At 64.0% G+C, this 53,320-nt stretch carries 52 protein-coding genes and 3 pseudogenes (1 of these 55 cut by a window edge); 29 read left to right on the plus strand and 26 right to left on the minus strand.

Annotation, left to right across the window (positions count from 1 at the left end; translation table 11 throughout):
* From K3F49_RS35475 to K3F49_RS35490, 4 genes and pseudogenes are all read left to right on the plus strand, one after another.
* A pseudogene (locus K3F49_RS35475) lies at window positions 1-911 on the plus strand (zinc-dependent alcohol dehydrogenase family protein) (it extends 100 nt beyond the left edge of the window).
* Between the two features lie 111 nt (window positions 912-1,022).
* Complete coding sequence (locus K3F49_RS35480) at window positions 1,023-1,754, plus strand: haloacid dehalogenase type II (protein WP_234685500.1); 732 nt, start codon at window positions 1,023-1,025, stop codon at window positions 1,752-1,754.
* 38 nt (window positions 1,755-1,792) lie between these two features.
* On the plus strand, window positions 1,793-2,260 hold the full coding sequence (locus tag K3F49_RS35485) for a YbaK/EbsC family protein (protein WP_234685501.1): 468 nt from the start codon (window positions 1,793-1,795) through the stop codon (window positions 2,258-2,260).
* A 63-nt stretch (window positions 2,261-2,323) separates the two neighbouring features.
* A complete protein-coding gene (locus K3F49_RS35490) occupies window positions 2,324-3,157 on the plus strand; it encodes an adenylate/guanylate cyclase domain-containing protein (RefSeq protein ID WP_234685502.1) in 834 nt (277 codons plus the stop codon).
* A 61-nt stretch (window positions 3,158-3,218) separates the two neighbouring features.
* On the opposite strand, the gene K3F49_RS35495 is transcribed toward K3F49_RS35490, so the two are convergent.
* On the minus strand, window positions 3,219-3,575 hold the full coding sequence (locus K3F49_RS35495) for a hypothetical protein (RefSeq protein ID WP_234685503.1): 357 nt from the start codon (window positions 3,573-3,575) through the stop codon (window positions 3,219-3,221).
* Window positions 3,576-3,672: 97 nt separating this feature from the next.
* Window positions 3,673-4,659: a Bug family tripartite tricarboxylate transporter substrate binding protein gene (locus K3F49_RS35500; protein ID WP_234685504.1), complete on the minus strand. Its 987-nt coding sequence runs from the start codon at window positions 4,657-4,659 to the stop codon at window positions 3,673-3,675.
* Window positions 4,660-4,818: 159 nt separating this feature from the next.
* Here K3F49_RS35500 and K3F49_RS35505 point away from each other — a divergent pair, with 159 nt between their 5' ends.
* On the plus strand, window positions 4,819-5,076 hold the full coding sequence (locus tag K3F49_RS35505; RefSeq protein ID WP_234685505.1) for a hypothetical protein: 258 nt from the start codon (window positions 4,819-4,821) through the stop codon (window positions 5,074-5,076).
* A 117-nt stretch (window positions 5,077-5,193) separates the two neighbouring features.
* On the opposite strand, the gene K3F49_RS35510 is transcribed toward K3F49_RS35505, so the two are convergent.
* Entirely contained in the window at window positions 5,194-6,126 is a 933-nt protein-coding gene (locus K3F49_RS35510) for a LysR family transcriptional regulator (protein ID WP_234685506.1), read from the minus strand.
* A gap of 116 nt (window positions 6,127-6,242) precedes the next feature.
* On the opposite strand from K3F49_RS35510, the gene K3F49_RS35515 reads away from it, so the two are divergent.
* The 4 genes from K3F49_RS35515 to K3F49_RS39300 all read left to right on the plus strand — a co-directional run bounded on the left by K3F49_RS35515 (window position 6,243) and on the right by K3F49_RS39300 (window position 8,710).
* Complete coding sequence (locus K3F49_RS35515; protein WP_234685507.1) at window positions 6,243-6,995, plus strand: SDR family NAD(P)-dependent oxidoreductase; 753 nt, start codon at window positions 6,243-6,245, stop codon at window positions 6,993-6,995.
* A gap of 35 nt (window positions 6,996-7,030) precedes the next feature.
* Complete coding sequence (locus K3F49_RS35520; RefSeq protein ID WP_234685508.1) at window positions 7,031-7,729, plus strand: pirin family protein; 699 nt, start codon at window positions 7,031-7,033, stop codon at window positions 7,727-7,729.
* 142 nt (window positions 7,730-7,871) lie between these two features.
* Window positions 7,872-8,471, plus strand: a complete 600-nt coding sequence (wrbA, locus tag K3F49_RS35525) for an NAD(P)H:quinone oxidoreductase (protein WP_234685509.1) — start codon at window positions 7,872-7,874, stop codon at window positions 8,469-8,471.
* Between the two features lie 104 nt (window positions 8,472-8,575).
* Complete coding sequence (locus tag K3F49_RS39300) at window positions 8,576-8,710, plus strand: hypothetical protein (RefSeq protein ID WP_271600739.1); 135 nt, start codon at window positions 8,576-8,578, stop codon at window positions 8,708-8,710.
* 3 nt (window positions 8,711-8,713) lie between these two features.
* Here K3F49_RS39300 and K3F49_RS35535 read toward each other — a convergent pair.
* The 4 genes and pseudogenes from K3F49_RS35535 to K3F49_RS35550 all read right to left on the minus strand — a co-directional run bounded on the left by K3F49_RS35535 (window position 8,714) and on the right by K3F49_RS35550 (window position 13,202).
* Window positions 8,714-9,362: pseudogene (locus K3F49_RS35535) on the minus strand (protein-L-isoaspartate O-methyltransferase family protein).
* 82 nt (window positions 9,363-9,444) lie between these two features.
* The gene (locus tag K3F49_RS35540) at window positions 9,445-10,590 is read right to left on the minus strand and encodes a GNAT family N-acetyltransferase (RefSeq protein ID WP_234685512.1); all 1,146 of its coding nucleotides are present in this window, start codon (window positions 10,588-10,590) and stop codon (window positions 9,445-9,447) included.
* A gap of 152 nt (window positions 10,591-10,742) precedes the next feature.
* Window positions 10,743-12,095: an O-antigen ligase family protein gene (locus tag K3F49_RS35545; protein WP_234685513.1), complete on the minus strand. Its 1,353-nt coding sequence runs from the start codon at window positions 12,093-12,095 to the stop codon at window positions 10,743-10,745.
* 39 nt (window positions 12,096-12,134) lie between these two features.
* Window positions 12,135-13,202 carry a glycosyltransferase gene (locus K3F49_RS35550; protein ID WP_234685514.1) on the minus strand — a complete coding sequence of 356 codons (1,068 nt, stop codon included), beginning with the start codon at window positions 13,200-13,202 and terminating at the stop codon, window positions 12,135-12,137.
* A gap of 229 nt (window positions 13,203-13,431) precedes the next feature.
* Between K3F49_RS35550 and K3F49_RS35555 the strand changes: the two genes are divergently transcribed.
* Complete coding sequence (locus K3F49_RS35555) at window positions 13,432-14,403, plus strand: glycosyltransferase (RefSeq protein WP_452101149.1); 972 nt, start codon at window positions 13,432-13,434, stop codon at window positions 14,401-14,403.
* Window positions 14,404-14,421: 18 nt separating this feature from the next.
* Here the strand turns inward: K3F49_RS35555 and K3F49_RS35560 are convergent, their stop codons facing one another.
* On the minus strand, window positions 14,422-15,450 hold the full coding sequence (locus tag K3F49_RS35560) for a glycosyltransferase family 2 protein (protein WP_234685515.1): 1,029 nt from the start codon (window positions 15,448-15,450) through the stop codon (window positions 14,422-14,424).
* Between the two features lie 408 nt (window positions 15,451-15,858).
* On the opposite strand from K3F49_RS35560, the gene K3F49_RS39305 reads away from it, so the two are divergent.
* The 4 genes and pseudogenes from K3F49_RS39305 to galE form a co-directional block, all read left to right on the plus strand.
* Entirely contained in the window at window positions 15,859-16,419 is a 561-nt protein-coding gene (locus K3F49_RS39305) for an acyltransferase (RefSeq protein WP_346657390.1), read from the plus strand.
* Between the two features lie 270 nt (window positions 16,420-16,689).
* Window positions 16,690-18,981: a GumC family protein gene (locus K3F49_RS35570; protein ID WP_234685516.1), complete on the plus strand. Its 2,292-nt coding sequence runs from the start codon at window positions 16,690-16,692 to the stop codon at window positions 18,979-18,981.
* On the plus strand, window positions 18,974-19,780 hold the full coding sequence (locus K3F49_RS35575) for a WecB/TagA/CpsF family glycosyltransferase (RefSeq protein ID WP_234685517.1): 807 nt from the start codon (window positions 18,974-18,976) through the stop codon (window positions 19,778-19,780). The genes K3F49_RS35570 and K3F49_RS35575 overlap by 8 nt, the downstream gene beginning before the upstream one ends.
* Window positions 19,781-19,797: 17 nt before the next feature.
* Window positions 19,798-20,772, plus strand: a pseudogene (gene galE / locus K3F49_RS35580) (UDP-glucose 4-epimerase GalE); the annotation flags it as partial.
* A gap of 119 nt (window positions 20,773-20,891) precedes the next feature.
* On the opposite strand, the gene K3F49_RS35585 reads toward galE, so the two are convergent.
* Together K3F49_RS35585 and K3F49_RS35590 are read right to left on the minus strand one after the other, a co-directional pair.
* On the minus strand, window positions 20,892-21,167 hold the full coding sequence (locus tag K3F49_RS35585; RefSeq protein WP_234685519.1) for a hypothetical protein: 276 nt from the start codon (window positions 21,165-21,167) through the stop codon (window positions 20,892-20,894).
* 620 nt (window positions 21,168-21,787) lie between these two features.
* Entirely contained in the window at window positions 21,788-22,174 is a 387-nt protein-coding gene (locus tag K3F49_RS35590) for a hypothetical protein (RefSeq protein WP_234685520.1), read from the minus strand.
* A gap of 364 nt (window positions 22,175-22,538) precedes the next feature.
* On the opposite strand from K3F49_RS35590, the gene K3F49_RS35595 reads away from it, so the two are divergent.
* The 3 genes from K3F49_RS35595 (at window position 22,539) to K3F49_RS35605 (ending at window position 23,959) form a co-directional block, all read left to right on the plus strand.
* A complete protein-coding gene (locus K3F49_RS35595; RefSeq protein WP_187437049.1) occupies window positions 22,539-22,712 on the plus strand; it encodes a hypothetical protein in 174 nt (57 codons plus the stop codon).
* 194 nt (window positions 22,713-22,906) lie between these two features.
* Window positions 22,907-23,539: a hypothetical protein gene (locus K3F49_RS35600; protein WP_234685521.1), complete on the plus strand. Its 633-nt coding sequence runs from the start codon at window positions 22,907-22,909 to the stop codon at window positions 23,537-23,539.
* Window positions 23,540-23,593: 54 nt separating this feature from the next.
* Window positions 23,594-23,959, plus strand: coding sequence for a VanZ family protein (locus K3F49_RS35605; RefSeq protein WP_234685522.1), 366 nt, complete (start codon window positions 23,594-23,596; stop codon window positions 23,957-23,959).
* Between the two features lie 277 nt (window positions 23,960-24,236).
* Here the strand turns inward: K3F49_RS35605 and K3F49_RS35610 are convergent, their stop codons facing one another.
* From K3F49_RS35610 to K3F49_RS35625, 4 genes are all read right to left on the minus strand, one after another.
* On the minus strand, window positions 24,237-24,521 hold the full coding sequence (locus K3F49_RS35610; protein WP_234685523.1) for a hypothetical protein: 285 nt from the start codon (window positions 24,519-24,521) through the stop codon (window positions 24,237-24,239).
* A 126-nt stretch (window positions 24,522-24,647) separates the two neighbouring features.
* The gene (locus K3F49_RS35615) at window positions 24,648-25,094 is read right to left on the minus strand and encodes a hypothetical protein (protein WP_234685524.1); all 447 of its coding nucleotides are present in this window, start codon (window positions 25,092-25,094) and stop codon (window positions 24,648-24,650) included.
* A gap of 150 nt (window positions 25,095-25,244) precedes the next feature.
* On the minus strand, window positions 25,245-25,484 hold the full coding sequence (locus K3F49_RS35620) for a hypothetical protein (protein WP_234685525.1): 240 nt from the start codon (window positions 25,482-25,484) through the stop codon (window positions 25,245-25,247).
* Window positions 25,485-25,503: 19 nt separating this feature from the next.
* The gene (locus tag K3F49_RS35625) at window positions 25,504-25,719 is read right to left on the minus strand and encodes a hypothetical protein (RefSeq protein ID WP_234685526.1); all 216 of its coding nucleotides are present in this window, start codon (window positions 25,717-25,719) and stop codon (window positions 25,504-25,506) included.
* A gap of 181 nt (window positions 25,720-25,900) precedes the next feature.
* On the opposite strand from K3F49_RS35625, the gene K3F49_RS35630 reads away from it, so the two are divergent.
* A complete protein-coding gene (locus K3F49_RS35630) occupies window positions 25,901-26,569 on the plus strand; it encodes a hypothetical protein (RefSeq protein WP_234685527.1) in 669 nt (222 codons plus the stop codon).
* A gap of 16 nt (window positions 26,570-26,585) precedes the next feature.
* On the plus strand, window positions 26,586-28,733 hold the full coding sequence (locus tag K3F49_RS35635) for an adenylate/guanylate cyclase domain-containing protein (RefSeq protein ID WP_234685528.1): 2,148 nt from the start codon (window positions 26,586-26,588) through the stop codon (window positions 28,731-28,733).
* Window positions 28,734-28,761: 28 nt separating this feature from the next.
* Here K3F49_RS35635 and pobA read toward each other — a convergent pair whose 3' ends face one another.
* Complete coding sequence (gene pobA, locus K3F49_RS35640; protein WP_234685529.1) at window positions 28,762-29,934, minus strand: 4-hydroxybenzoate 3-monooxygenase; 1,173 nt, start codon at window positions 29,932-29,934, stop codon at window positions 28,762-28,764.
* 49 nt (window positions 29,935-29,983) lie between these two features.
* On the opposite strand from pobA, the gene K3F49_RS35645 reads away from it, so the two are divergent.
* A complete protein-coding gene (locus K3F49_RS35645) occupies window positions 29,984-30,889 on the plus strand; it encodes a helix-turn-helix domain-containing protein (RefSeq protein WP_234685530.1) in 906 nt (301 codons plus the stop codon).
* A gap of 10 nt (window positions 30,890-30,899) precedes the next feature.
* On the opposite strand, the gene K3F49_RS35650 is transcribed toward K3F49_RS35645, so the two are convergent.
* Window positions 30,900-31,289, minus strand: a complete 390-nt coding sequence (locus K3F49_RS35650; protein ID WP_234685531.1) for an SPW repeat protein — start codon at window positions 31,287-31,289, stop codon at window positions 30,900-30,902.
* A 94-nt stretch (window positions 31,290-31,383) separates the two neighbouring features.
* Entirely contained in the window at window positions 31,384-32,334 is a 951-nt protein-coding gene (locus tag K3F49_RS35655) for a GlxA family transcriptional regulator (protein ID WP_452101151.1), read from the minus strand.
* Between the two features lie 119 nt (window positions 32,335-32,453).
* Between K3F49_RS35655 and K3F49_RS35660 the strand changes: the two genes are divergently transcribed.
* Window positions 32,454-32,843 carry a nuclear transport factor 2 family protein gene (locus tag K3F49_RS35660; RefSeq protein WP_234685533.1) on the plus strand — a complete coding sequence of 130 codons (390 nt, stop codon included), beginning with the start codon at window positions 32,454-32,456 and terminating at the stop codon, window positions 32,841-32,843.
* A 296-nt stretch (window positions 32,844-33,139) separates the two neighbouring features.
* Here the strand turns inward: K3F49_RS35660 and K3F49_RS35665 are convergent, their stop codons facing one another.
* On the minus strand, window positions 33,140-33,322 hold the full coding sequence (locus tag K3F49_RS35665) for a hypothetical protein (RefSeq protein ID WP_234685534.1): 183 nt from the start codon (window positions 33,320-33,322) through the stop codon (window positions 33,140-33,142).
* Between K3F49_RS35665 and K3F49_RS35670 the strand changes: the two genes are divergently transcribed.
* Window positions 33,291-33,905 (plus strand): LabA-like NYN domain-containing protein, encoded by a 615-nt coding sequence (locus K3F49_RS35670; RefSeq protein WP_234685535.1) that lies wholly within the window; start codon window positions 33,291-33,293, stop codon window positions 33,903-33,905. The genes K3F49_RS35665 and K3F49_RS35670 overlap by 32 nt on opposite strands.
* Before the next feature lie 24 nt (window positions 33,906-33,929).
* On the opposite strand, the gene pcaG is transcribed toward K3F49_RS35670, so the two are convergent.
* Both pcaG and pcaH read right to left on the minus strand, forming a co-directional pair.
* A complete protein-coding gene (pcaG, locus tag K3F49_RS35675) occupies window positions 33,930-34,556 on the minus strand; it encodes a protocatechuate 3,4-dioxygenase subunit alpha (RefSeq protein WP_234685536.1) in 627 nt (208 codons plus the stop codon).
* A gap of 4 nt (window positions 34,557-34,560) precedes the next feature.
* The gene (gene pcaH / locus K3F49_RS35680) at window positions 34,561-35,343 is read right to left on the minus strand and encodes a protocatechuate 3,4-dioxygenase subunit beta (protein ID WP_234685537.1); all 783 of its coding nucleotides are present in this window, start codon (window positions 35,341-35,343) and stop codon (window positions 34,561-34,563) included.
* Window positions 35,344-35,438: 95 nt separating this feature from the next.
* On the opposite strand from pcaH, the gene K3F49_RS35685 reads away from it, so the two are divergent.
* The 3 genes from K3F49_RS35685 (at window position 35,439) to K3F49_RS35695 (ending at window position 39,293) form a co-directional block, all read left to right on the plus strand.
* Entirely contained in the window at window positions 35,439-36,365 is a 927-nt protein-coding gene (locus tag K3F49_RS35685) for a LysR family transcriptional regulator (RefSeq protein WP_234685556.1), read from the plus strand.
* Between the two features lie 71 nt (window positions 36,366-36,436).
* Window positions 36,437-37,741: a nicotinate phosphoribosyltransferase gene (gene pncB, locus K3F49_RS35690; RefSeq protein WP_234685538.1), complete on the plus strand. Its 1,305-nt coding sequence runs from the start codon at window positions 36,437-36,439 to the stop codon at window positions 37,739-37,741.
* A 244-nt stretch (window positions 37,742-37,985) separates the two neighbouring features.
* On the plus strand, window positions 37,986-39,293 hold the full coding sequence (locus tag K3F49_RS35695) for a GGDEF domain-containing protein (protein ID WP_234685539.1): 1,308 nt from the start codon (window positions 37,986-37,988) through the stop codon (window positions 39,291-39,293).
* A 9-nt stretch (window positions 39,294-39,302) separates the two neighbouring features.
* Here the strand turns inward: K3F49_RS35695 and K3F49_RS35700 are convergent, their stop codons facing one another.
* On the minus strand, window positions 39,303-39,923 hold the full coding sequence (locus K3F49_RS35700) for a TetR/AcrR family transcriptional regulator (RefSeq protein ID WP_234685540.1): 621 nt from the start codon (window positions 39,921-39,923) through the stop codon (window positions 39,303-39,305).
* A gap of 52 nt (window positions 39,924-39,975) precedes the next feature.
* On the opposite strand from K3F49_RS35700, the gene K3F49_RS35705 reads away from it, so the two are divergent.
* From K3F49_RS35705 to K3F49_RS35715, 3 genes are all read left to right on the plus strand, one after another.
* Window positions 39,976-40,242, plus strand: coding sequence for a hypothetical protein (locus K3F49_RS35705; protein ID WP_234685541.1), 267 nt, complete (start codon window positions 39,976-39,978; stop codon window positions 40,240-40,242).
* 359 nt (window positions 40,243-40,601) lie between these two features.
* Window positions 40,602-44,009 (plus strand): acyl-[ACP]--phospholipid O-acyltransferase, encoded by a 3,408-nt coding sequence (locus K3F49_RS35710; RefSeq protein WP_234685542.1) that lies wholly within the window; start codon window positions 40,602-40,604, stop codon window positions 44,007-44,009.
* Window positions 44,002-44,691, plus strand: a complete 690-nt coding sequence (locus tag K3F49_RS35715; RefSeq protein WP_234685543.1) for an esterase/lipase family protein — start codon at window positions 44,002-44,004, stop codon at window positions 44,689-44,691. The genes K3F49_RS35710 and K3F49_RS35715 overlap by 8 nt, the downstream gene beginning before the upstream one ends.
* Window positions 44,692-44,695: 4 nt before the next feature.
* Here K3F49_RS35715 and tcuB read toward each other — a convergent pair whose 3' ends face one another.
* Together tcuB and tcuA are read right to left on the minus strand one after the other, a co-directional pair.
* Complete coding sequence (gene tcuB, locus K3F49_RS35720) at window positions 44,696-45,802, minus strand: tricarballylate utilization 4Fe-4S protein TcuB (RefSeq protein ID WP_234685544.1); 1,107 nt, start codon at window positions 45,800-45,802, stop codon at window positions 44,696-44,698.
* On the minus strand, window positions 45,789-47,180 hold the full coding sequence (gene tcuA / locus K3F49_RS35725; protein WP_234685545.1) for an FAD-dependent tricarballylate dehydrogenase TcuA: 1,392 nt from the start codon (window positions 47,178-47,180) through the stop codon (window positions 45,789-45,791). Before tcuA ends, tcuB begins: the two co-directional genes overlap by 14 nt.
* Before the next feature lie 158 nt (window positions 47,181-47,338).
* Between tcuA and K3F49_RS35730 the strand changes: the two genes are divergently transcribed.
* Entirely contained in the window at window positions 47,339-48,034 is a 696-nt protein-coding gene (locus tag K3F49_RS35730) for a GntR family transcriptional regulator (RefSeq protein WP_234685546.1), read from the plus strand.
* Between the two features lie 10 nt (window positions 48,035-48,044).
* On the opposite strand, the gene ybaK is transcribed toward K3F49_RS35730, so the two are convergent.
* The 3 genes from ybaK to K3F49_RS35745 form a co-directional block, all read right to left on the minus strand.
* Entirely contained in the window at window positions 48,045-48,518 is a 474-nt protein-coding gene (gene ybaK / locus K3F49_RS35735) for a Cys-tRNA(Pro) deacylase (protein ID WP_234685547.1), read from the minus strand.
* A 109-nt stretch (window positions 48,519-48,627) separates the two neighbouring features.
* The gene (gene fdhF / locus K3F49_RS35740; RefSeq protein WP_234685548.1) at window positions 48,628-51,396 is read right to left on the minus strand and encodes a formate dehydrogenase subunit alpha; all 2,769 of its coding nucleotides are present in this window, start codon (window positions 51,394-51,396) and stop codon (window positions 48,628-48,630) included.
* Window positions 51,393-53,102, minus strand: a complete 1,710-nt coding sequence (locus K3F49_RS35745) for an NADH-ubiquinone oxidoreductase-F iron-sulfur binding region domain-containing protein (RefSeq protein WP_234685549.1) — start codon at window positions 53,100-53,102, stop codon at window positions 51,393-51,395. The genes fdhF and K3F49_RS35745 overlap by 4 nt, the downstream gene beginning before the upstream one ends.
* Window positions 53,103-53,320 lie beyond the last annotated feature (218 nt).

A 53,320-nucleotide genomic window follows, 5' to 3' on the forward strand; every position in this document is an offset into this window, starting at 1 on the left:
TCGAAGCGGCAAGCCTGAACTATCGCGACCTCCTGATCCTCGACCGCGCCGGCCAAAACCAGCTCAACGGCCGCGTGCCGCTCTCCGACGGTGCGGGCGTCGTTGACGCCATCGGCCCCAACGTCGCGCGATGGCACGTCGGAGACCGCGTTGTCGCCTCGTTCTTTCGCGATTGGGTCTCGGGGCCGTTCAAGTCCAGCTATGTTCCGTCATCCCTCGGTGGCAACACGATGGACGGAATGCTGGCGGAGTATGTCGTGCTGCCGGCAGCTGCGCTCGTGCCCGTGCCGCCGCATTTGTCTTAGGTCGAAGCCGCGACCTTGCCTTGCGCGGGCGTCACGGCTTTCCATGGCCTCATCGCACGCGGCGGGATGGATAAAGGCGATGCGCTGCTGGTCCAGGGAACGGGTGGCGTCGCGCTGTTCGGACTTCAGTTCGCAGCCGCGCTTGGCGCGCGCGCGATCGTGATCTCCTCCTCGGATGAAAAGCTCGCCCGTGCCAAGGCGCTGGGTGGCTCGATCCTCATCAATTACCGCGACACGCCTGACTGGGATGTCGCCCTGATGAAGGCGACGGATGGCGCGGGCGCCAGTCATATCCTCGAACTCGGCGGACCCGGCACCTATGACCGATCGCTGCGATCGGTCGCTTCGGGCGGAAAGATCATTCAGATCGGTGTCCTGACAGGCTTTGGCCCGAAGCCCGACCTCGCGCGCCTGCAGTGGGAGAATGCCGACATCATCGGTGTCACCGTCGGATCGGTCGAACATTTCGCCGCGATGAATCGATTCCTGACCGAACATGCCATTCATCCGATTATCGATCGGGTCTACGGCTTTGACGAGGTGCCCGATGCCTATGCTCATCTGCGGAGCGGCTCACATTTCGGCAAGATCGTCGTGAAGCTTTAGAAACCAAAGGGTCTGCAAGGCAAAGCGCCCAAATCCACTTTCCTGCTTGGATCGGTATCGCGTCGCCGGATATAGTCCGTGCGCCCGCAACGATCCCGGAGGACTGGTCAATTGAGCATCAAAGCCGTCGTCTTCGACGCCTACGGAACGCTCTACGACATCCAGTCGGTCGCTGACATCACCGAGGATGCGTTCCCGGGCTATGGCGAGATCATCACGCAGGTCTGGCGGATCAAGCAGCTCGAATACACCTGGTTGCGTTCGCTGATGCAGCGCTACCAGGATTTTTCTGTCGTCACGCGCGACTCGCTGGCCTATACGCTGCGCGTGCTCGGGCTTGCCTATGAGAGCGAGGCCTTCGAGCGCGTCATCGAAAAATATCTGCATCTCGATCTTTATTCCGACGCGACCGCAGCGCTCACGGCGCTGAAGCCGCGCAAGCTTGCCATTCTCTCCAATGGCAGCCCGGACATGCTGAACGCGCTGGTGCGCAATTCCGGCCTCGACCGGCTGCTCGACGCCACCATCAGCGTCGATGCGAAGCAGATCTTCAAGCCGAACCCACAGGCCTATGAGCTGATCGGCGAGGTGCTCGGCACGAAGCCGGACGAGGTTCTGTTTGTCTCCTCCAATCCCTGGGACGTGGCCGGCGCCAAAGCGTTCGGGCTCAACGTCGCCTGGATCGAACGGGTGACGCCGGAAGCGATGGCGCTGGCTTGCGTCGAGAACGAACTCGTGGCACCGCTGACCATGTTCAAGGCGATCCGCACCCAGATGGACGAGCTCGGCTTTGCGCCGGATCACCGCGTCCGTTCGCTCTCGGAGCTGGCAAAGATCGTCTGAGCATCGCCGCCTTGCCCGTAACGAATGAGCTGACTGGAATGAGCCTGGAATCCGTTCGCGCCTTTTTCGCCGAGAAAGCCCCCGACATTTCCGTCATGGAATCCCCGATCAGCTCGGCGACGGTGCCGCTGGCCGCCGAAGCCTATGGCGTCGAGCCCGGCATGATCGCCAAGACGCTGTCCTTGCGCGTCGGCGACCGTGTGATCCTGATCGTCGCGGCCGGCACCTCGCGCATGGACAACAAGAAGGTGAAGGCGCAATTCGGCGGCAAGCCGAAGATGTTGGGGCTGGAAGAGGTCGCCGAGATCACCGGCCACGAGGTCGGCGGCGTCTGCCCGTTCGGGCTGAAATCACCGCTGCCGGTCTATTGTGACGTCTCGCTGAAAGCATTCGACGTCGTGGTGCCGGCCGCGGGCTCGACCCACAGCGCGGTGCGCATCACGCCCGACAGGATCGCCGAGCTGACCGCGGCCGAGTGGGTCGATGTCTGCGAGGTCAGGCCGTAAGCCAGCGATGGCGTGGACTGAAGCCTGATGCATTTGCCGGTCAGGGAGGCTAGCATAGGGACCATGACCGACGACAAGGTGAAACGACGACTGACCACCGTGCTGTGCGCTGATGTGTACGGCTATTCTCGCCTCATGGAGGCAGACGAGACGAGAACACTGGAGACGCTTCGCCGCTACCGCACCGCCATTGCGGGATTGGTCGAGCGTCATGACGGCCGCATCGTGAATACCTGGGGCGACGCTGTCATCGCCGAATTCGCCAGCGTTGTCGAGGCCGTGCAATGCGCGGTCGAGATTCAGCAGGAAATTTCCAACCAGGATTCGGACCCGCCCGACGCGAACCCGATGCGGTTTCGCATCGGCATCAACCTCGGCGATGTGATGGTGGATGGTACCGACATCTATGGCGACGGGGTCAACATCGCGTCGCGGCTGCAAGAGCTCGCCGAACCCGGCGGCGTCGTGATCTCGAGCTCCGTCTACGATCAGGTCCACAACAAACTGTCCGTTGGCTTCGACTGCCTCGGCCAGCGACCCATGAAGAACATTGCACCCGTGACCAGCTATCGGTTGACCCTGGGTGGCCAAACCACAGGACGAGGGAGCTTCCCGATCGAAGGAGGCCCAGCTCCCCGCGAAGCCGCTCGTGCCCCGCGGATCGGCGACAGGCACGGGCCATCCGCGCCGACGAATGTCGTCTCGGAGTGGTTGGCGAAGCTGCCCCGCCCGGTTGCAACAGCCCTCACGGTGTCGGTCTTCTTAATTCTGATCAATCTGTTCACTGGCGCGCATAAAATCTGGTTCCATTGGCCAGTCGCAGCCATTCTCTTCGGTGTCGTCCTGCGGATGGTGCTTGGACATCGCCCGGAGTCGGACAGCAGGGGCGAGCGCTGATCGAGGCGGTACGACCGCATCGTCAAGCCTGTCGCTGCGCAGCTTTCCGGATGATGCGGCGCTAATCATCGTCATCGTCGTAAGGCCGTGGCTGCGACTGCGGAGATGGCGGCGGCGCATTATTATAGCGCGGCGGCGGCGCGACGCGACCGCGCGGGACCGGCTGCTGCGGCGGCATCTGGTTGTTGGACTGGAACACCGCACGACAGGCGCTCGAAAGCTGCGGCGTGTTCTGCTGCAGGCAAGCGGTGATGCGGCTCACATCCGGAATCTGATCGCTGCAAAGGCGCCAGACATCCGGCGTGCAGGCCATCTGTTGTTCCATGGTGCCGCGATATTCCTGCGCGAACGCCGCGCCCTGCGCGACGATGCCGCCGACCGCAAGCGCCGCACCCAGCGCAATTCGCCCTGTTCGCATGGTCCCAGTTCCTTCTCGAGTCGCTCGATTTGTCTTCAATCAATGAGACAGGGTCAGGTTCTGGCCCAACAAAAAAATGTGAAAACTCCGCTGGAACCTATTCGACCCGCCCGATCTTCTTGACCGCCGCGATCAGCCGTGCGCTGTCGGTTGCCACGAAATCGGAGAACGCCGGCGCATCCTGATAGGCGACGAGGCTGCCCGAAGCATCGAAGGTCCTGAGCACGTCCGGGTTTGCCATCACCTGCGCCATTGCCTCGCGCAGGCGGGTCGCGATCGACGCGGGAAGTGAGCTCTGCGCGAACAGACCGGCCCAGATGTACATCTCGACATCCTTGTAGCCGAGCTCCTGAAAGGTCGGCACATCGGGGAAGCTCGCGATGCGCTGCGCGCCGCAATTGCCGAGCACGCGCAGCTTGCCGTCGTCGACCTGCGGCTTCAGCGTGCCCGGCGCCGCCGCGATCGCCTGCACGGTGCCGCCGAGCAGCGCGGTCAAGGCCGGCCCCGCGCCGCGGAACGGCACGTGCAGCAGTTTGATGCCGGCGCTGTTGGCAAACATCTCCATGGCCACATGCAGCGTGCCGTACGGTCCGGATGAACCATAGGTGATCTGGCCCGGGCGCTTGTTCGCGTCCTCGACGAATTCCTGCGCGGTCTTCCATGGCGCCGAAGTCGGCACCGCAAGCAGCGTGGGATCGGCCAGCACGCGCGCGATCGGCATGAACTGCGACACTTCATAGGCGACGGGACGCTCGAACAGCCGGTCGGCTTCCGGCAGCACAGCAAGTGAGGACAACGTCATCAGCAGCGTGTAACCGTCGGGCTCGGCGCGCGCGGCCGCGGCGTTGCCGACCGATCCGCCGGCCCCGCCGGCGCGGTTGTCGACGATGACGGACTTGCCGAGAATCCGCTCCAGCGCCTGCGCGACGGGACGCGCCGCAAGGTCGGCCTGGCCGCCGGCCGGGAACGGCACGATCATGGTGATGTTGCGGGCAGGATAGGCTTGCGCGAAGGCCGCATCCGGCAATGCAGTACGCAACAACGGCAATGCGGCAACGGCGCGCAAGACGTCGCGTCGATCCATGGCAGCCCCTCCCCTTATTTTCTTGTTTCCGCTCCAGCCTAGCGCGGCGATCGGCAAGAACAAGCCGTTTACGAAGCGTTAGCCATGTTCGTCCCGCTCCGGAACCCATCCCCGCCCCCCTCCGTTGCCCTGTCAGGGCGTGTGCCGAGGGAGTGCGCTATGGGAAAATTCGCGACCATCGACGTCGCCCTGGACGAGATGCTGGTGAACCTCGCAGCGATCGTCCTGCGGCTTTCAAAGCCCGAAGTGACCCGGACGCCGGAAGCGCGCCGCGCCTTGGCGCAATCGGTGCATCAATACGCGGTGTGCGCCGCACGCTCGACCGACCCGCGCGTACACGAGTTGAAGACGCGGCTCGAAGAGACGGTGAAGCCAGCCTTGCGCATTGTCGCGATCGACGGCGTGAAGGTGTCGTAGTTGCGCTCCGTCATTGCGAGGAGCTCTTGCGACGAAGCAATCCAGAATCCCTCCGCGGAGATAATCTGGATTGCTTCGCTACGCTCGCAATGACGGAGTTCGTTGAAGCAGCTCGCTCTAAGCTTTTGCTTTCCCCCGAGGCCGCCGCTTGCATGTGCCGGGCAGCTTCGCTGCGAGAAATTCGCCGAGCGCTTCGACGCGGGCGGGGCGCGGGCCACCGGGTGGGGTTATGAGATGCACGGCGCCTTCGGCCTGTTTCCAGTCCTTCAGGATCACTTCGACTTCGCCGGAGGAGATGGCCTCGCCGACGATGAATTCGGGGAGCTCGGCGATGCCGAGGCCGGCGATCAGCGACGGCATCACGGCCTCGCCATTGTTGACGCGAAGCAGGCCGCCGGGACGGACGCTGGCCTGCTCGCCGGCCGAGTTGGTGTAGTGCCAGACGTTCGGCGTCGAAAGATAGGCGTAGCTGAAGCATTTGTGCTCGGCGAGATGCATCGGATGCGTCGGGCGGCCATGCTTCTTGAGATAGGATGGCGCCGCCACGGTGAAGCGCGGCATGGTGAAGAGCCGCCGCGCGATCAGCGAGGAGTCCGGCAGCCGCGCGATCCGCACCGCCATGTCAAAGCCCTCGCCGATGAGATCGACGGTCGCATCGCTCAAATGCAGATCGACCGAGACCTCCGGATAGGTTTCGAAAAACTCCGGCAGCAGCGGCGCCACCGCCTTGATCCCGAACGTCATGGGCACCGCGAGCCGCACCAGGCCGCGCGGCGCCACCGATTGCGCCAGCGCCTCGTTCTCGGCTGCCTCGCCGTCGGCGAGCAGGCGCGTCGCGCGGTCGGCGAGCTTGTGCCCGGCATCGGTCAGCGCCAGCCGGCGCGAGGTGCGGTTGAACAGGCGGGCGCCGAGCCGCTCCTCCAGGCGGGTCACCGCCTTCGACACCGTGGCCTTGGACATCGCGAGCTCGGCTGCAGCCCCCGCAAACGAGCGCAATTCCACGACTTTTGCGAAAATCGCGAGCGCCTCGAAATCGGGGAGCTTGGCCATGGGGTCACTCCGTGAGGTCAATTTCAGGAAACAATGTGTTTCAACAGTTTCTATTTCTATACCACAAGCGGAGGCTTATCCAAGGGTCATCAGACATTCAGGAATGGAGAAATCCAATGACCAAGAAGCTCTCAGGCAAGGTTGCCCTCGTCACCGGCGGTTCGCGCGGCATCGGCGCGGCATCGGCCCGCGCTCTCGCCGATGAAGGCGCGGATGTCGCGATCAGCTACGTCGCCTCGCCCGAAAAGGCCGAAGCGGTCGTCACCGAACTGAAGGCCCGCGGCGTCAAGGCCCGCGCCTTCAAGGCAGACCAGGCTTCGGCCAAGGACGTGACGAAGCTCGTCAACGACGTCGCCAGGGAATTCGGCCATCTCGACATTCTCGTCAACAACGCCGGTGTCGCCAATGGCGGCGCGGTCGACGACGCCAACGCCGACACGGCCGCGCTGGAGCGGCAGGACCAGGTCAACGTGCATGGTGTGATCGCGGCGATCCGTGCCGCCTCGCAATTGATGGGTGAAGGCGGCCGCATCGTCACCGTCGGTTCGATGCTGGCGGACCGCGCCTCCTTCCCGGGCCTTGCCGACTACGTTGCTACCAAGTCGGCCGTGGTCGGTTACACCAAGGGCGCGGCGCGCGACCTCGGCCCGCGCGGCATCACCGTGAACGTGGTGCAGCCCGGCTCGATCGACACCGACATGAATCCGAAGGATGGCGGCGAGTTCGCCGAGACCCAGCGCAAGCAGCACGCGCTGCAGCGTTTCGGACGGCCCGAGGAAGTCGCCGCCGGCGTGGTCTTCCTCGCCAGCCCCGAAGCCTCCTTCGTCACCGGCACCGTGCTCAATGTCGACGGCGGGTTTGGCGCCTGATCAAGGCGCCGACCACTTCAACCAGGATTACGCAAATGATCGAACTCAGACCTTTCGCAAAACTCGGCGGCGCCGATCACGGTTGGCTCAAGGCCAAGCATCATTTCTCCTTCGCCAGCCATTATGACCCGAACAACATGGGCCATGGCGCCCTGCGGGTGTGGAACGATGACGAGATTGCCCCGAACACCGGCTTTCCCGCCCATCCCCACGCCAACATGGAGATCATCACCTATGTGCGCGAAGGCGCGATCACCCATCAGGACAGCCTCGGCAACGAGGGCCGCACTGAAGCGGGCGACGTGCAGGTGATGAGCGCCGGCAGCGGTATCCGCCACGCCGAGTACAATCTCGAGCCGACGCAGACCCGGCTCTTCCAGATCTGGATCGAGCCGACGCTGCGTGGCGGCCAGCCGACCTGGGGCTCAAAGCCGTTTCCGAAAGCGGATCGCTCCGGCAAGCTCGTTACCATTGCGAGCGGCATCGCGGGCGACGCGGACGCGCTGCCGATCCGCGCCGATGCGCGTGTGCTCGCGACCACGCTGAAGGCCGGCGAGATCGCCGAGTACGAGCCGCAAAAGGCGCGGCACCTCTATCTGGTGCCGGCGGCAGGCGCGGTCGAGATCAACGGTGTGCGTGTCAACGCCCGCGACGGCGCCGCAATCCGCGACGAGGCCAGGCTGACAATTACCGCGCTCGAAGACTCCGAGCTCGTGCTCGTCGACGCGGCGTAACCGCTCTTTCCGTCATGGCCGGGCTTGTCCCGGCCATCCACGCCCTTCCATGAGCAATCAAGAACGTGGATGCCCGGGACAAGCCCGGGCATGACGACCCCCAACTTCAATCAACATCTCACCCAATTCAACGGAGACCACGATGACCAAAGTTCTCGTCCTGTATTATTCCGCCTACGGCCACATCGAAGCGATGGCGAATGCCGTTGCCGAAGGCGCACGCGAAGCCGGCGCGACCGTCGATATCAAGCGCGTGCCCGAGCTGGTGCCGGCCGAGGTCGCGAAAGCCTCGTATTACAAGGTCGACCAGGCCGCGCCGATCGCCGAGATCGCGGACCTCGCCAATTACGACGCGATCATCGTCGGTACCGGCACCCGCTTCGGCCGCATGTCCTCGCAGATGGCGAACTTCCTCGACCAGGCCGGCGGCCTCTGGGCCAAGGGCGCACTGCACGGCAAGGTCGGCGGCGCCTTCACCGCAACCGCGACCCAGCACGGCGGCCAGGAGACGACGCTGTTCTCGATCATCACCAACCTGCTGCATTTCGGCATGACGGTGGTCGGCCTGAACTACGGCTTCGCCGGCCAGATGAAGCTCGACGAGGTCACCGGCGGTTCGCCCTATGGCGCGACCACGATCACCGGCGGCGACGGCAGCCGCCAGCCCAGCGCCAATGAACTCGCCGGCGCGCGCTATCAGGGACGCCAGATCGCCGAGACCGCCAGGAAACTGCACGGTTAAGCTTAGGCTCCAAAACCAGCTGCATGGCAGATGCGACGCGGGCGGCATTCTCTCAAGGGAATGCCGCCTTATCTGTGTGACGAGACGCAGGACTTGCGAAACAAATGGCTTTCGAACTTCTCTTGATCGCGCAGATGATCCGCAGGCCGGCCCAGGCGCTTGCGCGGCGCTGGTATTGCCGCAGCCTGTTCCGCGCCTCGCGCGGCCGGTTTCACTGCGCGGAGTGCACGGGATCCTGACCGTCACGCCTGCGTGATGTCGCCGTGCGCCGGGATGCTGACCGCGGGCGCAGAAGCCGGCGCCGTCGACAGCCACCAACAGTCGCCGGCAAACCAGCAGGTGTCGTCGGGCGCGACGCCTCGCCGCAGCGACTGCACGCCCTCCCATCCCTTTGCGAACGCTTCAGCCAATCGGCGGCCCGCATCCGCATCCTGGAGTCCCGCGCTCGCGCAGCTCGACCGTGGCGATGCCTTTCAGATTATCGCGCGCAAGCGCAGCCAGGCGTTCGTCGATCTCATAGGCATAGACGCGGCCATCGGGACCGGCGAGCTCGGCGAGAATGGCGGTGTAATAGCCGGTGCCCGCGCCGATCTGCAGCACGGTCTCGCCTTCCCTGACGCCGCATCCGCTGAGCCAATAGGCGTGCGCACCGGGCATGCCGATGTTGACGCCACGCGCCGGATCCAGCGCCAGCAGCGCGTTCTGATAGAGAAAGGCGGGATCGTCATCGGGCGTCACGACGTAGGGATGGCCGCCGAACGAGATCGACCACGGCCCGGGTCCGGCGAAGCGTTCGCGCTTGACGTTGCGAAACGCCTGCTCGATACGCGGGGCCGCAGCGCAGATCAACTGCGCATAGAATGCGCGATATTTGGCCGAACGATCGTCCATGTCGCCTCCGGGTTGCGGTGGCGACGATAACACAAGCATTACGATATTGGAGTGACCCTGCAACCCGCGAGCGTGAATCGCTCTAGCGCGTGCCCTTGCCCATCGCCCGCGCGGCGAAGGCGGCGAGCCGCGGATGGCGGCGCAAACCCTGGGCAGCATGGTCGCGCAGCATAAAAGGCAGCCCACGCCAGGACAGCGCGACGCTGACATCGGTCAGGGCGACCTGCTCGGCGCCGAAGCGACGCTTGTAATCGTGATTGCCGATGCTGAGATCGAAGCGCCGCACGCCTTGCGCATGCAGCGCCGCCATGGTGCGCTCGGTCACGAGCAGCCCCGGCGAACAATTCGCCCATTGCTTGCCGGCATGGCCGATCCGCAGCAGATAATAAGTCGCGCCGTATCGGATGCCGAACGTGGTGGCAACGATGCCCTCGTCGCAGACCAGTGCCGAGACCACCGCATAGCCTTCCGCAACGCCCTGCCGGGCAACATCACGATAGAAGCGAGCGTGGGCCTCATCGTTGAGGACAAATCGCGAGCCGAGCTGCTGCATGCGCTCCCGCTGCTGGACGTCCATCACGTCGAGGAACTCGTGCGTGCGCGCAACGTCGGTGGCAATCTCGAACTGCGCGCCGGCATGACGGCCGAACACGCGCCAGCAGCGCGGCATCTGCATGCGTTTGATCGAGGCCTGATAGTCCGCATAGTCGTCGCCGGTCAGCACGAGATTGCCGTTGAGCGAGCACGAGCCGAGCCGGCCGAGCGACACCAGCGGGTTCGGCCTGGCGCCGACATAGGCCGGCAACTTCTTCAGGCGCAGCAGGTCGAGGCCATCAGGCGAGGCGCGCAACGCGTCCAACAGCGCCGCGCCGATCGCCTGCGCGCCGGCGGCATCGAAAGTCGCGTCGCGGGCCAGGATCGGGGCGTTGTTGTCGGAGACGCCGAGATCGGCAAACTCGACGACGCGGATGCCGCGCCTGACATGGCTGAACATCGGCACAATCGCGATGTCCTTGCCGGTCGCGGCGTCGGAGATCACGGCGATCAACGGTGCTACGCCATGGAAGGCCTCGTACCAGGCGCCCAGCCAGTAACCATGCTGGAATGCGGTGCGATGGCCCGCATTCAGGCGCAAGGCGGCCTGTCGCCAGTCACGCAAGAAATCGACTGAGATTCCCGACGTGCTGGACACCCGACCATCTAATTGCTCGAGGCTGAGAAACGCCATTTGCGGGGCATACAGTTACAATACGTGTCCAGATAGATTATGTTTTGTTGCAGACCACAAGTTACGTCGCTGCTTATCGTTAAGCCAATACCGTTGCAGCGCCCGCAACGCCTCCCGTGTCCCGATATGAAACGCGCAGCTGCGACAAACTGTCAGCGGTCGGGTTTCATTTGCGCGACGCACTGGAACCTGGCGAGGAAATGCAACCCGGCGACCGCGAGCGCGAACATGAACCAGACCGGGTTCTGTCGCTCGAGCAGGAAGGTCTCGGTTGTCCCGAAATACAGGCCGAACAGCCAGATGGTCAGGAACAGCTTGCCCAGCGCGTTGCTGCGGTTGTGGGCCTGGACCTGCTGGAAATTGCGCAGCGGCGTCCAGACGAAAATGAGGATGACCAGCAGCAGGCCCGGCAGGCCGATGGTGACTGCGAGATCGAGATAGCTGTTGTGGCTGTGCGCTGCGGCCACGGCCCATTCCGAGCCCTGGGTGGTCTTCCCCTCCGCCGCGCCGTCCCAGAACGCCGCATAGCCATGACCAGTGATCGGCTTTTCCGCGACGGCCGAGAGCGCAAACTCCCAGACCTCGGCACGGCCGGTGAAGGTGGGATCGACCGGAAGCGCCCGCGTGATGCTGCCGAGCACCGGGGTCATGACGCTGCCAACCGTCAGCAGGTTCATCACGATAAGCGGCGCAAAGCAGATGATCCGCTTCAGCCACAGGCTACGCGTGACGTAGACCAGCGAAGCCACGGCATAGATCGCAAGGCACAGCACCGACGACGTCTTGCCGCCGGTGAAGATCAGGAAGATGCCGGCCAGCAATGCGATCGCTGGCCCCATCACGAAGGAGCCCACGGCTGACAGGTAAATGCCGACATAGACCAGGATACTCATCACCGGCGAGGCGATGTTCTTGTGGTCAAAGCTGCCACGCCAGTCGCCGGCAAGCTGCGGCTCGGTGATGTCGAGCGCGCTGTGGATCGAATATTGCGGGGCAAAGAAGATTCCGAGATAGCACACCACCAGCAACACCAGCGCGGCGCCGCCAAGGCACAGATTGAAGCTCCGCGGTGTCGGCGGCAGCAGCGGTAGCACGACGGCAAGCGTGGTCGCGCTGACCGCAAGCACGAAGCGCTGGATCGAGAGCTCGCGGCTCCCGGAGAATACGAGATTGATCAGCATCCAGCCGAACAGGCAGAGATGCAGCGGCGTGACCAGGCTTCGAAGCGCGGGCGCGTCGGTGGTGAGGGTGAGCAGCACCGCGACCGCGCCCAGCAATCCGAACGAGATGTAGGTCGTCGCCAATCGTCCGCCGACGACGGTGGCAATGTCGGGGTTGCTCAAGTCCTGAAACGGATCGAGCGTGATCAGAACCAGCAGCAGGGCCGCGACGGCGACAAGACAGCGCGCCACGTTGACGACGTTGAGCCTCGCCACCACGCCGTGCAGCGCGTGGCCGAGCGAGCGGGCCTCGACGTCAGTCATGTCTGCGGCGCTGCGATCCATGCCTCAAGGCCGGGTGGGACGATGGGGGTCGTCCGAGGTCTAGCCCATCCCCGTTAACCATCCGTCAACCAGCACGTCGGAAGCGGCAGGAACCCGGCTCTGCCGTGCGACGCTGCGCGCGATCTCGTAATATTGCAGCGCGCGCTGCTCCAGCGTGAGATTGTCCAGGATGTAGCCGCGCGGGTCGAATTTGCCCGCGGTGCAGCCGGCCCAGAAATCGGTCCAGCGGTCCTCGAAGCCGGCGCGGTCCGTGAATTTGAGCCCGCAGCGATCATCCCAATAGGGCACCGACGACACCGGCTCGAACCGCACCCGGTGCGGATAATAGTCGGGATCTGGCCACGGACCGCCGGGATCCCAGGCCAATACCGGCACGCCGCTGGACAGCGCCTGCTGATAGGCGATGCCCTGGCTTTCGTTCCGGCAGAGGAAGATCATCGCGCGCGATTGCGCGAGCGCGGCCTGATAGTCTTCCTCCTTGTAGCTGCCGTAACGCAGCTCGGTGAAGGAGCGGCCTTCCCTGATCAGCCGCGCGCGAACCGGCTCGACCAGCTCCGGCATGTAACGGTCGCGGTCCAAGCTGATCTTGTCGTAGAGCAGGACATCGATAGTCTTGTCGCGCGGGCGCGACGGCGTCCACAGGTCGGTGTCGATGCCGACGGGCCAGGCCTCCGTCTCTGGCCAATAGAGCCGGTACATCTCGGCGTACCACGGACCGGGCACCAGGAATTTCCTGACTGGAAGCCGTTTGAACAGGTCAGGATCGTCCAACGGATGGTTATAGGCACAAACTCCAAGCAGGATCGGGTTCTTCCACGCAAACTTGTCGAGCAGGAAGGCACGGCCGATGATGCAGGCGACTTCCTCGGGGTGCTGCGCAATGTAGCCGTAGTCGTTGATGCGGTAACGGATGCCGAGGCGGTCGAGGCCGGCGCAGAGATTGAGGAACACGCGCAGCTGCCCACTCATGCGCGGCTCACCGAACAGCATCTTGCGCGCCATGCGCCGCAAATGCCGGTCGCCGGGAAACCAGCGATCGTCCTTGTCCTCATAGAACAGGTTGAGAATCATGTCGTCGGGATCGTAGTCGAATGTCTTTGCGGGCACTGGATCCATCCGCGGCAATCAGGCCTGCATTCTCGCATGAGACCAGCTGCCGAACCTCTCGAAAGCAGTGACAGACTTAACGCCACAGGTTTAACGCTAATCTACGAAACCGACGACACGACGGCCTTCGCAACAACGATTTGATCGTTATGTGGGTATCATCCGCGACGATCGGAGCTGTTGCCGCCCTCACCTGGTTAACAGATCCTTAAACACAACGAGCCATCGCTTGCCCCTCACCGACGCCATGCTCGATGCACCGGCCACCGCGCCCGCGGCGGCGGATGCGCGCGCGATGCCGCCTGTGGTTTCTGTCGTCATTCCTGCGAAGAATGCCGCGGCCTATATCGGCGAAACCATCGCAAGCGCGCTGGCGCAAGCCGATGTCTCCGAGGTGATCGTCGTCGATGACGGCTCGACCGATGACACTGTGGCGATCGTCCGGGCCATCCGCGATCCACGGCTGTGCTTGACCATCAACGACGCCAGCGGCGTGTCGGCTGCACGAAATCTCGGCGCACGAGGCGCGCGCGGAGACTGGCTGATGTTCCTTGATGCCGATGATCGCCTGCGCGCCGATGCTGTGACGACACTCCTGACGGCGGCGAAGGCCGCGCCGCGCGCGGTGCTGGTCTATGGTGACTACAACACGATCGACAGCGCAGGACGGGCGATCGGCCGCCGCGGCCTCCTGAAGGGACGTCTCAAGCCGTCCGGTAACGTGCTGGAGCGGCTCGCCGGCGGCAATTTCATCGTCAACGGCGGCATCATGCTGATCCGCACTGAGGCCCTCCGCACCACCGGCGGCTTCGACGTCTCGCTCCGCTATTGCGAGGACTGGCATTGCTGGTGCCGCCTCGCCGCAACAGGCGAGTTCGCCTATGTGCCGAAACTCCTGCTCGACTACCGCCTGCACACGGCGAACACCATGAACGCCGCGGTGCGGACGCCGCAGGATTTCTTCCCGGCGGTCGCGCGGGTGTTCGACGATGAATTGATCCTCGGCAAGCTGCCGTCAGGCGCTGCGGCCCGCTTGCGGCAGGCCGCCGAAATCCATCTGGTGACCTACGCGGCGACCCAGGCCGTCCGCTTCGGAAGGTATCGCGAAGCGCTGGGCTATCTCGGCATGGTTGGACGGCGCTCGCTCATGGCGATGCCGCGGTCCGCGATCAAGATTGCCCTGTCTTATTTCGGCATCTAGCGGTTCGGCGCAAACGCGTCAGGAAGCGATTTTCGAGGCCTCATAGGGCTTCGGATCGTAACCGAACGCCGCGAGCATCGATCCGACGGCCATCAGCACGGGGTGCATCGCGACGACCGCTTTCGACGACGCCAGCAGGCAAGCCGAGCGCACCAGCGACAACGGCAACCGTCCCAATGCCTGTGCAAACAGGCGCATCCGCGCCGCCGCGCTCGGCGCGGCCTTGACCTGCACACGGTAGTTGATCACCCCGATGCGCAGGCTGCGCTTTGCGATCCAGGCGGGAATGCTGCGGCTTTGCGGCACCGTCTCGGTGATGACCGCTTCCGCCGTCCAATGGAAATTCAGGCCGGCGTCGCGGCCGCGGTTGAAGAAATCGCAATCGCCGCCGCCAAGAAAATTGAAGCGCGGATCGAAGGCCGGACTGCCGAGCCGCTCGAACGTGGCGCGCGTGATCAGGCAATTGCCGCAGCCATAGATCAGCGGCACGGCACCGGTGTAGTCGTAGGCGGGACAGAAGACAGGATGACGCGCGAGCCAGGGCTGGCTGTCATCGTCGAACACCGGCAGCACCGGCCCGCCGACAATGTCGGCACTGGTCGCCTCCGCGGTGCGAACCATCAGCTCGAGCCAGTCGGGCGAAGCGATCTCGTCATCATCGATCATCAGGAAGCGGGTCGCGGCGGGAAACAGCGCCTGCGCCGTCTCGAACGCGGCATTGATCGCCTGGCAATTGCCCTGCCGCTTCTCGACCAGGCAGATGCCCTGGAGCTTGCCGGAAGCGAGATACTCCGCGGCCACCGGCGCGCTCGCGCGCCCCGCCGCATCATTCTCGACCATGACCACCGCGAAAGAGCGCGGGGTGCGCTGGTCGACGAGCGAGTCCAGCGTCAACCGCAGATGCTCGGGGCGGCGAAAGCAGGGAATGCAAACGACGATGCCGACCGAGAGGTCGATCACGCGCGAGCTCGCCGCGATCTCCCGATTGGGATTGCGCACGGCATCCGAGATCCGGCTGGCGGACAAATCTGTCGGGATCAGCGTCATTGCGTTCTCAATGCCTGAGATATGTTGAAAAAGCCCTGCGTCCATTGTCCCACGACGATACGGGTGCGCGGGACAGGTACGTCCCAGAATGAGAGACCTGCTTCAGCATCAAAACAGCACCGCGACGCCGGTGCCCGGGCGATGACGCGTCGTATCATGCATTTAACCGCTTTCGCGTGTTTTCCCTGCGAATTCCTGCGCGCGTGATACTGCAATTTGCAGTCCATCACCCGCCAACAGCGCAACATGGGCAATGCGGTAGTTAACGCATGTTCGGATTAACCCGGCCGTAAGCACCGCGATCGGTGAAGGCACGCGGCATCGGATTTGCTCTTCGGGCACGAGAGATTATTCCTGTAAATTTGAGTCGAACAAGCGCGGTCATAGCAAGGGTCAGGAGCGAACGTGGTGCCCAAGATCGAGAACCCGGTGCTGCGGGCCGGCGCGCTCCTGTTATTCGCCTGTCGGCGCGCCTGGCTGACGGTGCGCTACGGGCGCCGGCTCCAGCTCGGACCCGGAATCATGTTCAAGGGTCGGCTGGTGCTCGGTCGCGGGGTCCGGGTGTCGATCGGTGCGAACTGCCGGATTGGCAAGCGCGTGCTCATCACCGGGCGCGGCCAGGTGACGGTCGGCAATGACACCTTGCTCAACGGCTGCTGGATCGGGTGCGAGCAGAAGGTCGACGTCGGGTCGTTCTGCTTGATCAGCGACTGCGACATCGTCGACACGGACTTTCACAACCTTCCCCCGCGGCTACGGCACGAACCTGCAGTTGCTCGGGCCGTCGCGCCGGTGCACATCGGGGACAACGTGTGGGTGGGCGCGCGCGCGGTCGTGCTCAAGGGAGTGACGATCGGCGACCACTCAGTCGTGGGCGCCGGATCGGTGGTGCGTGAGGAAGTCGCTCCCCGCGTGGTCGTCGCCGGGAATCCGGCGGCTGTCGTCAGGACGTTCCGCGACGACGAATAGGCAGGCACCGACGCGCGGCGCGCGCACCGCTGGCACGCATGGTAACGAACCGTTAAGCACTGGGGATGGTGATGACACCAAGGCAGCACAACGACGCGGCAAATGGCGGCCCGCGCTTAAACGCTTTGTTTGCCATTTCGGTGAATAGTCCCTCAATGAGTATGGTTAATATTCCCTGTTGCGTTGATTGCGCACCTATATCCCCGGTGCGAGGCGTAAAGCGAAGAGTAACCCCTCAGCCCGCGGTCGTTGGAATGAAAGCTGGGGACTATGCTTGACTATAACCAGCCGATAGACCGGGCCAGAGATCCAGCGAGATCGGAGGCCCCGCAACGGACATCCGAGGCCAGCTTCAAGGTGCTGGAGCTCGTCAGCCTGCTGTGGCGGCGCAAGATTGCGATTGCCTCCGCCGCTCTGATCGGCGCGTGCCTCGCCGTCACCGTGGGCAAGAGCCTGACACCCCGCTACACAGCGACCGCCCAGCTTTATGTCGACCCGCGCGAGCTTCAGCTCGTCGATCGCGAGCTCACGCCGCGCGCGCAGGACGTCTCCGGGATGTCCATGGTGGTGGAGAGCCAGGCACGCCTGATCACCTCCAACAGCGTGCTGCTGCAGCTGATCCAGCGGGCCAATCTCGACAAGGATCCCGAGTTCGGCGGCGGTGACGGCAGGAGCCTGACGACGTCGCTGCTGGGCCTGATCGGCATCCAGCCCCGCGCGCCCTCTGCCGCGGATATCAAGGACGTACAGCTCGCGGCACTCGAGGCGCTGAACAAGCACATCACGATCCGAAAGACCGAGAAGAGCTTTATCGTCGACATCGAGGTCTGGTCGACCGACCCGGCGAAGGCGGCGATGCTCGCCAACGCGCTGACCAACACCTTTCTGACGGACTCGCGCAATTCGCAGGCGCTGGCCGCGCGGCGCGCGACCAGCGAATTGTCCGGCCGGCTGAAGGAGCTGCGCGAGCGGCTGCGCAACGCCGAGACCGCGCTTGCCACCTACAAGGCGCAGAACAATTTCGTCGGCACCCAGGACGCGCTGATCTCCGATCAGCAGCTCTCCTCAAGCAACCAGCGGCTGTCCGCGGCCCGCGCGGCGACGATGGACGCGCAGGCGCGGCTGGACCAGATCGAGGCGAACAAGCGGACCGCTGCGGATGCGGGCGCCATTCCCGAAGCACTGCAGTCGCCAACGATCGCGAACCTGCGCGCGCAATATGCCGACGCCCGCAAGAAATATGCGGAGCAGACCGCCGAGCTCGGCCCGCGCCACCCGGCACTGCGCCAGACCGAAAAGCAGGTCGAGGATCTCAAGCGCACCATCAGCGAGGAGATCGAGCGCTTTGCTCAATCGGCCAAGAACGATCTGACCCGGGCCCGCGACTACGAGGCGTCGCTCAACCGGGCGCTGGAAGTGCAGAAGCGGCAGAGCGTGCAGCTCAGCCAGGCCGCCGTACGCCTGCGCGAGCTCGAGCGCGAGGCCGAAGCCAGCCGCGACGTCTATCAATCCTTCCTCAAGCGCTCGCGCGAGACCGAGGAGCAGGAGACGCTCAACACGTCGGCTGCCCGCGTCATTGGCGAGGCCACGGTGCCGCAGCGGCGCTCCTTCCCGCCGGCGATGAGCCTGTTCGCGATGATCGGCTTCATGTTCGGCGCGCTTGCCGCCGCCTCCTGGTTCGTCGCGGCCGAGCATCTGTTCAACGGCGCGATCGCTCCGCAGCCGACCCGCCGCGCGCGCACGCCAGCGCCGGACGCTTCGAAGCCCCAGGCGGAAGCCGCGGCGCCTCCGCCGGCGCTTGCGCTGGTCGAAAAGCCGCTGATCGCCCGCCTTCAGGAGGCCGACGTGATCCGCACGCTCGGCGCCATTCTCGCCACCGGCAGTGGCGTCGATCTGACCCGCGTCGGCTGGCCGACGCTGCGGCCCGGATTTCCGCTGACGACGCTGCTCAACACCTTGCGCGACATGCGGGCGGCGGTGGCTCGTCGTGCCGACGGCAAGACCATGCCGGTGATGGCACTGGTCGGCGCCGGCGATACCACCGGACGCAGCGTGACCGCGCTGAATTTCGCGCTCGCCGCCGCGCGCGACGGCAGCCGCGTGCTGATGATCGACGCCGACCCTCAGGCGCATGCGCTCTCGAACAGGATCAATCGTCCCGGCAAGAGCGAGCCAAACAAATTCGGCTGGCTCTCGATCGGCAGCAAGGCCGCGCGCGAGATCAAGACCGTCAACGGCATCTCGGTGCTGCCGGCGACCGAACACGATGCCGCCAAGGCCGCTGACGCCATCCGCAAGGCAATCGCACAGGCGCGTTCGGCCGTTGGCTATGACCTCGTCATTCTCGACGGCCCCGCGATGCCGCTCTCGGCCGCAGGTCGCAAGCTGCTCGACCACGCCGACGCGCTGGTAGCGGTGCTGCCGACCAGTCTCGACATCAATGACAGCATGGAAGAGATTCTGGCCGCACTCGGCGGCGCCCAGCGCAAGCTCGTCGGTGTGGTGCTCGATGAGCTCGCTCCCGCAACCCAAACACGCCAGCGAGGCAAACAATATGCTTGAGCGCCGCGTCAATCTCGACGGTCGGGCCGCGACCGCCGACGTGCCACGGACCACCGTCGGTGGCCTTCGCATGGCCGCACTCGACCTGGAAGCCACCGCAGATTTCATGATCGAGGCAACCGATCCGCGTCATCGCATCGGCCGCCCGCTGTATCTGACGTCGGCCAATGGCGAGGTGCTGGCGCGCTGCTCGACCGAGCCGCAGACCGAACGCCTGTTCCGCGCCGCCGATCTGATCAATGCCGACGGCCAGCCGCTGGTGGCAGCCTCGAAGCTGCAGTCCTGGTTTCCGCTGCCGGAGCGCGTTGCCACCACCGACCTGTTCCATGTCGTCGCGCGCAAGGCGGAAGTGGTCGGCCGCACCTTCTACATGCTCGGCGCCAGCGAGGAAGAGAACGACGCCGCGGTCCGACGGGTCCAGAACATGTATCCGAAGCTCAGGATCGTCGGGCACAGCCACGGCTATCTCCAAGGCGACGCGCTGCGGGCCAAGGTCGAGGAGATCAACGCTCTCGCACCGGATTGCCTGTGGGTCGCGCTCGGCGTACCCTCCGAGCAGGCCTTCGTCGAGGAATACACGCCGCTGCTGACCAATGTCGGCGTCATCAAGACGTCGGGCGGCCTGTTCAACTTCCTGTCGGGCAGCCGCTCGCGCGCGCCGCAATGGATGCAGCGGATGGGACTCGAATGGGCCTGGCGCACCTGGCTCGAGCCGCGCCGCCTGCTCTGGCGCTATTTGACCACCAACCCCCGCGCGATCTATCTTCTCTTCAGCCGCAACCGGCCCTTCAATCGCTGAGGAGCAGAACGCCATGGATGACCGGCNCGACTGTCCTCGTCACCGGAGGCGCGGGCTATATCGGCTCACATGCGTGCCGCGCCCTTGCCGCTGCCGGCTATCGGCCCGTCGTGTACGACAATCTCACAACAGGTCATCGCAGCTTCGTGGCCGGAGAGCTGGTGACGGGCGACCTGCTCGATGGTGCGACGCTGGCGCGCGCCTTTGCCGACCACAAGATCGCGGCGGTGATGCATTTCGCGGCGGCGAGCCTGGTCGGCGAGTCCATGACCGACCCGCAGAAATACTACATCAACAACGTCCAGGGCACGTTGTCGCTGCTCCAGGCGATGCGCAACGCCGGCTGCCACCGCATCGTGTTCTCCTCGACCGGGGCGGTCTACGGCAACGCCGATTCGAAGGCGCTGCCGGAGGACTTCCCCTGCGCGCCGATCAATCCTTACGGTGCTTCGAAGTGGATGATCGAGCGCATGCTCGCCGATTACCGCGCGGCCTACGGCTTCGGCGCGTTCTGCCTGCGCTATTTCAATGCCAGCGGCGCCGATCCGGCCGGCGGCATCGGCGAACTGCGTGACAACGAGACGCATCTCATCCCGCGCGCCATGATGGCGCTGCAGGGTCATGTCGAATTCGCCGTGTTCGGGAACGATTACGACACCCCCGACGGCACCGCGATCCGCGACTACATCCACGTCACCGACCTCGCGGCGGCGCATGTCGCGGCGTTGAAGCTGCTGGAAGCGGGACATGCCGGCGGCAGCTACAATCTCGGGACCGGCGCGGGCTTCTCGGTGCGCGAGATCCTCACCGCCATCAGGCAGGAGACCGGGCGTGACGTGCCGCACGCCGTCAAGCCGCGCCGCGCCGGCGATCCCACTTATCTCGTCGCAGACCCCTCGGCTGCACGAAAGGTGCTCGACTTCGTGCCGCGCCATTCCGACCTCTCAACCGTGATCCGCACCGCCTGGGCCTGGCACCAGAAGGCGCATCCGCNTCAAGAATCCTTGACCCTTGAAGTTGTGCACTTTCGTGAAATGCTTGCTTCGCAGTTATACTGTGGGCTTCGAGGTCATCCGGTCTAGACGAGTTGGCTTGAGACTCTCGTCCCGGACTAGAAGTAAGGCCTGATCTCCGTCCGGCTTTGCGCCAACCATGCCTTCCAGGCACCCTCGTGCTTCTCGTAGAGCTCCAGCCAACGTTGTTCGCCAGCGACTTGCCATAAGCCGCAGCCATCGGGCGCAGCTTGTCGACCCTCCAGCGCGGTCACCTGCTCGCTGTCGAGCCGTTCGAACTCGAAGGTTTCCTCCAGCGTCAGACCAATCAAGACCCGGCGCCCCACGGTATCGACGAAATATCGACGGGGCGCGTTGTTTGCCGGACTAGTCATGGCGCAGCCACTCCTCCGCGACCCTCTCATCCTGTCTAGATGATGGCAGTAGAGCCTGGCATAGAGGCACGCCAGCGAGCGGAACGATCAAGACCAGCCACACCATTGATCAACGTCCTCAATTCAACGACAGCGCAGAGGCTCATCAAAGCAGGAGAGCCAGTTGCCAACTCATACGACCATGCGCAATCCCGCGGCCGGGAACCAGCGCAGAGCGGCCTTAACCTGAGCAAACATGGTTACACCCCCGCCTGTCCGGGATGCGCGAAGGCAAGACAATCGACATCCCGCTCAGTTGTAATTCCTCAGAATGCACGCCTCAATCTCGCCAGCGATGCATTTTGCCGGGGTACGGTTGAGCCATAGGGTTGATAGAGCGGATGCCGCACCCTGCGCCTGCGTGACCGCCACGCACGCATCGCATAGCCCGCACCGAAACCAGCGAGAATCGACACCAGGATCGCGACCACCATCATTCGGAATTCTTCCAGTTCATGCTGTCCTCGTAACTTAGCATTCTCATCTTCGAGTTGTGTCGAGATCGTGATCTCGCTCGCTGATTTTATCGTCACTAGCTGGAATTTTTGGGCAGCAGCGTGCTTGTTTCCTGGCCGCTGGCATCAACCAACCAGCCAGAAGAAGAATTTCACCGACAGCAGAATGATAAAATAGGCCCACCCCGCCATCGCGATCAGCGCAACGCCGAAAAAGGCACCTTCGAATGCCCGCTCTCTCATCTTCGCAAGAGGCTTGGTGGATAGCGTTTTTTCCAGCATCTCGATTTTCTTCTTTATTTTATCTGCTCGTATCGTTCGCACGATCATAGCCGAACGAATTCGACGATCTCGTGACGGATGCAGACGAGAAATGGCTGATGCGCACGCGAACTCCTTCGCGACATCGATCTTCAACGAATTTTGAATCGATGCGGCGCGCAGTATCGGGTGGCGGAGGAATTTGTCCGATGGCGCGCCTGGGCGGAGTTTGAACGAATCAAAGGTTTGCAACTTTCGCGCGATATCCTCCGACCACGCGTGAAAAAATTTCGCAAGCGGTCTTAGCGAGCGGAGACCGGCCCGCGGCAACCGGACGTCGTGGCGGGCGTCGGTCCGGATGGCTGCGACCGTCGCTGATCGGCGCGAAACAGGGAAAACCCCGGAGTAGTACGGAGCACTAGGCGCCGATTTCCTCCCGGTAAGGTTGAGGGGTTAGCTTAATCCCCGTTGTTTGTTGCGAAGTCTCACCGATCGCATATCCATCTTCGCACCGGGCTTTCCCCAAGGCCTGGCCCCACCCAAGCAAAGCCGTCGAGCGACATGGGTCCGCTTGGCGGCTTTGTCGTTGTGTCGATGCAAGAGGATGATTTCGGTTATGGCGCGAAAGCCCTGGTCGTTCAAGGAAGACCGCCGGCTCATGGAGCTGGCCAAGTCTTCGACGTCGCTGGAGGAGGCGGCGAAGCAGCTCGGCCGATCGCCCGACGCGATCAAGCGCATGGCCTTACGTCTCGGCCTCGCGCTCAAGTCAAAGGCCGCCAAGAAGAGCTAGCACGCCGCGCGAGCGACAATTCGTGGCTGCGGGCCATCGCCGTTGGCACCAGCCGACTGCAAGTCGCAAGACGACGCGTTCAAGGCGCCGCAGTGCTCTCGACCTCTCTAGGCGCGGCGGGACGGAGCCCATCACGACAAACTCTTTCCTAATTGTGATGTCGATTCGGTTCCCACGTCTATCAACGCTCCGCCGTGAAGGACGTCCGCCTCGCCAGTTCCGACGGCTCGGTGATCTGCTCGGCCTATTCGGAGACGCTCGAATTCGACAAGGGCTGGGTCGATCGGGCCGACATGCTTGCGTCGCGCGATTGGAAGCTGATGCTGTTCCGTGTCGAGCAGTTCGGTGGCGACGCCCTCGGCGTGCTCAGGGACATCGGCGACAACAAGGCACACGTCGCGATTCTCGGCATCAATTCCAGCCTGTTCGACATCATGCCGGCCGGGCTGCGCGCCGCCCATTGCGAAGTGCTGCTTGCGCTCAAGAACGGCGCGCAGCTCGGCGAGTTCGCGCTCGACGCCGACGAGACGCTGGCGCATCCGATTGGTTGCGGAAGGCGTCGAAACCGACGAGCAGGTTCGCGCCCTGATTTCGTGCGACGTCGAGGAGGGCCAGGGCTATCTCGTCGCCGCGCCCCCGCCCTTTGCGAAGTTCAGCGAGTTGCTGGAGTCGCGGCTTGCGGCGACCGCAGTCGCAACTTCGGCCCGCGACACCGCACTGGTGGCCTGACCGGGCCGGCTGGCCCGAATTCGAACAATCGTCATCCGAACATGTCCCGGTGCGAACCACCAGTCATGCAGACACAATCGACGACATACGCCCCTTAACGATATTTTCCGCTTTCGAAAGCACCACGCCGGTCGACCAGCTATGATGCTGCAATGCGCCGAAATCATCTCATCGCAGCTGCAGCCATCTGCCTTGCGCTGATCGTCTATGCCACGCTGGCTACGCTTGCGGGCAGGCCGGTGCTGATCGGCCATGCCGAGGCCTATTGGGTCGTCGTCATCGAGCGCTTCAGCGCCTATTGCCTGCTGGGCTTCCTGCTGTCCTTCCTGCTGCCGGGACGCTTCGGGCTGGCTTGCGCATTCGTGATCGCCGTCGCCCTCGGACTCGAGATCCTGCAGACGCTGGTGCCCGACCGCGATCCGCGATTCATCGACGTGCTGCAAAAGTCAGCCGGCGGCATCCTCGGCGTCAGCCTCGCCCAGACCATTCTGGCTTTCCTGCCCAGGCCGCCGTCCTGACGCGAGCGGGGTCAGCTCGCATCGCCGGAGCCGGAGCTCGAGTTGGGCGGCACCTCGTTGCTGCCCTTGAGCTCCGCCTGCAGTTTGAGCACTTCGGCACTAGCGGCCGTCACGAACAGAGGCGGCCAGGCACACGGCTCTCATCATGGCAACCTCCCAGCCCGGATCCCTTCGGCTTCGACCTGTTCCGGTGGGAAACACCAGAGGTCGCGCCAAATTCTGGCTGGATGATTATGTCTGATCCGAGCGGGAGCCGACTGCTGCCGGAGCGACGGACTTACGCCACGCCGCGCCTGAAGCTGTCCTGATCGGAGCTGAATCCGCCGGACATCCGCCGGTGGGCTTCCCGCAGCGCCGTGATCGCGTCATCGAGGCCGAATTCGGCTTCACGAATGGTCTCGAAGAACCGGGTCATCAAGGCGAAGTCGAGCTTGACGCGAGTGTTTCCATCGCGGCTCTTGCGGCGATCGAGCGACAGATGCAGCGCCAGCACCCTGGCCTCGGAGGCACTGCAGCCGCAGAGGGTCGCGAGTTCGTCATAAGTCATCCAGATCTGAGGCATATCCCTGTCCGCCTTTTGTTATGGGCCTCAACCTAGATTTCACATCTAAAAGCACTCTTGCCGCGGTGCGGCCTTCACGTGCTTTCGCGACAACAGCGTCAACGCAAAGCTAAGGCGCGAGCCGCATCAGGATGCAGGGGGCCTGGAGGGGGTAAACGGCGGCCGCGGCCGCGACCGGCTGTCGAGCCCCTTGGGCAGCTTGTCCGGATTGAGCTTGAGGACCGCGCATTTGGCGTCGGCTTGCAGCGCTTCTTCCTGGCTGTAGATCAGCGTGCACTCGAACCTGACCTCGGGCGCCTCTCGCGCCGTGCCCGAGCACGTCGCCATCGCGCCGCCGCAGAGGCCGGTCAGATTGACCTCGACCTCATCAGGACCAAACACGCTGGGATTGCCCTCGGCATGGCGCTTCACGGTCAGGACTGCCGTGAAGCGTTGCTGATCGACCTGATACGAGCCGCCATAGGTGAAGAAGCTGTCGCGGCCGGATATCCGCCCCTCGACCAATTCCACGAGGCCCGTTCCCTGGCCGCGCGGGGTTCTGAACCAGGCTGCGTATTTGCCGTCTCTCAGCATGAAAAACATCCGTCGTAATATTCAAAACGTATTTGCGACCAACTGTGGGGCGCGACAATGACCAATACGGCGGGTATTCCGCCACGGTTAACACCGCGCAAAACCAATTGGTCAAATTGCCGGTGCCGCATGCGCGACGCCGGCCGCAGATCAAAACAACTCGATGCCGTCATCTGCAGGCTCGACCGCCTCGACCCGGCGGGCGGCGGCGCTCGACGATAGCCCGAGGGCTTGCAAAAACCCCCGGTGAACGTCGCGCTCGCGCTCCATCGTATAGCGCGCGAAGAGATCGTCGAGCAGCGCCTCGTCCTGCGGCTGCGGCCGATGCGTGCCCGCGCTTGCCGTCTTCCAGGCGCGTCGCGATGCTGGGCAGCGTTGTAGAGCTCTCACCGAGCGAGCTCATCAAGCCTTACGCCGAGAGGCCTTGCGCCGAGTTCATCAGGCCCTCGAACTCGGCACCTTCGTCGACGAGCCGGCTCATCAACGTGCCCAGCCGTTCGTTGCCGGCCTCGACCTCGCGCAGCGCCTGCAGGATTTGCGGCTCCTCGTACCCCTTATACCAGGATCGACCGGGAGCCATCCGGACCTGGACCGCGCGGGAGAAGCCGCGGGGGCGGTCTGACATCGCGTTGACAGTATTGGTTTGCCGCAGCGCCGTTTTCTGCCATCACTGGTTTGAACCTGTTCCTGTCAGGATGCACTCAATACCAAGAGTGATTCTAATCACACTTGGCTTGGCGATCCTCTGCTAGGCTCCAGCCGGGACGTGGATCAGTCGGGTACCGTTCGAACTGGATGAAAAAATCATGAGAAGCCTGATCGGCGCAATCGCCGGCGTGTTTTGCCTCGCGGCTCCCGCCATTGCCGAGACGCCCGCCGCTATTGTCGAGGACGTGCAGGGTAAGGTCAACGGCATCGAATTCATGGATTATGTCGCGCCCGGCAAGATCATCAAGCTCGGGCCCAAGGCCGGCATCACGCTCAGCTACCTCAAATCCTGCCTGCGCGAGACCATCACCGAGGGCGTCGTGCTGGTCGGCGCGGAGCAGAGCACCGTACAACTCGGCAACGTCCAGCGCGTCAAGGTGCCCTGCGACGCCAACGCCGCGCAGTTGTCCGAGCGCGAGGCCAACCAGAGCGCGGCGACCACGTTCCGCACCATGCGAGCCGATGCCGGCAGCGCACCGGCCAGGCTGCCGACGATCTACGGCACGGTCCCGCTGATCCAGGCCAAGAGCGGCAGCACGTTGATAATCGAACGCACCGACGGCAAGGAGCCCACTATCAGCCTTCCGCTCAAGAGCGACATCATGGTCGCCGGGAAATTCTATGATCTCTCGAAAGCCGGCAAGTCGTTGACGCCCGGCGGCAGCTATCTCGCGAAGCTCGGCACCAAGCGCTACACTTTCCAGGTCGACGCCAGCGCGACCTCTTCGCCGACGCCGATCGTCGGCCGTCTGCTGCGGCTCGAATAGGCCCGCGACAGCAACGATGCGGCGGATCGGCAGGCGGGACATCGTTGCGGCGATCCTGATTGCGCTCGTTACGGGCGTGGCCGTCACGTCTCCGCCGTTGCAGAACCTGCAAGGTCTCTCGCTCGACGTTCTCACCGCGCTGCGCTGGGAGTTTGTTGGCGACCGCCGCGATACCGCGACATCGCCGGTCGTCGTCGTGGCAATCGATGGCGAAACCTACGACAGTCCGCCGTTCAAGGGATCGCCGACCCAGACGTGGACGCGCGAGATCGGCCGGGTGCTCGGCAGCATCACCGAGGGCGGCGCCAAGGTCATCGGCTTCGACGTCATCTTTCCGAGCTCGATCGAGCAGTCGGAAATTCCCTTTGGCGACACCTCATTCGGCGCCCGCGTGAGGGGATTTGACCGGGACTATCTGATCGCGCTGCGGAAGCTTTCCGACAACGGCAAGCTCGTGCTCGGCGAAATTCTCAGCAACGACCACCCGGACAGGCCGGATCGCGCGCAGCAACTGGCCGTGAAAAACAACATCCGCGCGCTCAACGTCCATACCGACGTCGACGACGTGATCCGGCGAATGCCGCTGAGCTTCTCCATCGCGGGCCAGCCGGTGCCCACAATGGCCGTCGAACTTGCCGCGCGCTCGCTCGGTGCCAAGACCGAGACAGGGCCAACCGGCGTGACGAATTTGTCCGGCTATGCGATCCCGAACGCCATCCCCAACACGCTCACGCTCAATTTCCGCGGCATGGGCCGCGATATCCCCGCCTATTCCTTCGCAGATTTGCGCGCCTGCGTCGAAAAAGGAGACACCGAGTTCTTTCGCCGCGCCTTCGACGGCAAGATCGTGCTGCTGGGCAGCATCCTCAATTTCGACGACCGCAAGCTCACTTCAATGCGCCTGGCCGGCGGATATGACGGCACAATTGGGTCGCGATGCGCCCTGCCCGCGCCTGCGAGCACCGCGCAACGAGCCCTCAACGCCGTAGCCGGCGTCTTCGTCCACGCCACGGCCGTACGAAATCTGCTCGAGCATGACGCCGTCACCGAGCTCGGCTTCCCGCTGCGGACGATCCTGACAATTGTGTTCGCGGCGATCATTGCCGCTGCCGCCTGCCTGCTCGCACCGACCGGTGCTGCGATCTTCTGGCTTGGGCTCACCGTCGCCTACGCCGCTGTCGCCGTCGGCACATTCACGCATGCCGTCGCGCTGCCCCTGACCGAGCCCGCGCTCGCGGGTCTCATGGCGCTCGCGCTGATGATCGGCTACCGCTTCGTGATCGCCGACCGTGAGGAGCGTTTTCTGCGCAAGAGCTTTGCGTTCTATCTCGCGCCCGAGGTCATCGACGGCATGGTCGCCTCCGGCAAGATGCCGGTGCTCGGCGGCGAGATGCGCAACATCACCATGTTCTTCTCGGACCTCAGCGGCTTCTCCTCGATCGCCGAGAAGATGACGCCGAGCGAGCTGGTCGCGTTGATGAACGACTATCTCTCCGCCATGACCGACATCATCGAAAGCCATGGCGGTTATGTCGACAAATATATCGGCGATTCCATCGTCGCGATGTTCGGCGCCCCGGCCGACGATCCCGATCATGCTCGCAACGCGGTCGCAGCCGCGCTGCAATGCCGCGACAGGCTCGAGGAGCTCAACGAAAACCATCCCGCATTCCGAGGTCGCGGCCTCGCCCACCGCATCGGATTGAACAGCGGCGAAGCCGTGGTCGGCAATATCGGCTCGCGCCGGCGCTTCAACTACACCGTCATGAGCGATACCGTGAACCTCGCCTCCCGGCTCGAAGGTGCCAACAAATATTTCGGCACCGTGATCATGGCGTCCGAGATGACCGTAAACCAGAGCCGCAGCGCCTACATCTGGCGCGAACTGGATATGATCAGGGTACAGGGACGCGACGAGCCGATCAGGGTGTACGAGCCGCTCGCCGACATGAACGAGACGCAGGAGCAGGGCATCCGCGCGGCAACTTATGCCAAGGGACTTGCCTGCTGGCGTGCGCGCAACTTCGCCAAAGCGGCCGAGCTGTTCGAAAGCGCCGCCGGCGACGATCCGCCGTGCCGATATTTTGCCAGGCGTGCGCGAACACTTGCGGCGAACCCACCTCCGGCCGACTGGACGCCGGTGAATACGCTGGAAGGGAAGTAGCGGCGGAACTAACGGTCCGCCGGGGAGCCTAGAACGGCAGCCCCACATAATTCTCCGCGAGCAACCGCTTCGCCGTCTCGGACGACAACAGGTACTCCAGCTCGGTCTGCTGCAGCCGGTCTTCGTACTCGGAACGATCCGGGAAACGGTGCAGCATCATCGTCATCCACCACGAGAAGCGCTGCGCTTTCCAGATCCGCGCCAACGCCGTGGCGGAATAGCCCTTCAGCCCGGAATCGTCGCCATCCTGATAATGCGCGAGCATCGCGTGGTAGAGATAGTAGATGTCGGAGGCGGCACTGTTCAGCCCGCGCGCGCCAGTCGGTGGCACGATGTGGGCGGCGTCGCCGGCGAGAAACAGGCGACCATAGCTCATCGGCTCGGCGACGAAGCTGCGCAAGGGCGCGATGCTCTTCTCGATCGACGGACCGGTGATCAAACGGCCGGCGACTTCATCGGGCAGGCGACGCTTCAGCTCCGCCCAGAACGCATCGTCCGACCAGTCCTCGACCTTGTCAGTGAGCGGCACCTGGACGTAATAGCGGCTCAGCGTCTGTGAACGCAGCGAGCAGAGCGCGAAGCCGCGCGCGTGCTTCACGTAGATAAGCTCCGGCGACACCGGCCTGGTGCGCGACAACACGCCGAGCCAGCCGAACGGATAGACTTTTTCATATTCGCGCAGCACGTCTTTCGGGATCGACTGGCGGCTGACGCCGTGAAATCCGTCGGCGCCGACGACGTAATCGCTGTCGACGCGGACCCCTTCGCCGTTCGATCGGTACGTCACATAGGGCCGGCCCGACGTCAGATCATGCGGCGTCACGTCTTCGGCATTGTGCACGACCTTGCCACCGAGACGGTCGCGCGCCTCGTAGAGGTCGCGCGTCAACTCGGTCTGGCCATAGACCAGCACCGAATTGCCGCCGGAATGCTTGTTCAGATCGATATGGGAGAGCAAGCCGTCGTGGGCGATCTCGAAGCCGTTGTGGATTTCACCCTCGCGGTCCATCCGCTCGCCGCATTGCGCTTCGCGCATCAGCCGGGCAAAGCCGTGCTCGAGCACGCCGGCGCGGATGCGCGCCAGCACGTGCTCGCGGCTGTATTTCTCCAGCACGATGGTGTCGATACCCTTCAGGTGCAGGAGCTGGGACAGCAGCAGCCCTGACGGCCCACCGCCGATGATGCAAACCTGAACTTTCATTTTTCCGTCCTCCCGTCGGCACTTTTTGCAGATTCCGCGGCCTGGACCGATGGAGGGTTTCGTCATTGTCTTGTACTATTCGAACATGAGAACCGCAGCCCCCGCCCCGGCCATCCGGGTCTACAATCTGTTCGGCGAGGCCAGCGATCTGCCGGACGTCGTCCACTGCGAGACGATTGCGTCGCGATCGGTGCTGCATGACTGGACGCTCGCCGTGCACCGTCACGCCCGGCTGCACCAGGTGTTGCTGATCGAGCGCGGCGGCGGCGAAGCGACGCTCGATGGACGCGTGGTGCCGCTCAAGCCGATGCAGATCGTCAACGTGCCGGTCGGCCATGTCCACGGCTTCCGTTTCCTGCCGGGGACCCAGGGCTGGGTGCTGACCATTGCCGCGGAAATCCTGGACGAGGCACTGCTCGCTGCCGAAGGCTTGCGCGGCGTGCTGTCACGATCGGCCGTCGTTCGCGGCACGCCGCAGATCCGCGCGACCATGAAGCAGATCTTTGCCGAGCACGCCGCGCGCGACTTCGGCCGCGCGCATGTGCTGCGTTCGTTATCGGCCGCCATGATCGGTCTCGTGGCACGAGCGCTGACAGGCAAGAGCGGCACCAGCAGCAGCTCCGAGTCAAACCTGTTCCGCCGTTTCGAAGCCCTGCTCGAACAACATCATCTGGAGCGCTGGACTGTTGCGGACTACGCCAACGCGCTGGCGATCACGCCGACCCATCTCAACCGCGTCACGCGCGCGGCGACCGGCGACACCGCCTCGCACCTGATCCTGAACCGGCTGATCCGCGAGGCACGCCGCAACCTCGTCTATACAAATCTGCCGGTCTCGACAATCGCATACGCGCTCGGCTTCGAGGACCCCGCCTATTTCAGCCGGGTCTACGCCGCCGCCACCGGACTGTCACCGCGCGCCTTTCGCGCGCAGCTCCATGGCGGCGAAGGCTGATCCGCACACCTTACCGGCGCGCCCTCTCCTGCACGGATTCCACCGACGCTTCTTCGGGATGCCTCTTCTCGTAATGCAGGAAGAGATCGAGCAGCGCCAGAAGCACGATAACGACGCCGAAGCCGATGCTCAGATGCATCGCCCGCGTATGCGGAAATCCGAGCAACCAGGGTGACGCGACGAGCCAGACGCCCATCAGGACGTTGATCCACTCCTCCCAGTCCCGATAGGCGATAATGGCCGCGAGCGAGAGCACGACGATGATTGCGCTGGTGACCCAGAGGTCGATCTTGCCCTCGTTGTTGGTCAGCTTGAACAGCCACGGCGATATGAAGAGGACGGCCGCGAGGAACAGATTGTAGACGTCAGGAACCGTTTCGCGCTCATTCAGCCTGCTCATGACACAGCCTCCGCGAGGAATCCGTCGAAGCAAAGATCGGGAAGCGACTTGGTTCCTTACAAGCGGAGGCGTTCCGCCTAGACTTTGGTCTCAGTCACGAACCGAACCGGCGGCGATAGTCCTGCGGCGCCGTGGCCAGCACTCGCAAAAAGCTGCGGCGCATGGTCTCCTCCGATCCGAAGCCGCAGCGTTGGGATATCCGCTTCACCGGTAGGCGCGTTTCCGACAGCATTCGCCGCGCAGCTTCCACCCGCAGCCGCTCGATGGCTCGAAGCGGCGTCAGACCGGTCGCCTTGGCGTAATGGCGGCTGAAACTGCGCTCGCTCATGCCCGCCTCACGCGCCAGCCTGGACAGAGAGAGATTGCCGGCGAGATGTTTGCTGATCCAGTGGTGCAGCGCGCCGAATTCATCCTCGGCGGATTGCAGCGACAGTGCCTCGCTGAACTGCGCCTGCCCACCCGGCCGCTTGAGAAAGACGACGAGATAACGCGCTACCGCAAGCGCCGTGGTGCGACCAAGATCTTCCTCCACCAGGGCCAGCGCCAGGTCGATGCCCGCAGTCACACCTGCCGAGGTCCAGATCGAGCCATCACGCACGAAGATCGGATCGGGCTCGACGCGCACGGCCGGAAAACGCCGCGCAAGCTCGGCGCAATACGACCAATGAGTCACCGCGCGGCGTCCGTCGAGCCCACCGGCGGCACCGAGCAGAAACGCGCCCGTGCAGACCGATGCCACGCGCCGCGCCGTCTTGACGCGCTGGCGCAGCCAATCCAGCAACGCCGGATCGGAGACGGCGGCATCAACGCCCGGGCCTCCCGCAACCACCAACGTGTCCAGCGCGCCGCTGGCGCGCGGAAGCGACTCCGTTGCTATCTCCAACCCCGAGGACGCCGTCACACGCGCGCGATCTTTCGCCACCACGCGAAGCGCATAAGGCGGCGTTCCGCCGGCCTCCACGATCTGCTCGTTGGCAGTCGCGAACACCTGGAGCGGCCCCGTGACGTCGAGCAGCTGCACCGACGGATAGGCCAGCACTTCGATCACGCGTACCGAACTCCGCGTGGCGCGCGAAATGGAGCTTGGCGGAAAGCGAGGGGCCTTTGGCATTTGCGCCAAAGCCTGCCCGGTTATGTTGCCGCTGTCCAGCCCGAGGAGAGACCATGACCACGAAGACTTTTACCAGGACCGCCCCGCCGGAATGGCTCCTCGCGATGTGGAAGGAGATCGACGACAAGACCTTTGGCAAGGGTTTCGACTGTTTCGCCGAAGATGCCATCTGCAATCTCGGCGTCGCCGACTGGCACGGCCGCGAGGCGATCCGCAGCAACCTGCGGCAATTCATCGACCGCGGCCTTACGGCGCTCCACGACGTGGTCGAGTTCTGGGATAGTCCCGAGCTCAAGATCTTCCACGGCAAGGTCGCGATGCGCTTCGACGACCCCAGTATCGCGGCCGTGAGACCGACGATGGTCCATTTCTTCTATATGGACGAAGAGGATCCCACCAAGGTCAAGCGCTGGGTCGGTGCGGTGGGACCGACCGGATTTTAGCTGGCGCGTCGCCGACGGAGCTCGGGGGTGCCGGCTCCTCCATGACAACAGAGCCGGCCTCATCATCGGATGCGGCCGGCTCATTCCTGATCAAGTGAAGCAAACGTCGAAGAAGACGAGCTCCTCCGGCCAACTCGGACCGGGCCCGCCGCCATTCCCAGCGCTTCTACGTACCTTCGTATAGAGCGACCAATCCTTTGGATAGGATCCGTTTACCTCCGTACGATTGAGCCCGGAATGCCGACGCCTTATCGTGGCTGCATTCGGTGCCCTGGCGCTGTTGGCACAGGACCTCCCTAACCTTGGCGCAAGACGGCCACACCCTGTCCGGTCGTCTGCGCTGCTTTTTTCAGCAGGCCGTCGGCGACCTTCGTGTTTTTCAGCCGACATATCGAGCCTTCGCGCTCGAAATTGCCGGCTCCAAGCGAAACTGGAGCTTCGTGCACAATGTCTTCGTTTGAGAAGATCGCACTCTTCATCGATGGCTCCAATCTCTATGCCACCGCCAAGGCACTCGGCTTCGACGTCGATTACAGGCGTCTGCTCAGCGAATTTCGCAGCCGAGGCGCGTTGCTGCGGGCCTTTTACTACACGACCGTCACCGAAGATCAGGAATACTCGTCAATCCGCCCATTGATCGATTGGCTCGATTATAACGGGTATACCGTCGTCACCAAGCTCGCCAAGGAGTTCGTCGACGCCACCACCGGCCGCCGCAAGCTGAAGGGCAGCATGGATGTAGACCTCGCCGTGACGGCGATGGAGCTCGCCGAGCACGTCGATCAGATCGTGTTGTTCTCGGGCGATGGGGATTTTCGTTCGCTGGTCGAAGCCGTGCAACGTCGCGGCGTCCGGGTGACCGTCATCTCCACGCTGGCCAGCCAGCCGCCGATGATCGCCGACGAACTGCGCCGGCAGGCGGACATCTTCGTTGACCTGGCGGAACTGAAGCCGAGAGTGGGGCGCGATCCGGCGGAACGACCGGGATCGCGCGAGATGCGTCAGCAACCGCCGCAATTTATCGCGCGCGCAACGCTGAATCGAAGCGACCGGCTGGAATAATTTGGCGGGACGATCCGCGGGTCGTCAGACGTCGAAGAACACCGTCTCGTCCGGCCCCTGCAGATTGATCGTGAAGGAATATACGGCCTTGCCGGCGCGCTCGCCGCGGACGGCGATCAGCGTCTTGCGGCGCACCGGAGGCTCGACCAGATTGAGCACGGGATCGGCGGCGTTGGCGGCCTCCTCATCGGAGAAATAGAGCCGCGTGTTGAGCCCGATATTGATGCCGCGCGCGACAATCCAGACGTTGACGTGCGGTGCGCATTTGCGCCCTGCCTTGTCAATAATCGCGCCCGGCTTGATGGTCTCGAAAGTGACGAGCCCACTCTCGAAATCCGAGCCGCCGCGGGCCCAGCCGCGGAAATCCTCGTCCAAAGCGCCGGCCGAGCGATCAGCCGGATGATTATAGCGGCCGGCCGCGTTGGCCTGCCAGATCTCGATCAGAACGTCACGCAACAGCGAGCCGCTGCCGTCGAGCACCTTGCCTTCCAGCGTGATGCGCTCGCCTTGCGTGTTCGGCGTCACCAGCACATTGGAGAAATTCTTCTCAAAAATGTCGAAGCCGGCCATGGCCGGGATCAGACCGATATGGACGTAGGGCCCGGCTGTCTGCGAAGCGGTTTCCTGGAGATAGTTGAGCGGCTGCGGCATTGGCTCAGTTCCCTTCGGGACGGTTTTCGAAATAGGTGGAGCGCTGGCCGCGCAGCACGATGTCGAAGCGGTAGGCGAGTGAGTCGAACGGGGTCGAGGCGTTGAGGTCGAGCGGCGCGACAAGACGCTCCAGCGCGTCCTTGTCCGGGATCGTCGTCAGGATCGGACAGACCGGGATCAGGGGATCACCCTCAAAGTACATCTGCGTGATCAGCCGCTGGGCAAAGCCCGAGCCGAACACCGAGAAGTGGATGTGGGCTGGACGCCAGCTGTTGACGAAGTTGCGCCAGGGATAGGGGCCCGGCTTCACGGTACGAAAGTAATAGTAGCCGGTGTCATCGGTCAGCGTGCGGCCGCAGCCGCCGAAATTGGGGTCGATCGGCGCCAGATACGTGTCCTTCCTGTGCCGGTAGCGGCCGCCGGCATTCGCCTGCCAGAACTCGACAAGCGTGTTCGGCACGCCGCGGCCGGTCTCATCCAGCACGCGACCGTGAACGATGATGCGCTCGCCGACGGGATCGCCGTCCTTGGCATAGTTGCGGATCAGGTCGTTGTCGAGCGGGCCCAGATCATTGTGACCAAACACCGGCCCCGTGATCTCCGAGACGGAGCTCTCCAGCGACAGCAGCGCCTGGCGCGGCGAGCGCAGCACCGAGGATTTGTAGCCGGGCGCGTAGGCCGGCGGATGGATGGTGTGGTCGCGCTGGAAGAAGCCGCCGTCACGCGGCGTGAACGGCTCGGGGCTGTTGAGGCGGGGATCCCTGATGGCTGGCGCCTGGGCATTCATCGGCGTTGTCTCTCCCTGTAGCGCCTCGGTCCGGACGCGCGGCTTATCGGGAGATCATGGGCCGGCCTATTCCACAGATAAATAGATCAATTATAATGCATTACATGAAAAAAATCGATCATTTGGCGCTCGACGGCCACGCCCTCGAGCTGTTCCTCGCCGTGCTGGAGGAAGGTTCAGTAACATCAGCCGCAACCCGGCTCGGCCTGACGCAGTCGGCCGTCAGTCACGCCCTGAACAAGCTGCGGCGGATCGCCGGCGATCCGCTTTTCGCCAAGTCCGGCCGCGGCATTGTCGCGACCGCCCATGCCCAGGCATTGGCCACAAAAGCGCGGGCACTGATCGACGAGATGCGCAGCTTCGCCGGCGGCGTCACGTTCGAACCGGCAAGCGCCCAGCTTTCGCTGACGATCGCTGCGAATGATTTCCAGCGCGACTTGCTGCTGCCGCGCTTCTTCGGACATGTCGCTGCGCAGGTGAGGAGCCTCAATCTGCGCGTGATCCCATCGCAATCGCCCTCACCTGCCATGCTGCGGGAGAATCGTTGCGACCTCCTGATCACACCGCTGCCGCCGTCCGGTATCGACATCGTGCAGAAGCGGCTGCTGAGCGATCATTACGTCTGCTACTACGATGCCAAGACGCGCGCCGCTCCCTCCAGCCGCGGCGACTATCTCGCCGCGCGTCATATCACGGTGGTCTACACCGACAACGAGCGGCTCGACTTCGACCGCCAACTCGCCGCGAACGGCTTCCACCGCGACATCGCCATCTCCGTGCCGAGCTTCTCGGGCGTGCCGTCGTTCCTGCGCGGGACGCCGATGCTGGCGAGCATGCCGAGCCTGCTGGCCTCCGGCGTGATGCGCGGCTTCGCGCATGCGCGGATTCCGCTGGCCTCGCGCACTCGCGCGCTGGCCGAGCTGCCGATGTTCATGGTCTGGCACCAGCGCTATCAGAAGGACCCGGCGCATCGCTGGATCCGGGCACAATTGGAGTCCGTGGCTACGATGGCCGCGGCCTGAATCCCACGGCGGTGGCCTGCCCCTCGCCAAACCCACTGGTTGAGCGCGGGCGGCCGCGCTAGAATTCGGCCATGACAGTGACCGATATTGCGAGCCGAACCTACAATCACAGCTGGCGGCTGGATCCCATCATCCGCAGCCTGCTTGATACCGATTTCTATAAGCTGTTGATGGTACAGATGATTCGGGAGGCATATCCGAATCAGCAGGTGACGTTTTCCGTCATCAACCGTTCGCGCCATGTACGCCTCGCCGAGATCATTGACGAGGGCGAGCTGCGCGCCCAGCTCGATCACGCCCGCACCATCCGCTTCACCAAGAAGGAGCTGATCTGGCTTGCCGGTAACACCTTCTACGGCAAGACCCACATGTTCTCGGCGGACTTCATCCGCTGGCTCGCCGAATTCCGCCTTCCCGAGTACGAACTGCGCAAAGTCGAGGGCCAGTACGAGCTGCATTTCCACGGCCCCTGGACCCACACCACGATGTGGGAGATTCCGGCGCTCGCCATCCTCAACGAACTGCGCTCGCGCGCGGCGATGAAGGGGCGCGGCCGCTTCGAGCTCGACGTGCTCTATGCGCGCGCCAAGGCCAAGCTGTGGACCAAGGTCGAGCGGCTGCGCGAGCTCGAGAATTTGCGCCTCTCCGACTTCGGCACCCGGCGTCGTCACGGCTTCCTCTGGCAGCGCTGGTGCGTCGAGGCTGTGAAGGAAGGCCTGGGATCATCCTTCATCGGCACCTCCAACGTGCTGCTCGCGATGGACAACGATCTCGAAGCGATCGGCACCAATGCGCATGAACTGCCGATGGTCGCGGCCGCGCTCGCCAGGGACGACGAGGAATTGCGCTGGGCGCCCTATCGCATTCTCGACCAGTGGCGTCAGACCTATGGCGGCAATCTCCTGATCGCGCTGCCGGACGCTTTTGGCACCAAGGCCTTCCTGCGCGATGCGCCGGAATGGGTCGCAGACTGGACCGGCTTCCGCCCCGACAGCGCGCCGCCGATCCAGGCCGGCGAAGAGATCGTCGCCTGGTGGGAGAAGAAGGGCCGCAATCCGAAAGACAAGCTGCTCGTGTTCTCCGACGCGATGGACGTCGGTTCGATCGAGGAGACCTATCACCACTTCTCCGGCCGCGTGCGGCTCTCGTTCGGCTGGGGCACCAACCTCACCAACGATTTTGTCGGCTGCGCGCCGGACGGCTCGTTCAATCTCGATCCCATCTCGCTGGTCTGCAAGGTGTCGTCGGTCGACGGACATCCCGCCGTCAAGCTTTCCGACAATCCGGAGAAGGCAACCGGCATGCCCTCGGAGATCGAGCGTTACTTGCGCGTGTTCGGCGATGCCGGCCGCGTGCGCAAGCCGGTGCTGGTCTAACCCCGATCCAAATTCTCTTGATCGAGTAAATCGCAAGGGTCGGATTCGCGGCATCGACGCGCCGACGCCGCGCCAGTTCCGATTCAGCGGTATTTGCAACGATCTGCGCGCATCCGTTTCACAACGCTTTCACCCTGCGAGACAATCTCTCGACTCTTTCAGGTCGAGTTAAGCAGCGTTCCCGTGTAATCCGCGTTATCAACCGACGCTCCGCTGGGGGTCGTTGAGTGATTTGGGGAACGCAGTGTTTCGCAGAACTGCAACGTCGGTGAAGGAACGCAGCTTCCTCCACGTGATCAAGCTCGTCTCGCCATTCGTCATGGTCGTCGTGCTCCAGGCGGCGATCGCGGGATTCAGTTTGGAGGTGATGTCTTCGGTTCGCGCCTATGTCGCGGGCGAGGCGATGTGGTCGCGCTCGCAGAAGAACGCCGTCTATTTCCTCAATCTCTATCTGCATTCGGGCCAAGCCAGCCAATTCGCGCAATACCAGGCCTCGCTCGCCGTCCCGATCGGGGACGAATATGCAAGATGGGCACTCGAGCGCGATCCGGTCGACGTCGAGCTCGCGCGCATCGGCTTCCTGCAAGGCGGCAACCATCCCGATGACGTTCCCGGCCTGATCTGGCTGTTCCGCTATTTCAACCAGGTCAGCTTCCTCCGCGAAGCGATCCGGGAGTGGGCTGCCACTGATCCGATGCTGCTGGAGCTCAGCGTCTTCGGTGAAGTCATCAGGAGTGAACTGAAGGACGGCCCCATTGGGGATAGCGACCGCCTGCAATTCCTGTCCTCGCGACTCTCGGAGCTGAACAGGCAGTTCACGGGGCATGCCGAGCGATTCTCGACCGTGCTGGGCGAAGGCTCCCGCGCCATCAAGCTGACGCTGACATGGCTCAACATCGCCACGGCCGCGACCCTGATCCTGCTCCTGATCTGGCACACGCGGCGACTGGTGCTGCAGCGTCAGGCCTTCGAGGATGCGCTGCATGTCGAGAAGGAACGCCTCTCCTTTCAGGCCTCGCATGACTGGTTGACCGGCATCGCCAACCGGCGGGCCTTCGAGGCGCGCCTGCAGAGCGAGCTCGATGGTCGCGGCGAAAATTCGCTCGGCCTGATCCTGCTCGACCTCGACCAGTTCAAGAGCGTCAACGACAGTTGCGGTCATCTCGCCGGCGACCGACTGCTGTGTCGGGTCGCACAACTGCTGCAGCAGGACCGGCGGCCACACGATCACGTCGCACGGCTCGGCGGTGACGAATTCGGCTTGATCCTGCCGCGATGCGCGCCCTACGACGCCGTCGATATCGCCGAGCGGCTGCGGCGATCGCTCGAACTGTTCAACTTCGCCTGGGACGATCGATGCTTCGCGGTGACCGCCAGCATCGGCGTTGCCTGCATTGCTGACGCCAACACCACGCTCGAAGAGGCGATGCGTCGGGCGGATGCGGCCTGTTATCACGCCAAGGAAAAGGGACGCAACCGGGTTCAAGTCGACCACGGAAGATCGGACGTCGTCCTCGTCGCAGCACGGCCGCGCGAAGCTGCCCGCGCCTGAACGTCGTAATTATCGTGCCGGCAAGATCCCGAGACCCAGGAGATGCGCGTCCAGGAACTGAGTGACCTGCTGGCGCAGCATCTGCGGCGGCACGGCGACCATGCGCTCTTCGAGGCCGAGCGAGATGATCCCATGCACCGCAGAAAATAGCGTGCGTGACAGCAGCGCGATCTTCACGTCATCCGCATCCGGCAGCACACGCACCAGAGGCGGATGCATCAACGCGAAGGCGTCCATGACCATCTGAAGAATGTCGTCGGGATAAGGACGGTCGTCCTCCATCCGATGCTCGAACAGCGAGCGCAGCAGATTGGCGTTTTCGGCGAAGAATTCGAGATAGGTCTCGGCCAGACCATAGAGCTGGCGGACCGGATCTTCGGCCGGAACCCCGCCTAGCCGCACTGTCAGCGCCTGAACGGTCTCCCGGTTGACCGTCAGGATCACCCCGTCGAAGTAGCCGAACTCGTTATAGACGCTGCCGACCGAACATCCGGCGGCCTCGGCCACGTCCCGAACTTTCAACGATCTCAATCCCTTAGTCGCGATAATCCTGCGAGAGATCTCCAGGATCTGAAGACGCCGTTGATTTTTTTTCTGATCCCGCAGCGATTTCTCTTGAACATTGTTCATTTTAGAACTACTCACTTGAACATTGTTCAATATTAACCCGGAGACCTGCAAAATGCAAACCCTCGCTGTTGATATCGCCTCCACCTTCGTCGATGACGCCGCCGCCCTCTTGAGCGGCTCCGGTCGCGCCCTGCGGCGGGTGGTCATGGCCCCGATCGATCGGATCGCAAATGCCTGCGACATTGCCGGCGTACTCGCCGAGCGCCGCGCGACCTTCCGGATGTGGCGGACCAGCCGCGCCCGTGCCCGCCACGAGCGCCGCCACTTCAGCCTGCTCGGCCGCTTCAACCCTTTTCGCCATCTCGCTCACCTGACCTGAGGAGACACCGGTGCGCATGCAAGTCCACTCGAGTGCGAGGACCGGCCGCAACAAACGACTTACTATGTCCGGACATTCGTCGCCGATTCCGCAGTTGTCAGAGATGCGATTCAGCTCTTGCTTATCGGCCAGGGCGATATCCCCGCAAGCGCGGCATTTCCGCCCGAAACTGCGGCCGCAACCGGATATTTGCGAACCTAACAAGACCACTTGGAGACCAACAGGATCGAAGGGACCGAGGAAAAGAGCAGGCCGATGACCGTCGTCAGCCTGCAATCGCTCCTCCCATACCCTTCCGGTCGTGACCTTTCACCGACAACGTAACAACCTCAGGCTGCCCTTCCAAAACAGGACTCGTCATGATCAGGGATTTGATGTCGTCACGCCGATTTGCGCCGCTGTTCTGGGCGCAATTCTTCTCGGCGCTCAATGACAACGTGCTCAAGAACGCACTCGTCATCATCCTGCTTTACAGTGCAGCGACTGGCCATGGTGATGCGCTGGTGACGGTGGCAGGCGCCGTCTTCATCTTCCCCTATTTCATCCTGTCCGGGCTCGGCGGCCAGCTCGCCGACAAATACGTCAAATCGGTCGTCGCAAGGCGGCTGAAATTCGCCGAGATCTTCGCTGCCGCCTTCGCCGCCGCCGGCTTCTTCCTGCACTCGGTGCCGCTGCTGTTCACCGCGCTTGCGCTGTTCGGTATCATCGCCGCCCTGTTCGGCCCCGTGAAATACTCCATGCTGCCGGACCAGCTCCAGCTCGGTGAGCTCGCGACCGGCAACGCGCTGGTCGAAGGCGCGACCTTCATGGCCATCCTGCTCGGCACCGTCGCGGGCGGCCAGTTCGTGGCCGGCTCCGCGCATATGGGCTGGGTCTCATCGGCCGTGGTCGTGCTGGCCCTGTTGTCGTGGGCCTTTGCCTCCCGTATTCCGCAAACGACGCCCTCGGCGCCTGATCTGCCCGTCGATACCAATCCCTGGACCTCGACGCTCAGTCTGTTGAAGACGCTCTACGCCGACCACCGGCTGTGGGACGGCACGGTGATCGTCTCCTGGTTCTGGCTGGTCGGCGCGATCGTGCTGTCGCTGCTGCCGGCGCTGGTCAAGGATGTCGTCGGTGGCAGCGAAGGCGTGGTGACGCTGTGCCTGGCGATCTTCGCGATCGGCATTGCGATCGGCTCGCTGTTCGCCGCCAGCCTGAGCCACGTTCGCCCGAACCTCGCGCTGGTCCCAATCGGCGCCATCATGATGGGATTTGCCGGCATCGACCTTGCCTGGGCCATCGGCGTCACCGTGAAGGGGAACGACATCGCGGCCGTCGATTTCGCAACCTCGTTCGCGGGTCTGCGCATGCTGGTCGACTTCGTCGTCTTCGCGTTCGGCGGCGGGCTGTTCGTCGTTCCGTCCTTCGCCGCGGTGCAGGCCTGGTCGGCACCGAACGAGCGCGCCCGCATCATCGCCGCCGGCAACGTGCTGCAGGCCGCCTTCATGGTGATCGGCTCGCTGTTCGTCGCGCTGTTGCAGGCGGCTGGGCTCCACGTCGGCTGGATATTCCTCGGCCTGGGCGTAGCGAGCTTCGGCGCGGTGTGGTTCGTGTTGACGAAATGGGGCAAGGAAGGCGTGCGGGATTTCGGCGGACTACTGTTCCGTGCGCTGTTCCGCACCGAGGTGCGCGGGCTCGAGAACCTGCCGCCTGCCGGCACGCGCATGCTGATCGCGCCAAATCATGTCAGCCTGATCGACGGCCCGCTGCTGCACGCCGTACTGCCGATCGATGCGAGCTTCGCGGTCGATACCGGCATCGCCAAGGCCTGGTGGGCCAAGCCGTTCCTGCGCGTGGTCAAGCACTACACCATGGACCCGAGCAAGCCTCTGGCCGCACGCGACCTGATCAAGCTCGTCGCCGCCGGCGAACCGGTCGTCATCTTCCCGGAAGGACGCATCACGGTTTCCGGCTCGCTGATGAAGGTCTATGACGGCACAGCGATGATTGCCGACAAGGCCGACGCCGCGATCGTGCCGGTTCGCATCGAGGGTGCGCAGCGTTCGCATCTCAGCTATCTCAACGGCAGCCAGATCAAGCGCTCATGGTTTCCGCGGGTGACGGTCACGATCTTGCCGCCGGTCAAGCTTCCGGTCGACCCGGCGCTGAAAGGCAAGGCACGCCGCAATGCTGCGGGCGCCGCACTCCAGGACGTCATGATCGACGCGATGGTCAAGAACGCCATGCTCGACCACACGCTGTTCGAAGCGCTCGGCCACGCCTATCGCGACCGCGACACCGGCAAGATCATCGTCGAGGACGCGCTCGGCACCAAGCTGACCTATCGCAAGCTGATCCTCGGTGCGCAGGTCCTGAGCCGCAAGCTCGAAGCCGACACGACGGCCGGCGAAAATGTCGGCGTGTTGCTGCCGAACTCCGCGGGCGTCGCCGTCGTCTTCATGGCGTTGCAGAGCATCGGCCGGGTCCCGGCGATGCTCAACTTCTCCGCCGGCCCGGTCAATGTCCTCGCCGCCATAAGGGCGGCGCAGGTCAAGACCGTGCTGACGTCGAAGGCGTTCATCGAGAAGGGCAAGCTCGACAAGCTGATGGCTGCGATCTCCGCGGAAGTGCGCGTCGTTTATCTCGAGGATGTTCGCGCCTCGATCGGCACGTCCGACAAGATCAAGGGACTGCTCGCCGGCAGCGCACCGCGCGTTGCCCGCCAGGCCAACGACCCGGCCGTCGTGCTGTTCACTTCGGGCTCGGAAGGTACGCCCAAGGGCGTGGTGCTGTCCCACCGCAACATCCTCGCCAACGCGGCGCAGGCGTTGGCGCGGGTCGACGCCAACGCCAATGACAAGGTGTTCAACGTGCTGCCGGTGTTCCACTCCTTCGGGCTGACCGGCGGCATGATGATGCCGATGCTCGCGGGCATCCCGATCTACATGTACCCCTCGCCGCTGCACTACCGCATCGTGCCCGAGCTGATCTACCAGACCGGTGCCACGATCCTGTTCGGCACCGACACGTTCCTCACCGGCTATGCACGTTCGGCGCACGCCTACGACTTCCGCACTCTGCGCCTCGTGATCGCCGGCGCCGAAGCGGTCAAGGACCGCACCCGGCAAGTGTTCATGGAGCGCTACGGCATCCGCATCCTCGAAGGCTATGGCGTCACCGAGACGGCGCCGGTGCTCGCGATGAACACGCCGATGGCCAACCGTCCCGGCACCGTCGGCCGCCTGTCGCCACTGATGGAAAGCCGCCTCGATCCGGTCCCGGGCATCGAGGAGGGCGGACGCCTGTCGGTGCGCGGACCGAACGTGATGCTCGGCTATCTCAGGGCCGAAAATCCCGGCGTGCTCGAGCCGCTCGCCGAGGGCTGGCATGACACCGGCGACATCGTGGCGATCGACCCGGCCGGCTTCATCACCATCAAGGGGCGCGCCAAGCGCTTTGCCAAGATCGCAGGCGAAATGGTCTCGCTGTCGGCGGTCGAGAGCATCGCGACGACGCTGTGGCCGCAGGCCGCATCGGTCGCCGTATCGATCCCCGACCAGCGCAAGGGCGAGCGCATCGTGCTGCTGACGACGGAGAAGAACGCCGAGCGCAGCACGATGCAGGCTCAGGCCAAGACGATCGGCGCGTCCGAGCTGACCGTGCCCGCGGCCATCATGGTCGTCGACAAGGTGCCGCTGCTCGGCACCGGCAAGACCGACTACGTCACGGCAACGACGATGGCCCGCGCGCAGGCGACTGCAGCATCGGAGCGCGAAGTTGCGTGACACGCAACCCAAGGCTGTCGCACCAGCGCATGCGCGGTGCGACAGCGTGGTGCTGCTGCGCGGCATCGGCGTCGGCTCCTGGACATTGAAGAAGCTGGATCGAGCGCTACAGCGTCGCGGCTTCGCGACGCTCAATCTCGACTATTCCAGCCGCAAGAAGCCGCTCGAGGCACTCGCGGAGGAGATCCACGCGCCGATTGCCGCATTTGCCGAACAGTGCGACGGCGCGATCCACTTCGTCGGCCATTCCATGGGCGGGTTGCTTACGCGGATTTATATCACGCGATACCGGCCGGCGCGGCTCGGCCGCGTCGTGATGCTGGGCACGCCCAATGGCGGCAGCGAAGTCGCCGATCTCTTGAAAGACCTGCCGCTCTACCGCGCCGCTTTCGGCCCGGCCGGCTTGCAGCTTACCACCACCCAAGACCCGGTGCTCGCCGATTTGCCGTCACCTGATTATGCGATTGGCATCATCGCCGGATGCCGCACCATCGCGCCGATCGCGTCGGCCTTTGTTCTGCCGCGCCCCAACGACGGACGGGTTTCGGTTGCGAGCGCGAAGCTCGCCGGGATGGCCGACCACATCATCGTCAAGGCATCCCATACCGGGCTGCCGCGCCACACCGTTGCGATCGAGCAGACGATCGCGTTTCTGCACGACGGACGGTTCCAGACCCCTTGAATTCTCAAGAGCCCGCTTCGCTGCGCCGCTCCTGCGCATAACGTACCAGCGCCGCAAAGCGGTAGATGCCGTGCACGAACTTGCCATAAGGCATGGTGATGAACAGCGCAAACACCGCGCCGAGATGCAGCGCCAGCAGCGGCCCCATGGCGGCGGTCTCGCGCAGGAGCAGAAGCAGCATGCCCGTGGATCCGGTCAGGAACAGCATGGCGATGAAGCCGACATCCATGCCGTAGCGGTTCTCGTCGAGCAATTCTGGCGCGCGGCGCGATTTGGCGACGAACAGCCCGATGGGGCCGACAACGAGGCCGATGCCGCCGAGCGTGCCAAGCACGACCGGAAGATCCCACCACGGATACGGCGCCTCGCGGCCGAGGAGATAATGATACAGCGTGGCGACCGAGGTCGCGGCAAAGCACAGCAGGAAGCCGTAGAAGGTCAGGTGATGGAAAAGCTTGCGCCGGTCGGTCGGCGTGTCGTCCTCATTGTAGCAGCCGACCCCGCCGCCATGGAGATAGCGTAACTCGCCGGCGTCGCGGATTGCCTGGAAGATCGAGCCGCCATCGGCCCGGCCACCGATCGGTGCGCCGATGTCGCGCCCGAACGCACGCACGCTCATGACCAGCGCGAGGATCGCATAGAGAAAGGCAGCGCTGAACAGCGCGGCCATCGCGTTGTGCGGCATCAGCTTGTAGAAGGCGCCGGGACCGGTATGCACGCCAAGCAGCACGCCGCGGTCGTTGAGGGCCGCGAAGCCGAAGATGAAGGCGGCCATGCTGAACGCGGCAACGATGCTGATGACCAGGCCGTTGCGCGCGAAGGCGCCGGACAACGCCTGCGGCCAAGCATAGGTCGCATAGGACTCGGCGCGCGCCACCGCCAGCGTCTGCGGAACATTGACGTTGAACTCGTGCGGCGGCGAGAACTGGCAATCGACGTAGCAGGCGCCGCAGGAATGGCAGAGGTTGGCGAGATAGTTGAGATCGCCGTCGGAGAAGGCGCGTCGCATCTCCATCGCGGGAAACACCGCGCAGAGACCCTCGCAGTAGCGGCAGGAATTGCAGACCGTCATCAGACGATCAGCTTCGTCCAGAATTCTAGTTCCGTGCATGTTTCGCCGCTTCCCGTCCTGCGATCCGCCCAAACACGCTGCCGATGGTCATGCCCATGCCGGCGGCATAGCCCTTGCCGAGCACGTTGCCAGCCATGATCTCGCCGGCCGCGAACATGTTGGCCGACGGCTTGCCGTCAGCCATCAGCATCCGCGCCTCCCTCGTCACGCGCGTGCCGAGATAGGTGAAGGTGATGCCGGGCCGCACCGGATAGGCGAGATAAGGCGGCGTCTCGATTTTGCGCGCCCAATGCGTCTTGGCCGGCGTGATGCCTTCGGTCACACAATCATCCAGGATGGTGTGGTCGAAGGTGCCGGGCCGCACCCCGGCGTTGAATTCGGCGATGGTCTTTTCCAGCGCGGCCGGGTCGAGCGTCAGCTTGCCGGCGAGCTCGGCGACCGTCTGCCCGGCGATCGGCGGGAACAGCGTCGGCATGAACGAGGTGACGACAGTGGAGTCGAAGATGATGTAGGCAATCTGGTCGGGCTGCGCCGCGACCAGGCGGCCCCAGATCGCGTAACGCTTCGGCCAGATGTCCTCGCCCTCGTCGTAGAAGCGCTGCGAATGCTTGTTGACGACGATGCCGAACACGACGGAGTCGTGCCGCGTGATAATGCCGCCGTCGAATTTCGGCGCGCGGGCGTCGATCGCGACCGCGTGGCACTGGGTGGGATCGCCGACCTTCTGCACGCCCTTGTCGAGCAGCATCTTCAGGATCGAGCCGCGGTTGTAGGGCGTGCCGCGGATCAGGAAATTATCTGCCGCCTCGCCCCAATATTGCTTCAGCCATTCGATGTTGGCTTCGAACCCGCCGGCGGCGGCGACCAGCGAGGTCGCGCGGATTTCGGTCTCGCCGTTGATCGGCCGCTTCAGGCGCGCTGCGAGGAACATGCCGTCCTCGATCACGAGGCCGGTGACCTCGGCGTCGTATTCGACATCGACGCCGAGCCGCTCGGCGGTGAGATAAAGCGCATTCAGCATCGCGCGTCCGCCGCCGAGGAAGAAGGAGTTGGTGCGGCCGAGGCTCAGCGTGCCGCCAAGCGAGGGCTGCCAGCGCACGCCCTGCTCCACGATCCAGTTCAGGATGTCCTTGGACTCCCGGATCATGTGCCGGGCGAGCACCTCGTCGGTCTGCCCGCCGGTGACGCGCAGCAGGTCCTCCCAAAACTCCTCCTCGGTGTAGGGACCGGTCAGGATTTCAGTGGCGGCATCATGGGCGCAGCGCATGTTGCGGGTGTGACGGGTGTTGCCGCCGCGATAGAATTTTGGCGCGCCCTCGAGCACCAGCACCGAGGCACCGGCGCGACGCGCCGCGATCGCCGCGCACAGCGCCGCGTTGCCGCCGCCGATCACCAGCACATCGTATTTGCTGCCCATGCCGTCTGTCCGATGCGAGGAGAATAGAGACATTCTGCCCGAAGGTGGCCCGGGTCAAGCCGATCCGCTATTGCGTACTTTTGTATACAAAGATATACAGACACTGAGCAAGCGGTATCTCTGCATAGGCAGGATGCGCATGGCGCGCCCGAGGATTTATGGCCAGACGCCCGGCAAAGGCAGGCGGAGCGATCGCACGTGGCGGTGGCGTGGCGCTGGGGGAAGCGGTGTTCCGCTCGCTGTGCGAGGCGCTCCAGGCCGGCAGTTACCGCGCCGGCGATCGCCTGCGTGAGGAGGAGGTCGCCCAGCGACTCAAGGTCAGCCGCACGCCGGTGCGCGAAGCTCTCGGGCGCCTCGCGGCGCGCGGATTTCTCGAGCCGGCCGGCGGTCGCGGCCTCATCGTCCGCAACCTCGACATTTCCGAGGTGCTAGAGCTCTACGCCATGCGCGAGATCATGGAAGGCGCCGCCGCCCGCCTCGCCGCGGAGCACGCCTCTGCGACCGAGGTCGACGCGCTCCGGGACATCGAGCAAGCCTTTGTCGAGGCTCCCGAGACCGATGCAGCCGAGATGGCAAGAGAAAGGGCAAGGCTCAACCGCGCCTTCCACGAGGCCATCTGCCGCGCCGCGCGCAACCGCTATCTCGACAACGCTTCGCGGGAATTGCAGGACTGGATCGCCCTGCTCGGCCCGACCACCTTCACCGTGACGGACCGCCCCTCGACCAGCCACGGCGAGCACCAGGCCATCATGGACGCCATCGCCGCGCGCGATGGCGACAAAGCTGAGCAACTCGCCCGCGCGCATATCCGCGAGGCGCTGCGCTGCCGGCTCAAGCTGTTGCAGAAGCAGTAGGACAAGAGCCCTATGCGACCACGTCCGCTGCGATCGCGGTCAGGACATCCCGCACGTCGGTAGGCTTCATCCGCACCTGCAAGCCGCGCTGACCGCCATTGAGATAGACCTGGGCATGGGCGAGCGCGCTCTGCTCGATCACGGTACGCACCGGCTTGCGCTGCCCGAACGGGCTGATGCCGCCGACCTTGTAGCCGGTGACACGCTCGGCTTCCGGCGGCTTCATCATCTGAGCCGACTTGCCGCTCGCGGCCGCGGCGAGCTTTTTCATCGAGACTTCCTGGTCGGACGGGACGATGACACAGACCGCCTTACCATCCACCAGCGCCATCAACGTTTTCAACACGCGCGCCGGGTCCTCAGTCAATGCGGCGGCGGCCTGGAGGCCGATGCTTTCGGCATCGGGATCGTAATCATAAGTGTGAACGGTGAAGGCGACACCGGCGGCCGTCAGCGCACGGGTGGCGGGGGTGACTTTGGACATGAGCGATGTTTACCACCGTCATTGCGAGGAGCGAAGCGACGAAGCAATCCAGAATCGTGCCGCCGAGGCGGTCTGGATTGCTTCGCTACGCTCGCAATGACGACGGAATCTACTCTGCCGCGTCGCGCATCTCCGCGCGTTCGGCCCTCGCCGCGCAGAACTTGAACTCCGGGATCTTGCCAAAGGGGTCGAGCGCCGGGTTGGTCAGCAGGTTTGCGGCCGCTTCCGCGTAGCAGAACGGCATGAACACCATGTTCTCCGGCACGTCGCGGTCGGAACGAACCTTGACCTCGACCGCGCCGCGGCGGGTCTCCAGGCGAATGAAATCGCCGGGCACCAGCTTCTTCTTGTGCATGTCCTTCGGCGACATGAACGCGACCGCTTCCGGCTCGATCTGGTCGAGCACCTGGGCACGGCGGGTCATCGAGCCGGTGTGCCAGTGCTCCAGCACGCGGCCGGTCGACAGCACCATCGGATACTCGGCGTCGGGCACCTCGTCCGGCGGAATGACATGGGCCGGCACGATCTTGCCGCGGCCGCTTGCGGTCGGGAATCCCGTAGTGAAGATGATCTCGTTGCCGGGCTTGTTCGGATCGTCGGCCGGATAGGTGACGGCGCCTTCGCGCACCAGCCGCTCCCAGCTGATGTTATCGAGCGAGGGCATCAGCTCCGCCATCTCGGTGTAGACATCGCCCGGGCCGGAATAATTCCACGGCAGGCCCATGCGCTTGCCGATCTCCTGGATGATCCAAAGATCCTGCCGCGCGTCGCCCGGCGGCTTGATCACTTGGCGCGCGAGCTGCACGCGACGATCGGTGTTGGTGAAGGAGCCGTCCTTCTCCGCAAACGCAGAGGCCGGCAGGATGACGTCGGCGTGGAACGCGGTCTCGGTGACGAAGAGATCCTGCACCACGAGATGATCGAGCATCGCGAGCGCCTGGCGCGCGTGCTGGAGATCCGGATCGGACATCGCGGGGTTCTCGCCCTCGATATACATGCCCGTGATCTCGCCGGCGTGAATCGCGTTCATGATCTCGACCACGGTCAGGCCGCGCACGGGATCGAGCTCCTGGCCCCACAGCTTCTCGAAGGCGCCGCGCAGATCGTCGCGGCCGACCGGCTGATAGTCCGGCAGAAACATCGGGATCAGGCCGGCGTCGGAAGCACCTTGCACGTTGTTCTGGCCACGTAGCGGATGCAGGCCGGTGCCGGGACGGCCAACCTGGCCGGTGATCAGCGCCAGCGCGATCAGGCAGCGCGCATTGTCGGTGCCGTGGACGTGCTGGCTGATGCCCATGCCCCAGAAGATGATCGACGATTTTGCGCGCGCATAGGTCCGCGCCACCTCACGCAGCGTCTGCGCCGGGATGCCGCAGATCGCCTCCATCTTCTCCGGCGTGAACTCCTTGATCTTCTCCTTGAGGTCCTCGAACCCCTCGGTGTAGCCGGCGATGTACTGATCGTCGGTCAGGCCCTCGGTGATGATGGTGTTGATCATCGCGTTCAGCATGGCGACGTCGGAGCCGGGCTTGAACTGCAAATGCTTGGTCGCATGGCGCGACAGCGATTGCCGGCGCGGATCCATCACGAACAGCTTTGCCCCGTTCTGCTTGACCGCGTTCTTGATGAAAGTCGCGGCGACCGGATGGTTCACGGTCGGGTTGGCACCGATCACCCAGATCACTTCCGCATCCATCGCCGCCGAGAACGGCGCCGACACCGCGCCGGAGCTCAGGCCTTCGAACAGCGCCGCCACCGAGGAGGCGTGGCACAGACGGGTGCAGTGATCGACATTGTTGGAGCCGAAGCCGGTGCGCACCAGCTTCTGGAACAGATAGGCCTCTTCGTTCGAGCCCTTGGCCGAGCCGAAGCCAGCCAGCGCCTTCACGCCCTTCTCGTCGCGGATCTTGACGAGACCCCCGGCGGCAATGTCGAGCGCCTCGTCCCAGCTCGCCTCACGGAAATGCGTGAAGGGGTTCGCGGGATCGACCTGGTCGTTGGAATCCTTCTTCGCATTCGGCAGCCGCACCAGCGGCTTGGTCAGGCGATGCGGATGGTGGATGTAGTCGAAGCCGAAGCGGCCCTTGACGCAGAGGCGATTGTGGTTGGCCGGGCCGTCGCGGCCCTCGGCATAGATCACCTTCTCGTCCTTGACCTCATAGGTCACCTGGCAGCCGACACCGCAGAACGGGCAGAGTGAATCCACCTTCTTGTCCGCGTAGGTCACGCGGGTCTGCTTGTCGTCGAGCATTACGGCCGGCATCAGCGCGCCGGTCGGGCAGGCCTGAACGCACTCGCCGCAAGCGACGCAAGTGGACTCGCCCATGGGATCGTCGAAATCGAACACGATCTTGGCGCCATGGTTGCGGTAGGCCATGCCGATGACGTCATTGACCTGGACCTCGCGGCAGGCGCGCACGCAGAGGCCGCACTGAATGCAGGCATCGAGATTGACGCGCATCGCCGGGTGGCTGGCATCGGTCTCCCAGCGCTCGGCGGCTGGAAAACGGCTCTCGGTGACGCCCGTGGTTTCGGCCCAGTGCCAGAACTTCGAATCCGGATCGTGCGACGTCTCGCGCGCCGGCTGGTCGGCGACCAGCAGCTCCATCACCATCTTCTGGGCGGAGACTGCACGCGCGGATTCAGTCTTCACCTTCATGCCGACCGACGGCGTGCGCTTGCAGGACGCGGCCAGAACGCGCTCGCCCTCGATCTCCACCATGCAGGCGCGGCAATTGCCGTCGGCGCGATAGTCGGGCGCGGGCGAATAGCACAGATGCGGAATTTCGCGACCCTGGCGTTTGGCCACCTGCCAGATCGTCTCGCCGGGTTTGGCCTCGACCTGCTTGCCGTCGAGCTCGAACGTAATCTTGGTCATTCAGCCGCTTCCTTGAACTCGTCAGGGAAATATTTGATCACGGAGGACAGTGGATTCGATGCCGCCTGTCCGAGCCCGCAGATCGAGGCATCGCGCATCGCCTGGCTCAATTCTTCCAGCAGTGCGCGGTTCCAGACCGGCTTTTGCATGAGTTGCGCCGCCTTCTGGGTTCCGACGCGACACGGCGTGCACTGGCCGCAACTCTCGTCCTCGAAGAACTTCATCAGGTTCAGCGCCGCCGCACGCACGCTGTCCTTTTGCGACAGGATTACGATCGCCGCCGAACCGATGAAGCAGCCGTATTTTTCCAGCGTACCGAAATCGAGCGGGATGTCGTCCATCGATGCCGGCAAAATGCCGCCGGACGCTCCGCCCGGAAGATATGCGTAGAACTGATGGCCGTCGGCCATGCCGCCGCAATATTCGTCGAGCAGCTCGCGCACGGTGATGCCAGCTGGTGCGAGCTTCATGCCGGGGTTCTTGACGCGGCCCGAGACTGAGAAGCTGCGCAGGCCGTGGCGTTCGTGACGGCCATTGCCCTTCCACCAGTCGGCGCCCTTCTCGACGATGTCGCGCACCCACCACAGCGTCTCGATGTTGTTGATCAGCGTCGGCAGGCCAAACAGGCCGACCTGGAACGGATAGGGCGGTTTGTGCCGAGGCAAGCCGCGCTTGCCCTCGATGCTTTCGAGCAGCGAAGATTCTTCGCCGCAGATGTAAGCGCCGGCGCCGCGCCGCATGTGCAGCGTCGGGCCGCCCGCGGGGAGCTGCGCGATCTCACGCTCCAAAATCTCGCGCGAGGCCGGATATTCGTCGCGCAGATAGATGTAGACATCGGAGGCCTGCACCACATGCGCGCCGATCAGCATGCCCTCGATGAAACGATGTGGATCGCTTTCGAGATAGACGCGGTCCTTGAAGGTGCCGGGCTCGCCCTCGTCGCCGTTGATCGCCATCAGCCGCGGGCCTGGCTCGCCGAGCACCGCGCGCCATTTGCGCCCCGTCGGGAAGCCGGCTCCGCCGAGGCCGCGCAGCGAGGCGTCGTCGAGCCCCTTCAGCAGATCGTCCTTCGACAATTCGCCGGAGCGCACGCGACCCAGCAGCTTGTACCCGCCGCCGGCGACATAGGCGTCGTAGTCGACATATTTGGGCAGATGCGCATGCGTGTCGCCAGCCTTCGCGGCCGCCATCACATTGGCGACGGTCGCATGGTCGACGAAATTGTGGCCGACTTCCGCGGCCGGCGCAGTATCGCAGCGGCCGACGCAGGGCGCGCGCACGACGCGGATGCCGGGTCCCGACGCGCTCTGCAGATCCTCGAGCAGCTTCTCGCCGCCGAGCATCGCGCAGGTCAGCGAATCGCAAACGCGGATCGTCAGCGGCGCGATATCGGGCTCGCCTTCCTTCACCACGTCGAAATGCGCGTAGAAGGTCGCAGTCTCGAACACTTCGGCGAAGGCGAGCTTCATCTCGTCGGCAAGCGCGGCAAGATGCGCGGCCGAGATCTGGCGATATTTGTCCTGGATCAGGTGCAGATATTCGATCAGGAGATCGCGCCGCCGGGGCTTGTCGCCGAGCAATTGCTCGATCTCATGCAAGGCGGTCGGATCGACCTGCCGGCCCTTGGGCGTAGCCTTGGCGCGCCGGCGGCCCTCGCCCGGATGCTCGAATTCCCTGACCTTGTGAACGTCGTCGTTGCTGCTCATGGAAACGCCGCGTTCTCCTCAAAAGCGCGATGACCCGAGGGCGGGATTGCCATCGCGATCCACCCTCATTTCCGGGCACGATCATTCGGGAACGCGTCTCCCGCGCCCCGCGGATCGAGCCTCATTGAACCGACTCTAGTCTCTGGTATGCCAGAGGCAAGAGAGAATTTAGAACGTCTCTATAATGCTTTAGGGGGCAGGCAGCCGCCCTGCCATAC

It is taken from the genome of Bradyrhizobium monzae (assembly GCF_021458635.1).
In the GTDB taxonomy this organism is placed as follows: domain Bacteria; phylum Pseudomonadota; class Alphaproteobacteria; order Rhizobiales; family Xanthobacteraceae; genus Bradyrhizobium.

Coding starts and splice junctions, on each gene's coding strand:
- K3F49_RS35485 (WP_234685501.1), top strand. CDS start 1,793: ATGAGCCTGGAATCCGTTCGCGCCTTTTTCGCCGAGAAAGCCCCCGAC.
- K3F49_RS35490 (WP_234685502.1), top strand. CDS start 2,324: ATGACCGACGACAAGGTGAAACGACGACTGACCACCGTGCTGTGCGCT.
- K3F49_RS35495 (WP_234685503.1), bottom strand. CDS start 3,575: ATGCGAACAGGGCGAATTGCGCTGGGTGCGGCGCTTGCGGTCGGCGGC.
- K3F49_RS35500 (WP_234685504.1), bottom strand. CDS start 4,659: ATGGATCGACGCGACGTCTTGCGCGCCGTTGCCGCATTGCCGTTGTTG.
- K3F49_RS35505 (WP_234685505.1), top strand. CDS start 4,819: ATGGGAAAATTCGCGACCATCGACGTCGCCCTGGACGAGATGCTGGTG.
- K3F49_RS35510 (WP_234685506.1), bottom strand. CDS start 6,126: ATGGCCAAGCTCCCCGATTTCGAGGCGCTCGCGATTTTCGCAAAAGTC.
- K3F49_RS35515 (WP_234685507.1), top strand. CDS start 6,243: ATGACCAAGAAGCTCTCAGGCAAGGTTGCCCTCGTCACCGGCGGTTCG.
- K3F49_RS35520 (WP_234685508.1), top strand. CDS start 7,031: ATGATCGAACTCAGACCTTTCGCAAAACTCGGCGGCGCCGATCACGGT.
- wrbA (WP_234685509.1), top strand. CDS start 7,872: ATGACCAAAGTTCTCGTCCTGTATTATTCCGCCTACGGCCACATCGAA.
- K3F49_RS39300 (WP_271600739.1), top strand. CDS start 8,576: ATGGCTTTCGAACTTCTCTTGATCGCGCAGATGATCCGCAGGCCGGCC.
- K3F49_RS35540 (WP_234685512.1), bottom strand. CDS start 10,590: ATGGCGTTTCTCAGCCTCGAGCAATTAGATGGTCGGGTGTCCAGCACG.
- K3F49_RS35545 (WP_234685513.1), bottom strand. CDS start 12,095: ATGGATCGCAGCGCCGCAGACATGACTGACGTCGAGGCCCGCTCGCTC.
- K3F49_RS35560 (WP_234685515.1), bottom strand. CDS start 15,450: ATGACGCTGATCCCGACAGATTTGTCCGCCAGCCGGATCTCGGATGCC.
- K3F49_RS35570 (WP_234685516.1), top strand. CDS start 16,690: ATGCTTGACTATAACCAGCCGATAGACCGGGCCAGAGATCCAGCGAGA.
- K3F49_RS35575 (WP_234685517.1), top strand. CDS start 18,974: ATGCTTGAGCGCCGCGTCAATCTCGACGGTCGGGCCGCGACCGCCGAC.
- K3F49_RS35585 (WP_234685519.1), bottom strand. CDS start 21,167: ATGACTAGTCCGGCAAACAACGCGCCCCGTCGATATTTCGTCGATACC.
- K3F49_RS35595 (WP_187437049.1), top strand. CDS start 22,539: ATGGCGCGAAAGCCCTGGTCGTTCAAGGAAGACCGCCGGCTCATGGAG.
- K3F49_RS35605 (WP_234685522.1), top strand. CDS start 23,594: ATGCGCCGAAATCATCTCATCGCAGCTGCAGCCATCTGCCTTGCGCTG.
- K3F49_RS35610 (WP_234685523.1), bottom strand. CDS start 24,521: ATGCCTCAGATCTGGATGACTTATGACGAACTCGCGACCCTCTGCGGC.
- K3F49_RS35615 (WP_234685524.1), bottom strand. CDS start 25,094: ATGCTGAGAGACGGCAAATACGCAGCCTGGTTCAGAACCCCGCGCGGC.
- K3F49_RS35625 (WP_234685526.1), bottom strand. CDS start 25,719: ATGTCAGACCGCCCCCGCGGCTTCTCCCGCGCGGTCCAGGTCCGGATG.
- K3F49_RS35630 (WP_234685527.1), top strand. CDS start 25,901: ATGAGAAGCCTGATCGGCGCAATCGCCGGCGTGTTTTGCCTCGCGGCT.
- K3F49_RS35635 (WP_234685528.1), top strand. CDS start 26,586: ATGCGGCGGATCGGCAGGCGGGACATCGTTGCGGCGATCCTGATTGCG.
- pobA (WP_234685529.1), bottom strand. CDS start 29,934: ATGAAAGTTCAGGTTTGCATCATCGGCGGTGGGCCGTCAGGGCTGCTG.
- K3F49_RS35645 (WP_234685530.1), top strand. CDS start 29,984: ATGGAGGGTTTCGTCATTGTCTTGTACTATTCGAACATGAGAACCGCA.
- K3F49_RS35650 (WP_234685531.1), bottom strand. CDS start 31,289: ATGAGCAGGCTGAATGAGCGCGAAACGGTTCCTGACGTCTACAATCTG.
- K3F49_RS35660 (WP_234685533.1), top strand. CDS start 32,454: ATGACCACGAAGACTTTTACCAGGACCGCCCCGCCGGAATGGCTCCTC.
- K3F49_RS35670 (WP_234685535.1), top strand. CDS start 33,291: ATGTCTTCGTTTGAGAAGATCGCACTCTTCATCGATGGCTCCAATCTC.
- K3F49_RS35665 (WP_234685534.1), bottom strand. CDS start 33,322: ATGAAGAGTGCGATCTTCTCAAACGAAGACATTGTGCACGAAGCTCCA.
- pcaG (WP_234685536.1), bottom strand. CDS start 34,556: ATGCCGCAGCCGCTCAACTATCTCCAGGAAACCGCTTCGCAGACAGCC.
- pcaH (WP_234685537.1), bottom strand. CDS start 35,343: ATGAATGCCCAGGCGCCAGCCATCAGGGATCCCCGCCTCAACAGCCCC.
- K3F49_RS35685 (WP_234685556.1), top strand. CDS start 35,439: ATGCATTACATGAAAAAAATCGATCATTTGGCGCTCGACGGCCACGCC.
- pncB (WP_234685538.1), top strand. CDS start 36,437: ATGACAGTGACCGATATTGCGAGCCGAACCTACAATCACAGCTGGCGG.
- K3F49_RS35700 (WP_234685540.1), bottom strand. CDS start 39,923: ATGAACAATGTTCAAGAGAAATCGCTGCGGGATCAGAAAAAAAATCAA.
- K3F49_RS35705 (WP_234685541.1), top strand. CDS start 39,976: ATGCAAACCCTCGCTGTTGATATCGCCTCCACCTTCGTCGATGACGCC.
- K3F49_RS35710 (WP_234685542.1), top strand. CDS start 40,602: ATGATCAGGGATTTGATGTCGTCACGCCGATTTGCGCCGCTGTTCTGG.
- tcuB (WP_234685544.1), bottom strand. CDS start 45,802: ATGCACGGAACTAGAATTCTGGACGAAGCTGATCGTCTGATGACGGTC.
- tcuA (WP_234685545.1), bottom strand. CDS start 47,180: ATGGGCAGCAAATACGATGTGCTGGTGATCGGCGGCGGCAACGCGGCG.
- K3F49_RS35730 (WP_234685546.1), top strand. CDS start 47,339: ATGGCCAGACGCCCGGCAAAGGCAGGCGGAGCGATCGCACGTGGCGGT.
- ybaK (WP_234685547.1), bottom strand. CDS start 48,518: ATGTCCAAAGTCACCCCCGCCACCCGTGCGCTGACGGCCGCCGGTGTC.
- fdhF (WP_234685548.1), bottom strand. CDS start 51,396: ATGACCAAGATTACGTTCGAGCTCGACGGCAAGCAGGTCGAGGCCAAA.
- K3F49_RS35745 (WP_234685549.1), bottom strand. CDS start 53,102: ATGAGCAGCAACGACGACGTTCACAAGGTCAGGGAATTCGAGCATCCG.